This is a genomic window from Cupriavidus sp. FW216-B1 (genome assembly GCF_058789195.1).
On sequence record NZ_JBYTEL010000025.1, the window covers coordinates 1 to 55,893 of the forward strand.

Consider the following 55,893-nt stretch of genomic DNA (forward strand, 5'->3'; position numbering starts at 1 on the left):
CCGGGGCCGGGGGGGGGCGGGGGGGGGGGCCGCCGCGGCGCACGCGGGCGCCGCGCGCGGCACCGCGTGCGCCGGTGCGGGGCTCAGAAACCCAGGCTGGCGAGCAGGTCGTCCACCTGCGACTGGTCGGAAACCACGTCGTGCTTGCCTTCGGGGTTGATCTGCGGGCCGTTCATCAACGTGGCGGGGGTGTCCACCCGGCGGTCGGCCGGCACGTTGTCGATCAGCACCTGCAGCAGCTCCTGCTCCAGCGAGCGGATCATGTCCATCATCTTCTTGATGACCTGGCCGGTCAGGTCCTGGAAGTCCTGGGCCATCATGATCTCCAGCAGGTGGCTGCCGGTGGCGCGCGCCTGCTGGGGCACGTCGGTCAGGAAGGCGCGCGTGTCGAGCACCAGCTCGCGCGCGTCGGCCAGCTCGACCGGCTTGTCGAACCAGGCTTCCCAGCGCTTGTCCAGCGCCTCGGCCTGCTTTTCCATGCCGGACTGGAGCGGCTGCGCCAGTTCCACTGCATTGAGCGTGCGCTCGGCGGCCTGCTCGGTCATCGAGGCGATGTAGCTGAGACGGTCGCGGGCGTCGGGGATGGCCTGCGCGGCACGCTCGATTTCCTTGTCGAGCCCCAATTCGCGCATATTGTCGCGCAGCATCCGTGTCAGGGCGCCAATGCGCTGGAAAAGCTGCTCGGCAGATTCGTTGCTGAGAGTCGGAGTCGTCGACATATCGCTCACCTTATGCCCCTTCCTTGGCCAGCTTTTCGAAGATCTTGGTGATCTTCTCGTCGAGCGTGGCGGCCGTGAAGGGCTTGACCACGTAGCCGTTGGCGCCGGCCTGCGCGGCGGCGATGATGTTTTCCTTCTTGGCCTCGGCCGTCACCATCAGCACCGGCAGCTTGGCCAGCGTGGCTTCGGCGCGGATCGCCTGCAGCATGCTCAGGCCGTCCATGTTCGGCATGTTCCAGTCGGACACGACGAACTGGAAGCTGCCGTCCTTGACCTTCTCCAGGCCGGCGGCGCCGTCCTCGGCTTCCTCGACGTTGGAAAAGCCCAGCTCCTTGAGCAGGTTGCGGATGATGCGGCGCATGGTGGGGAAGTCATCGACCACCAGGATCTTCATGTTCTTGTCCACTCTAACGGCTCCAATACAGTTGTGGAAAGTTGCTTCGGTTGTTTCAATACCTGCGCCAGCCGGGCCGCTTGCGCGCGGCCGGGTGGGCGCCAGTGCCCGGTCAGACCCGCTGCGCACGCGCGCCGAAGGTCGCCAGGCGCGCCATCACGCGCTGGCTCATCGCGTGCAGCGGTACCACCTCATGCACGCCGCCGGCGGCTATCGCCTCCTTCGGCATGCCGAATACGATGCAGGTGCTCTCGTCCTGCGCCAGATTGTAGGCGCCGGCCTCGCGCATGCGCAGCATGCCCTGCGCGCCGTCGCGCCCCATGCCGGTGAGCATCACGCCGATGGCGTTCTTGCCGGCGTGCTGCGCGGCGGAGTCGAACAGCACCTCCACCGACGGGCGGTGGCGGTTGACCGCCGGCTCCTGCGACAGGTGGGCCACGTAGTTGGCCCCGCTGCGCGCCAGGCGCAGGTGCGAGTCGCCCGGCGCGATGTAGGCGTAGCCCGGCAGCACGCGTTCGCCGTGCTCCGCTTCCTTGACCGTGATGCGGCACAGGCCGTCCAGGCGCTGCGCGAACGAGCGCGTGAAGCCGGCCGGCATATGCTGCACGATCATCACCGCCGGGCAGTCCGGCGGCATCGGCATCAGGAATTCCTTGATCGCCTCGGTGCCGCCGGTGGAGGCGCCGACGATGATCAGCTTTTCCGTGGACAGCAGCGGGCTGCGCAGCATCGGCGTGGCCGGCGCGGCGGCATCGCCGGCCGGCGCGGGAGACGCCGTGCGCAGGCGCGCGCGCGCCGCGGCGCGGATCTTGTCGGCGATGGTGTCGGTGTACTCCATCAGGCCGTCGCGGATGCCGAGCTTGGGCTTGGTGACGAAATCCACCGCGCCCAGCTCCAGCGCGCGCATGGTGATCTCGGAGCCGCGCTCGGTCAGCGAGGACACCATCAGCACCGGCATCGGGCGCAGGCGCATCAGGCGCTCGAGGAAGTCCAGCCCGTCCATGCGCGGCATTTCCACGTCGAGCGTGAGCACGTCCGGGTTCAGGCGCTTGATCAGATCGCGCGCCACCAGCGGGTCGGGGGCGGTGCCCACCACCTCCATGTCGGGCTGGCTATTGATGATCTCCGTCATCAGGCTGCGTATCAGCGCGGAATCGTCCACGCACAATACCTTGATCTTGGCCGCACTCATGTCTTGGAAAATCCTTGTCGGTTCAGGAAGCGGCTGCCGACGGCGAACGCCGGGGAAACAGCTCGGCGCCGCCGGTGGCGGGTGCGGTGGCAATGGCGCGGGCCAGCGCGCGTTCGTTGCGCTCGACCACGACCTGGTCGTCCTGCCGCGTGAGGCGGCGCACCAGCGCCAGCCCGGTCAGCGGGAAATAGCTCACGCGGCGCGCGTGCGGGCCGCGCAGGTCCTGCGCGGCCACGCGCACTTCCTCGGTCTTGAGGTACTTGAGCACGAACTCGGCGTTGCGGTCGCCGATGTTGAGCGTGGTCATGTTGGCCAGCACCGCGCCGCCGCCGAAGACCTTGGCCTCGAGCCGCTCGCGGCGCGCGCCCATCTTGAGCAGGTCGTTGATCAGCACTTCGAGCGCGTAGCTGCCGTAGCGCATCGACGCCGACAGCAGGCGGTCCGCGCCGGCGCCGGCACCGTCGTCGTCGGGCAGCATGAAATGGTTCATGCCGCCCACGCCGGCGGTCTCGTCGCGGATGCAGGCCGCCACGCAGGAGCCCAGCACGGTGGTCAGCACCACGTCCTCGCGCGTCACGTAGTACTCGTTGGGCAGCAGCTTGATGGCCTGCTTGCCGAACTCGCGGTCGAAATAGGTGCGGGTGGCGATCGCTTCCGGCAGGTGGGGGGTGCGCATCACGAACCTCCCAGCCGCGCCGACGGCGGCGCCAGCTCGTACACCGTCTGCCCGCGCAGCTGGAACGCGCGCGTGACGTAGGAAAAATTCTCCGAGTGTCCCGCGAACAGCAGGCCGTGCGGCTTGAGCAGCGGCACGAAGCGCTCCAGGATGCGGCCCTGGGTCGGCTTGTCGAAGTAGATCATCACATTGCGGCAGAAGATCGCGTCGAACTTCTCGCGGATGCCCCAGTCCGGCGCCAGCAGGTTCAGCGGCTGGAAGTCGATGGTGCCCGCCAGGTCCGGCTTGACCTTGACCGCGCCGGCGCGCTGGCCGGTGCCCTTGAGGAAGAAGCGCTTGAGCCGCTCCGCCGACAGCTTGCTGACCTGCTCGGCGGTGTAGACGCCGGCGCGGGCCTTGGCCAGCACCTGGGTGTCGATGTCGGTGGCCAGCACGGTGCCGGCGCGGTCGCCCAGCGCCTCGGCCAGCGTGATGGCGATGGAGTAAGGCTCCTCGCCGGTGGACGCGGCCGAGCACCAGACCGAGTAGGGCCGCCCGATCTTCTTGGCGTGCTCGGCCAGCAGCGGGAAGTGATGCGCCTCGCGGAAGAACGAGGTCAGGTTGGTGGTGAGCGAATTGGTGAAGAACTCCCACTCGTCCGTGCGGTCGTCCGCCTCCAGCATGGCCAGGTAGGTGCCGAAATCGGTGAGCTGCAGCGTGCGCAGGCGCCGCGCCAGGCGGCTGTACACCATCTCGCGCTTGTGGCTGCCCAGCGAGATGCCCGCGCGGCGATGGATCATCGCGCGGATCTTCTCGAAGTCGCGTTCCGTCAACAGGAAGTCCCGCGGCTCGTCGCGCCGCAGCGAGGCGGGCTGCGCCGGCGCGTGGCCGGCGGCGAAGGCGGTGGGGCGGGGCTGCGTCATCTGTTGCCTGCTACGGGATGCTTGATGCTATGGCGGCTGCGGACGGGCTCACGCGAGCTCGGCCTCGACCAGTTCCATCTCGGCGCTGGTCATCAGTTTCTCGATGTCGATCAGGATCAGCATGCGGCCGTCCACGGTGCCGAGGCCGGTGAGGTGCTCGTTGGAGACCGACACGCCGAACTCCGGCGCCGGCTTGATGGCGTCGCCGGTCAGCGTCAGCACGTCGGACACGCCGTCCACCACGATGCCGACCACGCGCCCGGCGATGTTCAGGATGATGACCACGGTCTGGTGGTCGTAGCGCACGTTGCCGAGGCGGAACTTCAGGCGCAGGTCGACGATCGGCACGATCACGCCGCGCAGATTGGTCACGCCCTTGATGAAGTCCGGCGCGTTCGCCAGGCGCGTCACCGCGTCGTAGCCGCGGATCTCCTGCACCTTGAGGATGTCGATGCCGTATTCCTCGCTCCCCAGCGTGAAAACCAGGAACTCCTGCCCCGCGGCTTCGCTTCCGGGGGTATCGATGTGTCCGATGCCGGCCATGATGTGTTGTTCTCCTGAGCGTTAAGCAACGTTATGCAAGTACCGGGTCCTGCCGGCGCACGCCGGTGCGCTGCAGCGCGCCGACGTCCACGATCAGCGCCACGCTGCCGTCGCCCAGGATGGTGGCGGCGGAGATGCAGGGCACCTTGCGGTAGTTGGTTTCGAGATTCTTCAGCACCACCTGGTGCTGGCCGATGAGCTGGTCCACCAGCAGCGCGAAGCGCTTGCCTTCGGCCTGCAGGATCACGGCGATGCCCTGGGTCGGCTCCTGCACGGCTTCGTCCACGTTGAACACGCGATGCAGTTCCAGCAGCGGCAGGTATTCGCCGCGCACGTGCATCACGCGGTCGTTGTTGGCCGCGGTGTGCACGTCCTCGGGCTTGGGCTGCAGCGACTCCATCACGCAGTTCAGCGGCAGGATGAAGGTTTCCGCGCCGACCTTGACCGACATGCCGTCGAGAATGGCCAGCGTGAGCGGCAGCACGATGCGCGTGGTGGTGCCCTGGCCGGCGCGCGAGCTGACCTCGACGTGGCCGCCCATTTCCTGGATGTTGCGCTTGACCACGTCCATGCCCACGCCGCGCCCGGAGAGATCGGTCACGGCCTCGGCGGTGGAGAAGCCCGGCGCGAAGATCAGTTGCCAGACTTCGTCGTCGCTGATGTTCTCCGACACCGGCAGGCCGTTCTGCACGGCCTTGGCCAGGATCTTGTCGCGGCGCAGGCCGCCGCCGTCGTCGCTGACCTCGATCACGATGTTGCCGCCGTGGTGCTGCGCGGACAGGATCAGCTGGCCGGTCGGCTCCTTGCCGGCGGCCACGCGCTTGTCCGGCGTCTCGATGCCGTGGTCGAGGCTGTTGCGCACCAGGTGGGTGAGCGGGTCGATGATGCGTTCGATCAGGCTCTTGTCGAGCTCGGTGGCCTTGCCGAACGTGACCAGGTCGATCTGCTTGCCGAGCTTGCCGGCGAGGTCGCGCACCAGGCGCGGGAAGCGCGAGAACACGTAGTCCATCGGCATCATGCGGATCGACATCACCGCTTCCTGCAGGTCGCGCGCGTTGCGCTCGAGCTGGCCCATGCCGGAGAACAGGCGGTCGAACAGCACCGGGTCGAGCGCCGAGGCGGTCTGCGCCAGCATCGACTGCGTGATGACCAGCTCGCCGACCAGGTTGATGATCTGGTCCACCTTCTCGGTGGGCACGCGGATCGAGCCGGACTCCTGCGCGTGGGCGGCGGCGGCCGGCGCGGCCTTGGCCTTTTCCTTGGCCGGGGCGGGCGCGGCGGCCGGCGCGGCAGCGGCGGGAGCGGGGGCCGGCGCCGGCGCGGCGGCGGCCGGCGGGGCCGCTTCGGCGGCGGCCGGGGCGGCCGGCGCATCGGCCGCTTCCACCACGATCTGGTCGCCGTCGACGATAAAGCAGCACACCGCGATGATGTCGTCGGGGCTGCACTGGGTCGACAGCCACACGGTGAGGTTGGCGCCCTCTTCCTTCTGGCCGGTGATCTCGCCGAGGTTGCCGAGCTCGTCGCGCAGCAGCGCCTGGTCGGCCGCCGAGACGTTGACCAGCGTCACCTTGAGGCCGCCGCCGCCGGCTGCCGGCGCGGGCGCGGCTGCCACCGGGGCCGGCGCGGGCGCCGCGGCGGGCGCGGGCGCGCCGCCGCCGGCGGTCTCCAGCGCCAGTTGTTGCAGGACGGCGCAGATACGCGCCAGCGTTTCCGGATCGGGTTCGGTACCGTTACGGTAGGCGTTGAGCTGATCTTGCAACACGTCCTTGGTTTCCAGAAAAGTGTCGATGATGGTGCGGGACAACGTCAGCTCCCGCCGCCGCGTGCGGTCGAGCAGGTTCTCCAGCAGGTGCGTGGTTTCGGTCAGTGCCGCAAAGCCGAAGGTGGCCGCACCGCCCTTGATGGAGTGGGCCGCGCGGAAGATGGCGTTGAGCTCTTCCGCGTCGGGGGATTCGAGATCCAGCCCGAGCAGCAGCTGCTCCATTTCCACGAGGAGCTCCTCGGCTTCCTCGAAGAAGGTCTGATAGAACTGTGTGATATCGATATCGACAGACATAACCGTCCTGGCTCACTGAAATTGGCGGTGAAGGCCGCCGCCGGCATGGCGGGCGGACTTCATTGAACACGGCTCCTGCTGGCTGGAGCCTGGGCCGGGGGCGCGGCGGGATTGCTTGGTGCGGTGGCGGGCGCGGCCGGCGCTGCGGTGGCCGCGGGCGCCGGGGCCGAGGCCGCGGCGGGCGCGGAAGCGGCGGACAGCTCCGCCTGCATTTCCTTGCCCACCTCGCCCGCCTTGGCCGACACCGTGACCTCGGCGGCGCTGGCGTTCTCGGCCTCGATGCGGGCCTGCGCGCGCTGGTTCAGCACCACGATGCTGATGCGGCGGTTGATCGGCGCCAGCTCGTCCTTCTTGTCTAGCGGCATGGTTGCGGCCAGGCCGATCACGCGCAGCACCTTGCCTTCGTTCATGCCGCCGGCGACCAGCTCGCGCCGCGACGCGTTGGCGCGGTCCGACGACAGCTCCCAGTTGCTGTACGTGCGCTCGCCGTTGGAATAGTTGGCCGCGTCGGTATGGCCCGACAGGCTGACCTTGTTGGGCATCTCGTTGAGCACCGGGCCGATCTCGCGCAGGATGGTGCGCATGTACGGCTCGACCGCGGCGCTGCCGGTGCGGAACATCGGGCGGTTCTGCGTGTCCAGGATCTGGATGCGCAGGCCCTCGCTGGTGATGTCCAGCAGCAGTTGCGGGCGGAACTGGCGCAGCACCGGGTTGTTCTCGATGATCTGCTCGAGCCGGTTCTTGAGCGCGCGCAGGCGCTCGCCTTCCTGGCGCTCGCGGGCCTTCTGCGCGGCGTCGTCGGCGCTCTTGCGCACGTCGCCGTCCTGGCGCGTGACGTCCATGCCGCCGCCGGGAATCACGCTCGACGACAGGCTGCTCTTGTTGCCGCCCGCCACCGCCACCTTGAGCGGCGTGCGGAAATACTCCGCGATCTGCACCAGGTCCTTCGGCGTCGACGCGCGCAGCAGCCACAGCACCAGGAACAGCGCCATCATCGCCGTCATGAAGTCGGCGTAGGCAATCTTCCAGCTGTGGTTGCCGTGCGGCTTCGCGTGTTGGCGCGACTTGCGGACGACAATCGGACGCATGTCGTGGGCGTTGCTCATGGCTGTAGCTCCTGCCGCTTAGGTGATGCTCTTGACCTCGCGGACGTGGTCGTCCAGCTCGAGGAAGGAGGGGCGTTCGCTGGAGTACAGCACCTTGCGGCCGAACTCGACGGCCACCAGCGGGGCGTAGCCGTTGAGCGAGGCGAGCAGCGTGACCTTGATGCACTCGTACATCTTGAGGGACTCGGCCACCTGGTGCTCGACGCGCGCGGCCAGCGGCGAGACGAAGCCGTAGGCCAGCAGGATGCCGAGGAAGGTGCCGACCATCGCGTGGGCGATCAGCGCGCCGAGCTCCGCCGGCGGCAGGTCCGCCGAGGCCAGCGCGTGCACCACGCCCATCACCGCGGCGACGATGCCGAAGGCCGGCAGGCCGTCGCCGACGCGCGACAGCGCGTGGGCGGGCACCTCGGCCTCGTGGCGGTAGGTCTCGATCTCGTGGTCCATCAGGGCCTCGATCTCGAAGGCATTCATGTTGCCGTTGACCATCATGCGCAGGTAGTCCGTGAGGAACTCCATCATGGCCGGGTCGGCGAGGATGCGCGGATACTGGCTGAACACGCTGCTGGCCGCGGGGTCCGCGATTTCCTTCTCGAGGAACAGGATGCCTTCGCGGCGGGCCTTGGACAGCAGCACGTACAGCAGCGCCATCACTTCCATGTACAGCGCCTTGCTGTACTTGCTGCTGCGGAACAGCGTCGGCAGCGCGCGCAGGGTGGCCTTGATGGCCTTGCCGTTGTTGGAACTGATGAACGCGCCGATTGCGGCACCGGCGATGATGACCAGCTCTGCCGGTTGATAAAGCGCGCCCATATGGCCACCGGTCATGGCGTATCCACCAAGCACCGCCGCCATCACGACAACATAGCCAATTACAACTAGCACGATCGATTCCCCGTCAGTAAAACACGCCAGGCACGCACAAGGCTCGCCCGGCCGGGATGGGCGCAAGCGCGCCCGCCCCGCCCTGGGGCTCACCGGCCGCGCAACCTGTCGTCAGGCCCGGGACTCCGGGTCAGGCGACGGCTTGCACGGGCGCGACGTCCTTCGAGAGCTTCTTCGCCTTGCCGGCGCGCGACGGTGGTCGGCACAGGCTGCACACGAAGTTCGCATGCGGCTCGTATGCGTGTGTCACGAACTGGCCGCCGCAGCAGGTGCAGCTGGAAAGCTGCAGCATGTTGCTCTCGAAAAACCGTACTAACGTCCAAGCACGGGTGAAACTTAAGACAATTTCGCTGCCGAGCAGCGATACGTGCTCGAGATAGAGGCGATAACTGGCCACCACCGCGCGGATGCCGGCCGTCTCGCCCTGCTGGACCATGAACTGGTAAGCCGAGAAAAACAGCGAGGAATGGATGTTCGGCAACCAGGTGGTGAACCAGTCGGTCGAGAACGGGAGCATGCCCTTGGGCGGCGAGGCGCCGCGCAGCTCCTTGTAGAGGCGGATCAACCGGTCGCGCGAGAGCGTGGTCTCGGCTTCGAGCACCTGCAGGCGCGCCCCCAGGCCGATCAGCTCGATGGCGAGCTGGGTCTGGTTGGCGTCCTGCAGCACGCTCTTGCGGTTGGGTACGGGAGCGGCCGTGAAGCTCCGGGCTGGCTGGGCTTGCAGGAGCGCGGTCAATTGAGCGACTCCACGGGTTGCCGCGCGAGCAGGATGGCAGCGTGGATCTGCTGCATGTCGTGACTCTTGGCCGTGTGGGTGAGCGTCGACAGCAACGCATGGTCATCGAACCGGAAACGGCACAAGACCATGTTGGACGCTGCCAACTTGACGAGCTGGGCCGGCGTCAGCTTGGCGAGAATGTCGGCAATTTCCTTGCTGACGCCAAGCCGGAACATGGCTTCCAGATGGTTTTCGCGCACCAGGCGTTGCGCGAGCAGCAGATAGGCGAGATTGACCTCCCTGATCTCCTGGAGAACTTCACTGCTTTCCAATTTTTCCCCGCTACCAAAAACCCGTCGACCGCTTGTCCGGCGCTTACCCGCAGCACGGGGCTGAAGGCGACCAGATCGTTTGTGTGCGTGTGCGACGGGTACTGCGTACGACAAAGGAACTGCGCTTGGTCAGACTTATCTCGAACGTTACAAGTGTTACAGAGTGTAAGTAAGACTGTGAGAGTTATATCGGCAATTGGACCGGGCTGCCAATCCCCTCTAACGTTGGGTCAATCAAATGTCGCACGAAACATACATGGGATGCGAAGTTTGTAACAAGTCACCGATTTGTCATGTGATTTGCATCAAATCTGTTACCCATATGTAACAGAAGAAAGCCTCTAAAATGCACGATGCGTTACCTCCCGGACAGTGCCGAAGCCGGCGGAAACCACGGCGAAGTGGCGCCCGCGGGGGGTGTAGTCGCATTCCTCTATTGACCGCCCGGCACTCATTGCAGTAGCGCCCGGCGCAGCCATGCCGCCACGCGCGCGAACAGGTCGTCGGGCTCCTCGCGGAACAGGTGCGGGCAGGTCTGCTCGACCTGCTCCATGACGCGCGCGGTCTCCTCCGCGTTCACGGTGCCGTACTCCAGCGCGAGCGCCAGCAGCGCGCGCAGCTCGCCCAGGCGCGCGCGCGCGGCGCCCGCGCCGCGTTCGGTCTGCACCCGGTACATGACGTCGTAGACGCGGCTGCGCAGGCTCTCCGCCACGCGCCACGCCGGCGTCTGCATCTGCTCCTCCAGCACGCGGATGTCCACCGCCGAGCTGGCCAGCTGCGAGGCCAGCGGCTCGACGAAGGCGAGGTCGGCGCCGGCATCCTCCAGGATCTGCCGCGACCACTCGCGCGCGCGCGTCAGGCGCTCCTGGGGCGTCCATTCGTAACGCACCGCGAGGCCGTAGCCGAAGCGCTGGGCGTCGCGCATGAGCGTGGCCATCGCGTTGGGCAGCTGCTTGTTGAAGACGCGCTTGGCCCAGGCGTATTCGCCGCCGGAAAGCAGGCGCGTGACGGCGCGCTCGGTCAGCGGGCCGTCGTGGTGAAGCAGGCGGGCACGCAGGAAATCGTCGAAATCCGGCGGCGTGAATTCGCTGTCGAGCCCGGCGGAGAGCTTGACGAAGTGGTCGAACTCGGCGCGCAGCTTGGCGGCGGCTTCGTCGGGCAACGCGAGTGAGATTTCCGTTGTCATGGGGTCCAGTGCTGACGTGGGCGCCGCGCGGCCCCCCCCCCCGCCGCCGGCCGCGCCGGCATGCGTCGCCGCCCGAGGCCGGTGCCTCGGGTTATGGCCTCAGAAAGCGCTCCAGTCGCCGTTGTCCGACGCGGCCAGGGCGGGACGCGCCGGGCGCGCCGGCGCCGGCGCGGGGGCTTCCTGCGCGTCCTGGTCCGCGTGCGCGGCGTCGCCGTCGTCCAATTCCTCGGCAACCGCGGCGGGCGCCGCCAGGCGGGTCGGCTCGACCCGGCGCAGCACCGCCGGCGCCTTGGCGCGCGGCGCTTCCGCGCGGCTGGCGGCGGCCTGCGCCTCGGCCAGGCGGAAGTTGGCCACCGAAGCCTGCAGGCGCGAGGCCTGGTCTTCCAGCGAACCGGCCGCGGCTGCGGCCTCTTCGACCAGCGCCGCGTTCTGCTGCGTGACCTCGTCCATCTGCGCCACGGCCTTGTTGACCTGCTCGATGCCCGAGCTCTGCTCGGCCGAGGCCGCGCTGATCTCGCCCATGATGTCGGTCACGCGCTTGACCGCCTGCACGATCTCGCCCATCGTCTTGCCGGCCTGGTCCACCAGCGCCGAGCCGTTTTCCACGCGCGCCACCGAGTCGCCGATCAGGCCCTTGATTTCCTTGGCGGCGTTGGCGCTGCGCTGCGCCAGGCTGCGCACCTCGCCGGCCACCACCGCGAAGCCGCGGCCCTGCTCGCCGGCGCGCGCGGCTTCCACCGCCGCGTTGAGCGCCAGGATGTTGGTCTGGAACGCAATGCCTTCGATCACGCCGATGATGTCGACGATCTTCTTCGATGCATCGTTGATCTCGTCCATCGTCTGCACCACGCGGCCGACCACTTCGCCGCCCTTCACCGCGGTCTCCGAAGCGTTGGCGGCCAGCCCGCTGGCCTGGCGCGCGTTGTCCGCGTTCTGGCGCACCGTGCTGGTCAGCTCTTCCATGCTCGACGCGGTTTCCTCCAGCGACGCCGCCTGCTGCTCGGTGCGCTGCGACAGGTCGCTATTGCCCGCGGCGATCTCGCGCGAGGCCGAGGCGATCGATTCGGCCGAATCCTTGAAGTCGCGCAGCGTGGCCGACAGCTGCTGCTGCATCTGCTTCATGGCGTGCAGCAGGCTGGTCTTGTCGCCGCCGCGCAGCTTGACCTCGCCGGAAAAGTCGCCGCCGGCGATGCGCGCGGCGATGGCCGCCGCATAACCGGGCTCGCCGCCGAGCTGGCGCGACAGCGTGCGGGCCAGGAAGGCGCCCAGCGCCACCGAAAGCGCCAGCGCGCCCAGCACCATGCCCAGCATCCACAGGCGCGAGGTCTGGTAGACACCGCGCGCTTCTTCCATGTTGGCCAGCGCGCGCTCGTCGCGGCGCTTGACCATGTTGGCCATCACGTCCTCGAGCGCGCGGCTGTCCTTGATCAGGTCGGCGCTTTCCGTGAACACCTGGCTTTCGAACTGCGAGGTGTCGAGCGGCTGCTTGTTCACCAGCGTCACGTAGGCGCCGATGCGCTGGCGGTAGGCCGGCAGCAGGGTGTCGAACTGCTTGAGCATGGCCTGGCCTTCGGGCTGCGTGAAGGCGACGCGCGCGCCCTTCATGCGCTCGTCGAGCGCGGCCAGCGCTTTCTCGATCTGTTCCTTCTCGGCGGCGCGCTCGCCCATCGTCGAGGCGGACAGCAGCGCGATCTGCGCGCGGCTGGAATAGAGCAGGTCGATGTTGGCGCCCTGCACGCCCTTGAGCGACTGCAGGTCATCGTGGTAGATCTTGCCGGTCCAGTCGGCCATGCGCCCCATGTTGACGACGCCAAGCAACCCTATCACCGCGCCGATGAGCGACACGACCAGAAAGCCAGCGACCAGCTTGGTCGTGACGCGTAGCTGATTGAACCATTGCATGCAGACTACCTCTTTTCTCTGAATGACTTGACCAGATGCCTGCCTGTCCTGGCCGGCGGATGCCGGCCACCGCGGAACGGCGGCGCTATTTCTTGTTTTCCAGAACCAATGTTTTCAGACCGACCACTTCAGCCGGAGGCTGGCCGGCGCCGGGCTGCCGCCCCGCGCCGGCCTCGACCTGCCGGGTACATCCCTTGCATCCCTCAAATCCCTCAAATCCCTCGAATCCCTTGAATCCCGTACATCCCCGCACTGCTTGCCGGCGGGCTCGCCATGACCCGCCCGCCCCGCGCCGCGCGAGCGGCCGTCAGCCAGCCATCAGCCGCGGCTCGCCCTGCCCCGTGCCGCGCGCCGCCCGCACGGGGCGCGGCTCGGGACGCAGGCTCACGCGGAACGTGGCCACCGCATCGCGCAGGCGCTTGGCCTGATCTTCCAGCGAGCCGGCCGCGGCTGCGGCCTGCTCCACCAGTGCCGCGTTCTGCTGCGTCACCTCGTCCATCTGGGCCACCGCCTCGTTGACCTGCTCGATGCCCGAGCTCTGCTCGGCCGAGGCCGCGCTGATCTCGCTCATGATGCCGGTCACGCGCTCGACCGCCTGCACGATCTCGTTCATGGTCTTGCCGGCCTGGTCGACCAGCGCCGAACCATGTTCCACGCGCGCCACCGAGTCGCCGATCAAACCCTTGATTTCCTTGGCGGCGTTGGCGCTGCGCTGGGCCAGCCCGCGCACCTCCCCGGCCACCACCGCGAAGCCGCGGCCCTGCTCGCCGGCACGCGCCGCTTCCACCGCGGCGTTGAGCGCCAGGATGTTGGTCTGGAACGCAATGCCTTCGATCACGCCGATGATGTCGACGATCTTCTTCGACGCCTCGGTGATCTCGTCCATCGTCTGCACCACGCGGCCGACCGCTTCGCCGCCCTTCACCGCGGTTTCCGAGGCGTTGGCGGCCAGCCCGGTGGCCTGGCGCGCGTTGTCCGCGTTCTGGCGCACCGTGCTGGTCAGTTCTTCCATGCTCGACGCGGTTTCCTCCAGCGACGCCGCCTGCTGCTCGGTGCGCTGCGACAGGTCGCTGTTGCCCGCGGCCACCTGGCGCGTGGCGGAGGAAATGCTCGACATGCCTTCCTGGATCTCGCCGACCACCGACAACAGGCTGCGCTGCATGGTGCGCATGGCGCGGGACAGCGCGCCCATTTCGTCGGACGCGCGATAGTCCAGGTGGGTGGTGAGATCGCCCGCGCCCAGGCGCAGGGCGAAGTCCAGCATGTCGCGCACCGGCTTGTTCACCCGCGCCAGCAACAGCGAGCCGGCCACGAACGACGACACCACCGCCAGCGCGAAGCCGCCCCACAGCCACGGCCGCAGCGCGCCCGCGCCGTCGCCGGCCAGCAGCTCGAACGCCGCCAGCGCGGCCAGGAACCACACCAGCCCCGCCGCCTGCGACAGCACGATGCGGCGCCGGATCGTGACCTTGCGCAGCCGCCCGAACAGCCCCAACAGCCCGCGGCGCACCACCGCGCCGTTGCGCACGGCCAGGCGGCGGCCCTGGTCCTCGCGCAGGCGCGCATAGGCGGCCTCGGCCGCCTCGACCTGCTCGCGCGGCGGCATCGCGCGCACCGAGGTGTAGCCCACCAGCTGGCCGTCGGCCACGGTCGGCGTGACGGTGGCGCTGACCCAGTAGAAATCGCCGTTCTTGCGGCGGTTCTTGACGATGCCCACCCACGAATGGCCGGCCTGGATGGTCTGCCACAGGTCGGCGAAGGCCGCGGCCGGCATGTCCGGGTGGCGCACCAGGTTGTGCGCGGCGCCGAGCAGTTCCTCGGCCGCGAACCCGCTGGTCTCGATGAAGGCGCGGTTGGCGAACGTGATGCGTCCCTTCAGGTCCGTGCGGGAGATGAGGTAGTCGTCCGGGGAGAGCTTGAACTCCCGGTTGGTAACAGGCTGGTTATTTCGCATGACTGGAGAAACTGCGTGGATCGGGCTGGCGGCGGAACAAGGTGCCGCTCAGGCGGCGACGGCGGCTTCGAGTGCCGCGAGCTCCTCGGTGTCCAGCAGTTTCTCGATGTCGACCAGGATCAGCATGCGGTCCTCGACCGAGCCGATGCCGCGTATGTATTCGGTTTCGCCGGAAAGCTGCGGAGCCTGGCGGACCTGGCCCGCGCCCAGCGTCAGCACGTCGGACACGCCGTCGACCACGATGCCGGTGGTCTGCTGGTGCAGCTCGACGATGATCACCACCGTGTACTGGTCGTAGGCGATCTTGGCCTGGCGGAACTTGATGCGCAGGTCGATGATGGGCACGATCAGGCCGCGCAGGTTGATCACCCCCTTGAGGTAATCGGGCGCGTTGGCGATCTGCGTGACGTTCTCGTAGCCACGGATCTCCTGCACCTTGAGGATGTCGATGCCGTACTCCTCGCCGCCCAGCCTGAAGGCGAGGAATTCCTCGCCCGTCCCTTCTGTCGTCTTGTTCGCGCTTTTCATTGTCTGGCTCCGCATGCCGGCTCCGGCCCCGGGGCGTCGCCAAAGCCCGGGCCGGCCAGCCCGCGGGCGGGCAGCCAGCCGAGACCCGGTGCGCCGGGGCACGAATGTCGTTTAGTGCTTAACGGCAGCCGCGGGCGTGGCTGAAGGGTAACAATGACAAAGCATTTACCCCACCTTCGTAGGGTCCAGCAGCGCGCCCACGGCCTCCATGAGCTGGTCGGGGTCGAACGGCTTGGCCAGGAAGCCCGATGCGCCGGCCACGCGCGCCTGCTCGCGCACCTGGCCGTCGGCCTCGGTGGTCAGCATCAGCATGGGGATGGCGGCATAGGCGCCGGTGGCCCGCAGCGTGCGGATCAGGGTCAGGCCGTCGGTGCCGGGCATGACCTGGTCGGTCACGAGCATGCCGAAGGACGCCGCCTGCGCCATTGCCAGCGCCTCGCCGCCGTCGGCGGCCTCGGACACGGCGTAGCCGCCGGTGCGCAGGCAGGCGCCGATCATGCGGCGCAAGGAGGGGGAATCGTCGACGACGAGGATGTGAGGCAAAGACATGGCGGCTCCGTTGACAGCACGATGGTGAGTCCACGGACGCGGCGATCTGGCGTGGTGGACCGGGGTTCGTTCCTGCCCTGGGCGGCATGCGCCCGGCGGACGCCCTGCGCGTTGTGGCATGCGCCGGCGACGAGGCAGAGACTGGCGCCGCGCCGCCGGCAAGGCCGGTGCGAAAGGCGCCCCTGCGGGGCATATCGGCAGCCGCGGCGAAATCCGTAGGCCGAATGCGGGCCGGCGCGCGCGATTGTGCGCGGCGGCGGCGGATTGCCCCGGCGTGCGGCCCTGCATGCCCCCGCATGCCCCCTGCATGCCGCCCGCGCGCCGTCCGCCTGCCGCCGTCAGCGAGTGCCCGATAACCGATCGCCGGAAATCCGCTTACCCTACCTGCATGGGGTGCAGCAGGCCGCCGCGGGTGGGCATACTACGACGCCTGCTGCAGGATGCACCCCGCGCTTGCCGTGCCAGGCAAAGGCCCGCGGCGCCTACAAAATGGGCGCCGCGGCTTGATCGGAACCTCACCATGTCGAATTTGCCAGGCCCCCCGTGGCACCAGCGCGAGGTACCGGAAACGCGCCGCCCCGACAAGCTCACGGTGTTCGTGCAGGGCGCGCCGGATGCCCTGCTGGCGCCGCTGCCCGATTTCGGCGGGCGGCTGCAATGGCTGTCGCGGCGCCCGCGCCAGCCGGCCGACGCGCAGATCGTCATCGCCGAGCGCCAGATCGGCGCCACGCTGGCGCAGCGCCTGCGCTCGCTGCGCCATCCCGAGCGGCTGGTGCTGACCGTGCTGGTGGACGGCACCGCCGCCGCCGCGGCCGGCTGCGGCCCGGTCGTGCCCACCACCGCCGAGGCGCTGCCGCGCACCCTGCAACTGCTGGCCTCGGTGCTGTTCGCGCCGGTGCTGGAAGACGGCCCCATGCCGCTGTCGTGGCAGGACGTGCACGCGGTGGCGAGCCGCGACGCGGTCGGCCTGGCGCTGCACCTGGACACCGGCGCCGAGTCCTGCATGGCGGACGAGCTGCTGCTGCAGCTGGCGCGCTTCCACGGGCGCACGCGCATCGAGCCCGAGGCGCTGCTGGCCAGCATCTACCTGCCGCGCGGGCTGCCCTCGCTGGTGGCGTGCAGCCAGCAGCTGCGGCGCCTGGGTGCGGTCACGGGCCACCATTGCGAGACCCGCTTCGCCCTGCTGGTGCCCGAGAGCGGGCGCTTCACCCGCCTGCTGGCCCTGTTCCCGCCCGGCGGCGCGCTGCCGGAGCCGTTCACGCCGCGGCGCTGAGCGCGCGGCCGGCAGGCCGGCGCGGCGCTCAGGCCGCCGACATCAGCTCCGCGAAGGCGCCGGCATCGAGCGGCAGCGACAGCAGGTAGCCCTGCACCTCGTCGCAGCCCATCGCGGCGAGGATGTCCATCTGCGAGTTCGATTCCACCCCTTCTGCCACCACGCGCATGCGCAGCTCGTGCGCCAGCGCCACCATCGAGCCGACGATGGCGCGGCCCTGCGCGTCCACGTCGAGCCCGCCGATCAGCGTGCGGTCGATCTTCAGGGTGCCCACGCGCAGCCGCTTGAGGTAGCCCAGGCTGGAGTAGCCGCTGCCGAAATCGTCGAGCGCCACGTGGATGCCGAGCGCCTGCAGCTCGACCAGCGTCTCGAGCGACTGCGCGATGTCCTTCATCGCCGCGGTCTCGGTGATCTCCAGCGTCACGGCCGACGGCGGGATGTCGTGCTGGTGGATCTGCTCGAGCAGGTATTGCGGGAAGTCGCGGCTGGCGAAGCGCAGGCCGGAGACGTTGATGGCCACCGGCACGGTCGGGATGCCGGCGTCCTGCCATTGCCGGATCTGCCGGCAGACCGTGGCGATGACCCAGTCGTCGAGCTTGTCGATCTGCCCGGACTGCTCCGCCACGCTGATGAACTCGGCCGGGTTGACCACGCCGAGCGTGGGATGACGCCAGCGGCACAGCGCCTCGGCGCCCACCACGGCGCGCTGGCGCACCTCGAACTTGGGCTGGTACTGCAGCGAGAGGCTGTCGTCCTGGATCGCCAGCCAGAGGTCGCGCCGGATCACGCGCATGCGCCGGGCGCGCTCGCCGGCCGCGGAGTTGAACACGCGGACCTGGTTGGAGCCGCTTTCGCGCGCCTCGGTCAGGCTCACGCGCGCGGCCTGCATCAGCGCCTCGGAGGTCTGGGCGTCGCGCGGGTAGATGGCGATGCCGATGTTCACGCCGATCTGCATCTGCAGGCCGCGCGCGGCCACGAACTCCGCCAGCGAGCCCAGCAGGCGCGAGCCGAGCTCGTTGGCGCGGCTCTGGTGCACCAGCTCGGGCACGCCCACGGCGAACTCGTCGCGCGCCAGGCGGGCGAGGAAATCGTGCGGCTCCAGCGCGGCCTGCGCCAGCGCGCCGGCATCCTGCGCCAGGATGTCGTCGGCCCGCACCTCGAAGACTTCGTCGACCTCGCGGAAGTCGGCGATATGCACCAGCAGCACGGCGCAGCCGGTCTCGGCCAGCCGCGCCTGCGCGATCGACTGGTCGAGCCAGCGCGCGAAAGCGCTGCGGTCGGGCAGGTCGGTGCTCACGCTGTACTCGCCGACCGTGCCCTGGCCGCGCGCGGCGGTGCGCACGGTCAGGCGGCCCGGGATGCGGCCGCGCCGGCGTACCGGCAGGGTGCTGGCGACGGGCACCGGGCCGGCCGGCAATTCCTCCGGCGGCTCGTCCTGCATGCCGGCGCTGGCGCCGCCGCTGTAGCCGGAGGCGGTGGCGAGATGCCAGCCGCTCGGGTTGGCGCGGCGCAACCAGAAGAAGCCCAGCGACAGCGCCGCCAGCGCGCCCACGGCCAGCCACGCCGGCTGCACCGCGCCGCGCGGATCGGCGCACAGCGCCGACAGGCGCGAGCCGCCGCCGCACAGCGTGCTCAGGCGGGCGCCCGCGGCCACCACCACGCCGGCGCCCGCCAGCGCGGCCAGCAGCACGCCGCCGCGCAGCGGCGGCAGGTGGCGGCGCAGCCAGGGAATGGCCAGCGCCACCGCCACCGTCGCGGCCAGCGCGGTGGTGGTCTGCACCACGCCGTGCGAGAAGCGCAGGCTGCCCGAGGCCACCACGACCCACAGCGGCAGGCCGACCGAGGCCGGCGACAACAGCAGGAACGCCCAATGCAGCGACCTGGCGGGACCGCGTGCCAGCTCCCGGTCCGGCTTGGCTGCACGTATGCCCAGCCCGACCGCGAGGCCAAAGAGAGCAGCGAGCAGCAGAAGGCTAGCACTCATGTCGATAAGGAAGCTGGGCAAGAATTGAGAGCGATGATGACGCGACGATGCGGTCGATGCGGCGCGAGACCCGCATCATCGCATCACGCAGGCGTCCCCGAAAAGGAAAACGGCTGCGGTCGCGCCGGCATGGGTCAGAACGCGCTCCAGTCGTCGCCGCCAGCGCCACCCGCGCCGGCCGCGAGCACCGGCACCCGCGCGGGCGGCGCCACGCGCCGGACCGGCTCGCGCCGCGCGGGCGCGGCGGGCTGGAGCCGGGGCGCGCGCGAGGCCGGCGCGGCGGCGCGCGGGGCCGCCGCCGGGGCGACCACCGCATGGCTGACCGTATGGCTGACGGCGGGGCCGGCGCCCTGGCCGGCGGCGAGCCGGAACACGGACACCACGCCGTTGAGCTTCTGCGCCTGTTCTTCCAGCGCGCCCGCGGCGGCGGCGGCTTCTTCCACCAGCGCGGCGTTCTGCTGCGTGGCCTCGTCCATCTGCGAGACCGCCTGGTTGACCTGCTCGATGCCGCTGGTCTGCTCCTGCGTGGCCGCGCCGATCTCGTTCATGATGTCGGTCACGCGCTTGACCGCGCTGACGATCTCGCCCATCGTCTGGCCGGCCTCGGCCACCAAGCGCGTGCCGCTTTCCACGCGCTGGCCGGATTCGCTGATGAGCGCCTCGATCTCCTTGGCGGCGCCGGCCGAGCGCTGGGCCAGGCTGCGCACCTCGCCGGCCACCACCGCGAAGCCGCGGCCCTGCTCGCCGGCGCGCGCCGCTTCCACCGCGGCGTTGAGCGCCAGGATGTTGGTCTGGAAGGCGATGCCCTCGATCACGCCGATGATCTCCACCACCTTGCGCGACGAGCCGTTGATCTCGTTCATGGTATCGACCACGCGGCCCACCACCTCGCCGCCCTTGAGGGCGATCTGCGAGGCGTCGCCGGCGAGCTGGCCAGCCTGGCGCGCGTTGTCGGCGTTCTGGCGCACCACCGTGGTCAGTTCTTCCATGCTGGCGGCGGTCTGCTCGAGCGAGGAGGCCTGCTCCTCGGTGCGCTGGGACAGGTTGAGGTTGCCGGAGGCGATCTGGCCGGTGGCCGCGGCGATCGAGTCGGTGCCGCCGCGCACCTGCGCGACGATGTTGGAAAGGCTGTCCTGCATCGACGCGAGCGCCTGCATCATGCGGCCGATCTCGTTGCGCGACACATTGACGATGCGCGAGGTCAGGTCGCCGCCGGCCATGCGCTCGAACACCGACAGCGCTTCCTCGACCGGCCGCACGATGGCCCGGTGCAGCGCCAGCGTGGACAGCGCGGCCACCACCAGGCCGAGCGCGATCAGCGCGAACGACAGCATGCGCACGCTCTGGAAGCCGGACTGGGCGAGATTGAAGTTCTCCTCGCCGGTGCGGAACTGGTAGCCCTGCAAGGCCTCGTAGGCCGTCGCCAGGCTGCGCTGCATGTCGGGCAGCTCGTTCTTGGCGAGGGCCAGCGCCTGCTCGGCGTTGTTCTCCAGCAGCGCCTTCTGCAGGGGCTTGATGCCCTTTTCCATGAAATCGCGGCGCTTGCGGTCCACCTCGTCCGCCAGGGCCTTTTCCTCGGCGCTCTGCGGCAACGCGGCGTAGCGCTTCCATGCCGCGTCGGCGCTGTCGACGAAGGTCATCGAGCGGTCCACCACCGCCTTGCCTTCGCCGCCGGCGCCCGGCATCACGCCGCGGTCCAGCGCCAGCCGCATGCGGGTGGTGCCGAGCATGGTCTCGCTCAGCGCCTGGGCCGAGGCGAGCTGGTTGCCATAGGTTTCCTGGAGTGCTGCGTTGCTGCTGGATATGCCATGCAGGCCGGCCGCGCCGACCAGCACGAGCAGGACCGACAACAATGCCATCGCCCCGCGCAGCAAGGTCTTGATCTGAATATTGTTATGGAACGACATAAAACACCCGATACGGTAAGGAACGCGCGGGACCTCCTCCGGCCCCGGCCCGGCGGATCGACACCCCTGCGATCCGCTCACGGCAAATAACGGCGAGCCGCCGAGAATCCTTGAGAAGGTGCGGTGCGCGCCACGCCGCTTATGCGCCGCCCTCCGATTCCACCTGAAATGCCTCCCCGGTGGCGAAAAACGCCCCGCCGGCAAGATAGTGGATCGAGCGGTGTTCGTTATCCGGAAAATGCCAGCGGCCCGCCGAAAACGCTGCCGCGTCGGCCCAGGCGGCCACGACCTCGGCGATGAACAGGTCATGGCGCGTCGCATTATGCGGCTCGGGGATCACCCGGCATTCGAGCCAGCCGAGGCAGCCCGCCAGCAGCGGCGCGGCGATTTCCCGCGCGGGGAACGTGGACAAACCCGCGGCGGCGAACTTGTCGGCCTCGCGGCCGGAGCGCGAGCCGACCGCCAGCGTGGCGCCCGCCTGCGCGCGCGCCGGGATGTTCAGCGCGAATTCGCCGGACGCTTCCACCAGTTCGCGCGTGAGCGTGCGCGCATCGATCACCACCGCCACCTTGGCCGGCTGGAAGTCCAGCGGCATGGCCCAGGAGGCGGCCATGACGTTGCGCCGCCCGCCGTGCGCGCTGGTGACCAGCGTCACCGGCCCGTGATTGAGCAGCCGGTAGGCCTTGGGCAGTTCCACGGGAACGAAGCCGGCCGGCGCGGCGGCCGCGGCGTTGATCGGATCGGATGACATGGCAGCGTGGTGGCGAAGGATGGATGGGCGCGCGAAACGGACCGCTATTGTTACAGCAAACGCACCCGGAGGCGATGGCCAATACCCGGCAGGGGTATTTCCCCCTGCCGGCGGGACAAAAACATGCAAATGAGCCGGGTCTCATTTTTCCGCCGCGTGGCGCGGCGCCGAAAATGCCCGGCGGCGCCGCGACCAGAGATTGGCGCGGAAGTTCATTAATTTGACATGGGCGCCAATTTATCGGAATTCTCTTTCTGCCGACATGGGCATATGCAGGATCGCCACACCCCGTTATAATCGTCCCACTCTCACCCGCTCACCAGTAAATCGAGGCTCGTAATGGCGACTTATCAGGAAATTGTTCAGAAAATCAGCGAACTCCAGAAGCAGGCCGAGGAAATCAAGGCGCGCGAGCAGGCGACCGTCATTGCCGATATTCGCGAGAAAATCGAGCAATATGGCCTGACCGCCGACGATCTCGGCTTCGGCACCAAGCCCGCCGCCAGCAAGAAGGCCACCCGCAAGGTGCCGGTGCGCTACCGCGACAGCGCGGGCAACACCTGGACCGGCCGCGGCAAGCGCCCGGGCTGGCTGACCCAGGCGCTGGCCTCCGGCAAGAACATCGACGACTTCCTGATCTGAACCAGGGTTTCGCCGCAGGCATGAAAACGGCCGGGCCAGCGCCCGGCCGTTTTTTATTTCACGATGACTCCAGCACCGAAATTCGCTGGACTACGCCACAGCTCGATACAGCAGGTTTATCAAGGGCTTAGGCGAGTTCAACATATGCCGGTGCTTTCCGAAACTTGACCCGACTTCCTTGCTGGTGGCTCCCATCAGGCTCCTGGGAACCGGGTCTTTCCGAGGAGTCATCATGGCTAAGATCAAGCTCACCAAGTCCGCCGTCGATGCGGCGCAGCCTCAGCCGCAGGCTGTCGAACTCCGGGATACGCTGGTGCCCGGCTTCTTGTGCAAGATTACCCCGTCCGGGCGCAAGGTGTTCATGCTCCAGTATCGGACGAACGCCGGCGAGCGCCGCAAGCCCGCCTTGGGCCAGTACGGGGAGTTGACTGTCGAACAGGCCCGTTCGCTGGCGCAGGAATGGCTGGCCCAGGTTCGCAGGGGTGGCGATCCTGCCGCCGCCAAGGCCGAAGCACGCAAGGCACCCACTGTTGCGGAGTTGTGCAAGAAGTTCATGGGGGATTATTCCAGTAAACGCCACAAGCCCAGCACTCAACTCGGCTACCAAGGCGTTATCGACCGCAATGTCATCCCGCTGTTGGGTAGCAAGAAAGTCCACGACGTGAAGCGACCTGACATTGCCGGGCTGATGGAAAAACTCTCGTATAAGCAGACCGAGGCGAACAAGGTATTCAGCGTCCTGCGCAAGATGTTCAACTTGGCCGAGGTGTGGGGCTACCGGTCTGACGGCACCAATCCTTGCCGCCACGTCCCGATGTACCCCGCCGGCAAGTCCACCCACCTCATCAGCGACGAGGATATGGGCAAGCTGTTCCAGCAGCTCGACAAGATCGAAGCCGAGGGGCTGGAGAACTATGTCATCCCTCTGGCGATCCGGCTGCAATTCGAGTTCGCCGGTCGCCGTTCCGAAATCGTCGCGTTGCAATGGGATTGGGTCGATCTGGAGAACCGGCGTGTCGTGTGGCCCGATAGCAAGACGGGCGGCATGTCCAAGCCTCTCAGCGAAGAAGCCTACCGGCTGCTTTCGGCCGCACCGAGGCAGAAGGACAATCCCTATGTCTTGCCGTCACCGCGCCATCCGGGGCAGCACCTGACCGTGGGGGAACATTACGGCGGTTGGTGCCGTGCGCTCAAGGCAGCAGGCGCGACGCACGTAGGTACGCACGGCATCCGTCACCGCTCGGCCACCGACATTGCCAATTCGGGCATCCCGGTCAAGGTCGGCATGGCGTTGACTGCACACAAGACCGTGGTGATGTTCATGCGTTACGTCCATACCGAGGACAAGCCGGTACGTGAAGCGGTCGAACTGGTGGCGAACCGGCGCAAGACGATCACCGGCACCACGATTCGCCCGACCGCGGAGGCCACGACATGACCCGTCGCAAAGCATCCAGCGCGTCCCCCGCCGCGCCGCCGACGCTGCTGGGCAATATTCGGGCGCTAATCGAGGCGTCGCGTCAACGTGCTGTCCTGGCCGTCAACGCCGAGCTGACGCAGTTGTTTTGGCGCGTCGGCCAGCGCATCCATATGGATGCGCTGGCCGGGCAACGGGCCGGATACGGCGAAGAAATCCTGCCAAGCCTGGCCATGCAGCTTGTCCGCGACTATGGGCGCAGCTTCGCGGACAAGAACCTGCGCCGGATGGTGCAGTTCGCGGCCACGTTCCCGGACGAGCCAATTGTCGTTTCACTGTCACGACAATTGAGCTGGTCGCATATCGTGGCACTGATCCCGCTGAAAGATCCACGCCAGCGCGACTACTACGTGCAGATGGCCAGCGCCGAACGCTGGAGCGTTCGCACGCTGCGCGAGCGCATCGACTCGATGCTGTACGAGCGCACGGCGCTGTCCAGGAAGCCCGATGCGATGATCGCGCAGGAACTGGCGACCTTGCGCGACGCGCAGCGTATGTCACCGGCCCTGGTCATGCGCGATCCGTACATCCTCGATTTCCTGGGCCTGCGTGATACCTGGCAGGAAGGCGATCTGGACGCGGCCATCATCCGCGAAATGGAATCCTTCTTGCTGGAGCTGGGCGCGGGTTTCAGTTTCGTGGCCCGGCAGAAGCGCATCCAGATCGACGACGAGGATTTCCACCTCGACCTGCTGTTCTATAACCGCAAGCTGCGGCGGCTGGTGGCCGTGGAGCTGAAAGTCGGCGAGTTCAAGGCAGCCTACAAAGGCCAGATGGAACTTTACCTGCGCTGGCTCGACAAGCCCGAGCGGGAACCGGAGGAAGCCTCGCCGCTGGGGATCATCCTTTGTACCGGCAAGAAGCACGAGCAAATCGAACTGCTCGAACTGGACAAGTCGGGCATCCATGTCGCCGAGTACCTGACCACCTTGCCGCCGCGTGCGGTGCTGGTGGAGAGATTGCACGAAGCGACCCAACGGGCACAGTTGCAGATTGATCAACGAAATATGACTGACAGCTAGTCATAATCTTTGCCGGGCTGTGCTCGCCAAACAATCAACGATATGTCCCTCTTGACTGTTTTACGGTGACCCCGGCTAAGCCAATTTCCTTCAGCCTCTCTTGCATGTTCTCTTTAGTGATCTTGCTTTTGGGCCCAAGAACGACTTCTTTTATAGCTGGGATGCCGCTGAATGTCGTACCAAATTTGTGATATGCCGACTGCCCAAAATCAGATTTTCTTGTCGAAACCTCATATGGGTCGACTGATTCAGTTATTTCGATAAATCCACGAATCTCTCTCTCGTCAACAAAGAAGTCATTTTTATATAGTGTGCATAGCCGCATAAGAGCTACGCCAAGGGCTCCATTCTGCACATTGAAAAATTTTCCTGACTTATTTTCAGCGTTGTTCGAGGGAATCATCCTAGATCGATCTAGGTATTTTCGTACCTCACCTTCGTAGATCTTGGCGTCGTAGATTATTGGGAAAAAATTTACGTTGCCAGTAATGGGAGCCATTTTTGATAGATAACGATTAAATAGGCCGTAGTTTTTTATATCGTTATGCGAGTATCCAATTGAAGCTCCTTCGCCGTTATCGCCGTATCCGCGCCACATACTCAGGCAATCGCCATCACTTGAAAATGAACAGATTAATATTCTGAATCTTGGGTCCATTTTTTCCGGCGAAATTTTTTTCGCCAAGTCAATTCTCTCCGGGTATTCATCGGAAATAATTTGGCTCACAATTCCGTGGCCGGCTGAGTATTCATCCGAGTCATTCATCCTCCTGATGTCGGAAAACCAAAGCTCTTGGCTTTCTAGCATTTTCAGGAATGTTTCCTGTGTTGCGTAGCGATATACAATCTCGTTCATTTGACTACGAGTCCAAAGTGGCCGTCGATCGAGGGTTGTCGTCTGACTGACAAGGCGATCTATGTGTTGATGGCACGTCATCGCGAGAGCGGTTCGATTGCTGTTTGGCAAGCAACGTCCTATGACTGCACGGCACCTGATGCAATCGGCTGTACTGACTCTTGATCGAGAATGTCCGGACTCTGAATAAGTAATGCCACAATTTCTCTGGTCAATGGAATGAGATTTCCCCAGACTAAATTCTCATCTACGCGATGGCCTTTGTGGAACAATCTATTTCGTGCCTTAATCAAGTCTTTAACCATGCGTACATCGATTGAGATTGTTGATCCATCCAGTGCCGGGATGTGCGTGATGCCTATTTTTTGTAGTGTCGTGTGAAGCTTGTCGTGCCTCGAATCTGAAGTGCGAGACAATACCGATTGAACGACTCCTTTTTTATTGTCATTTTCCATATTGCTTGCGGTTTCGCGGATTGATGCTTTTTCTTCTTCCGAAAAAAGGGTGCCCTCTGGAAAAAGGGAGGTAGAAAAAGGCGATCCCTCAACGGCTTCAAGTATAAGAAACAGATTGAAGAATTTCGTCTTGGCGTTATTCGATTGCATGCCCAAGAAGTAGAAATGGACCAGTTCATGCAATCGTGAGGCTGTGATCGGAAAATTGCTGAGGCGAGCTTTTCGCGTCACCTTTATATCTAGGTGATCTCTGAGTCCTTCTCCATTGTCGCGATAGAAGGACCCATAATCGATGTCAACAAATGGCGATCCATAAAAATGGTTCTGCCCGTAGGACAGCCGGTAGGTCACGTAGCTCGCAAAGGCTTCGACAAATTCAGCGGCCTCATTTACGTTGACAGGAGTCTTAAACTCAACAACTACTTCATATTTCGAGTTAGCGAACTTGACACTCGCGGAGACAACGTCGTATCCGAGAAAGGCTAGATTGGAGAGGAAGGTTTCATCCTCCAATGCGGTACGGTCTGAACCCGTATACTCCTGATTCGCGGCAATATGCGAGCTTTGGAGCGTGAAGAAGAATTTCATCTGCTGCATATGCGGTTTTTTCTCGGAAAAAATTATTGATGTATTTATGCGCCCAGGGTGTCCGAATATTCTGTCCTAGCTTCTTGCAAGTACGCTCGATACGCATACTCAATCAAGTCGCGCACCAGTTCGAGCAACCCGCTCCAAGGTAGGCCATCAAAAGGATCGCCATGCGCCAGCGAGTTGCGAATTTGCGCCAGGGTTGGCCCAGGTGCCACGGCTGGGTGGGTATCTTTACTGCGGTGGTAGTTCGCGTTGTGAAGCAGCGACGTTATTGATCCACCGTAGCGTTTCACGAACGGTAGAAGTTCGTCACTGAGTCCATCTTTTTCAACCATGTGTTTGAGTAGCTTTTGCAGCGACGGAGCTTTTTTATTCTGCTCATGTTGGGTGCTTTGATCGGACTCCTGCAACCGAAAAAACATGCCGTATTGATCCTTAAGCGCAAGTTCCAATGCCGTCAAGGCGACAAGTTCGCCGACTTTGACCAATCCGTAGTCAAACCATGAAAGAACATAGAGCCGTTGTGATCGGCGGAATTTATCGCCAACAATTTTAGGTATCAACGGATGCAGGCTGCATCCGTTGATAAACACCTTCCACTCGGCAAGGTGCTGAAAACTCACCAGAGCACCCGGGTTGTTTGGTGCTGGCCAGGGTACGACAAATGGGGCGTCACGATCAGTATCAAATAGCAGAGGCAAGAAATCGTCCATTTCGTCGCCCAACATTGGTGATAAAGCTACCCCTCACCGAATCCGCGCAGTTCGGTGGCATTTGAGAAGCAATGCACGGTGCTGCGCCTACTTCACGTCGAGCGCCTCGGAAAACAATACGCGGTCGATACCCCAGTAATCGAGCAGGCAGAAGAGCATGCTACGAAGCTCGACGCTCGCTGCACCGTGGAAGACAAATTGTCTCGACATGGCCATTTGCTCGAACTCTTTGGCAACGATGAATAGCGTTCTGGCTATCTCGTTCTTCGAGAAAAACTCGCCCAAGATGGCCGTATTCAACTGAGCCAACTGTTTTTCAACACTTGCCCTGACTTGTCGCGAGATCGTGGGGCCGTCACTTGCATGTTCTTCGACCAACCCCATCGCAACATTCAAGACTTTCTTTATTGCCCGCCGGCGCGGCTCAGCCGGCGAAGCCGAGCGGGTTCATCGACTGCCAGCGCCACGAGTCCTCGCACATGCGGTCGATGTCGTGCCTGGCCTGCCAGCCGATCAGCGCGTGCGCCAGCGCCGGGTCGGCATAGCACGAGGCGATGTCGCCCGGGCGGCGCGCCACGATCTCGTACGGCACCGGCCGGCCGCTGGCGCGCTCGTAGGCCGCCACCACTTCCAGCACGCTGTAGCCGCGGCCGGTGCCGAGATTCACGGTCAGGCACTGCTGCTTGTCGCGCAGGTAGACCAGCGCGTCGAGGTGGCCGGCGGCGAGGTCGCACACGTGGATGTAGTCGCGCACGCCGGTGCCGTCCGGGGTCGGGTAGTCGCCGCCATACACCATCAGCTTCTCGCGCCGGCCGCCGGCGACCTGCGCCACGTAGGGCATCAGGTTATTGGGCACGCCGCCCGGGTCTTCGCCGATCAGGCCGCTCTCGTGCGCGCCCACCGGATTGAAATAACGCAGGTAGGCAATGCGCCACGACGGGTCCGAATGCTCCAGGTCGCGCAGGATCTGCTCGCCCATCAGCTTGGTCTGGCCGTAGGGATTGGTGGCCGACAGCGGAAAGTCCTCGAGGATCGGCACGGCATGCGGATTGCCATAAACCGTGGCCGACGAGCTGAACACCAGCTGCTTCACGCCGGCCGCGTTCATTGCCGAGCACAGCGTGAGCAGGCCGCCGAGATTATTGCCGTAATAATCGAGCGGCTTGGCGACCGATTCGCCCACCGCCTTGAGCGCGGCGAAATGAATCGCCCCGGTGATGCGGTGCTCGGCGAACAGGCGGTCCAGCAAGGCCCGGTCGCGCACGTCGCCTTCGACAAAATCCGGGCGCTGCCCGGTTATCCGCGCCAGCCGCTCCACCACCTCGCGGTTGCTATTGCAGAGATTATCCAGGCCGATCACGCGATAGCCGGCTTCGAGCAGGGCCACCCAGGTGTGCGAGGCGATATAACCGGTAGCTCCCGTGAGCAGCAAGGTTTCAGACATGGCGATTCATCGGTAAGTTGAGAAAGAGGCGAAACGGGCGCGGCAACGGCGCCGGCCCTGGCTGCCGCGCCCGCTCCTGCCCGGCATGCGGCAATGAGCACCAGCAAGCGGGGCCGGCGGCGCGGCGATGGCGGGTAAGCATATCAGGCCGCATCGGGCACGCGCGTGACGGCGCCCGCATGCCGCGCCGGCGGCTGGCCCGAGCGGGCCTGCCACGCTTCGAACGCGGCCCGCAGGCGCCAGCCGGATTCCAGGTCGCGCATGCCGAGGCGCTGCGCCACCTCGGCCGGGCTCGCGCCGGCTTCGAAGTGCAGCGCGCAGCAGGTGTTGCGCAGCGTCTGCGGCGAGGCGCGCTCGCTGCGCCCCGCCAGCACGCCGGCTTCATCGAGCAGGATCTCGACGCGGCGGTACAGCGAGGCGGCGTGCAGCGGCCGGCCCGCCGGCGTGGCGGGGAAGACCAGTTCGCCGAGCGTGTCCGCGGCCGCGCGGACCGCCAGCCACGCCAGCAGCGCGGCGCGCGCGAAGGCGAAGACCGGCGCCTCGTAGGCGCGGCCGTTGTCGGCGCGCACCAGGCGCAGCGCGCGGGCGTCCGACGCGATGCTCTGCGCGCGCAGGTCGCGGGCTTCGCCCACCTTGAGGCCGGCGCCCAGCAGCACCGCCACCAGCGCGGTGTCGCGCGCGCGCTTCCACTGCGTCGGCGACGGCATGCCGGCGTCCTTGCCGTCCTGGCCGTCGTTCGCGCGCGGCGGCGCCGGCGCCAGCACGCGGGCGATCACGATGTCCCGCTCGGCGGGCAGCAGGAATGCCGTGGGATCGTTCTCGCCTTCGGCCAGATGCGCGCGCACGGCCTGGCTGGCGGGGTTGTGCAGGCCGTCCTGCAACCGCGACAGATGATGGAACACGCGCTCGATCAGGCGCGCGTAGCGGTAGCGGTGATGCTTGTGCAGGTCCTGCTCGTCGAGGAACGCGCCGATCTGCTCAGCCGACCACGCCAGCGGCGCCACGCCGCGCTCGCCCGACCAGCGCAGCAGCTTGCCCCACATGGCGCGGTAGACCACGGCGGTGCCGTGGCGGAAGCCGTGGCTGGCCAGCCAGCCGTCGAAGGCGCGCTCGGGCTGGGCACGCCAGGCGGCCAGGTCCGCATCGAACAGCGCCGGGGGCGGCCCGTCTGCGCGCATGTTGGTCTTCACTTGCGCTCCTGCGTTGGTTTGCGGCAATGGCGGTATTGTAGACAAGACGCCACAAAACACCGAGCCCCGCGACATGCGAACGCGGCGGCCGGGCGCAGCGGGCGGCATCCGCCGCGAATTTGGCGGGCCGGCGGCATGCAGCCAGTTGCATTCGCGCGCGCGGGCTGCTACCTTTCACCTGATCTCTCATGCAACTGGTTGCATAGAGACGACGGCGAACCGATATTCCGATGCCTGGGATATCCGATACCCGATACCCCGACACCCCGATACCGAAGAACGATGCCGGGGCGGCCCGTCCGCCCCCGGCCAACCCGGAGAAGACACTTGACCCAAGCAACGCTGTCGGCGGCGGCGCAGGCCTCGCTGGCCATCTGGCACCGCATGATCGCCACCCATTCGATGGACGAGCTGGACGGCATCGTCGCCGACGAGGTCGTCTTCCATTCGCCGGTGGCGCACACGCCCTACCCGGGACGCGCCGCGCTGCGCATGGTGCTCGAGACCGTCAACCAGGTCTTCCAGGATTTCCGCTACCACCGCGGCTTCGTCGGCGACGACGGCCGCAGCGTGGTGCTGGAATTCAGCGCGCGCGTGGACGGCAAGGCGGTCAAGGCCATCGACATGATCCGCTTCGACGCCAACGGCAGGATCGACGACTTCGAAGTCATGGTCCGCCCCAAGAGCGGCCTCGACGCGCTGGCCGCGGCGATGGGCGCGCGGCTCGCCGGCCAGACCTCCGTCCTGCACGGCGCCTGAGCGGCGCCGCCATCCCGGCCACCAACCCTTTCCGATCCGGTCCCCGGACCTAACCTTGCGCAAAAGACCATGTCACTTCCCGCCATCCTCCAGAACCGCCTGTCCCTGCCGGTGGTGTGCTCGCCGCTGTTCATCATCTCCAACCCCGACCTGGTCATTGCCCAGTGCAAGGCCGGCGTGGTGGGCTCCTTCCCCGCGCTGAACGCGCGCCCGGGCCCGGTGCTCAACGACTGGCTGGACCGCATCACCACCGAGCTGGCCGAGCACGACGCCCGCCACCCGGACCGCCCGGCCGCGCCGTTCGCGGTCAACCAGATCGTGCACAAGTCCAACGACCGGCTGGACCACGACCTGGAGCTGTGCGTGCGCTACAAGGTGCCCATCGTCATCACCTCGCTGGGCGCGCGCAAGGAAGTCAACGACGCGGTGCATTCCTACGGCGGCATCGTGCTGCACGACATCATCAACAACACCTTCGCGCGCAAGGCCATCGAGAAGGGCGCGGACGGCCTGATCGCGGTGGCCGCCGGCGCCGGCGGCCATGCCGGCACCTTGTCGCCGTTCGCGCTGCTGCACGAGATCCGCGAGTGGTTCGACGGCCCGCTGCTGCTGTCGGGCGCCATCGCCAGCGGCGACGGCATCCTCGCCGCGCAGGCCGCGGGCGCGGACCTGGCCTACGTGGGCTCGGCCTTCATCGCCACCGAGGAGGCCAACGCGCAGGCCGGCTACAAGCAGATGATCGTGGACAGCAGCGCGTCCGACATCGTCTACTCCAACCTGTTTACCGGCGTGCACGGCAACTACCTGCGCCAGAGCATCGTCAATGCCGGGCTCGACCCGGAAGCGCTGCCGCAGTCGGATCCGTCCAAGATGAACTTCGGTTCGGGCAGCGCCAAGGCGTGGAAGGACATCTGGGGCGCCGGCCAGGGCGTGGGCGCGGTCAAGCGCGTGGTGCCGGCGGCCGAGCTGGTGCGCCGCTTCGCCGAGGAATACGCGCTGGCGCGCCGCCGCCTCGGACTGGCCCCGCACACCGCCAGCGCCACCGCCGCGGCCGACCTGGCCTGATCTAGCGCCCTCGCGGCCCGGCGCGGCCGCGGGCGCCTCGCGCGCCGGGCTGCGCCTTTCCTTTCAGACCGCGCCGCCCGGCTGCGCCAGCAGCGGCAGCAGGTCCTCGGCCCACGCCACCCAGTCTTCCTCGTAGCGGATGCCCCGGCGCAGCAGCGCATGCTGCAGGCGCTGTGCGCGCGTCGGCTCGGCCGCGGCAAAATCGCGCACCTCGATCCTGCGGTAGGTCTCCAGCCGCTCGCGGTGCATCTCGATCAGGCGCGCCATTTCCGGGCCCAGGCCGAGCGGCCCGATGACCGCGTCGGCGCGCAGCCTGACCAGGATCTCGTCGCGCGCGTCCAGCCCGTTGGCGGGCTCCAGCACCCAGCGCGCCAGTTCGTCGCGCCCCGGCGGCAGCACGAAATACACCTTCTTGCGGTTGCGCGCGTCGCCCTCGCTCTCCTGCGCGGCGATCCAGCCGTTCTGCGCCATGCGGCCCAGCTCGCGGTAGATCTGCTGGTGCGTGGCATGCCAGAAATAGCCGATCGAGCGGTCGAAGCGGCGTGCCAGTTCATAGCCGGACGACGGTTTTTCCAACAGGGAAGTCAGGAGGGCGTGCTGGACGGACATGCAAGAAGGGGTGACGTGGAGGCCGCCCGGCGGGCGATTCGCGCGGGCCGCATGGCCTGGATGGCCGGCATGGCAACCGTCTATGTTAGCGCAAAGCCGCGCGCGCACGGCACGCGGCGCGCTGTCCGCCACCGGCCGCGCGGCGGGGCCGGCACCCCGCGCGCGGGCCGATCATTGCGCGATATATGACAAATTGAAGCGTCAACCACACCCAGAATTAAAAAATACGAAATAGCATTTTGCGACCCGCTGCCATACATTTGCAGACATAGCCATTTTTGCATGGCCCGTGCCGCTATTCGGCCACGGCGCGGGGCATGCGAATCCATCGATCGGGAGTCGTCCATGCCAGGACAAAAAGATTACGCCGAAGACCGGGATGTCCCTTGGGAAGCCGACGGCGACGGACCTGCGGCACCGCCCGCGCAGGCCGCCTCGATGCCGGTGTACTACCGCCTGCCGGACACGCCGGAAGGCCACCATATCAAGGAATACGCCAGCGGCCTGCGGCAGCTGGTGCGCTTCGTGGGCGTCGAAGAACAGGTCGTCAAGTACAGCCTCGGCTGAAACAGCCCCGGCGCAAGAGCGCGAAGACATGCGTCCGTGACGCTTTCTTGTCTCCTCCTGCCCTGTGAGTGGGCCGGAATTGAGCCCGCGGGATCCGCGGGCTTTTTTTCGTCCTCGCGGCATGGCGCCGGGAATGGCACCGGGAATGGCACCCAAAAGACAAGGCCGCGGCCGGGACAGCTGTCCCGGACCGCGGCCGGTCCGACGGTCTGAAGCGAGCTGGGCCTAGCGCATCAGTCCACGGTCGCGCCGGAGGCCTTCACCACCTTGGCCCACTTGGCGGCTTCGCTCTTCATGAAGGCAGCCAGTTGCGCCGGCTTTTCCGGATGGGCTTCCGCGCCCTGGTCGGCCATCTGCTTCTGCACGTCCGGCATGGCCAGGATCTTCACCACTTCGGCGTTGATGCGGTCGACGATGGGCTGCGGCGTGCCGCCGGTGGCGTACAGCGCGAACCACGAGGTGGCTTCGTAGCCGGGCACGCCGGCTTCGGCCACGGTCGGCACGTTCGGCAGCGCCGGCGAGCGCTTGGCCGAGGTCACGGCGATGGCGCGCAGCTTGCCGGCCTTCACGTGCGGGTACGACGACGGCAGGTTGTCGAACATCAGGCCGATCTGGTTGCCCAGCAGGTCATTCACGGCCGGGGCGCTGCCCTTGTACGGAATGTGCTGGATGTGCAGGCCGGTCATCGAATTGAACAGCTCGCCCGACAGGTGCATCGACGAGCCGCTGCCCGACGAGCCATACGACAGCTTGTCCGGGTTGGCCTTCACGTAGGCGATCAGTTCCTTGATGGTGCTGACCGGCACCTTGGGATTGACCACCACCAGGTTCGGCACCATCGCCACGCGCGTGATCGGGGCGAAGTCCTTGACCGGATCGTACGGCAGCCTGGAGTACAGCGACTGGTTGATGGAGTGGGTGCCGATGGTGCCCATGAACAGCGTGTAGCCGTCGCCCGGGGCCTTGGCCGCCAGCGCGGCGCCGATGTTGCCGCCCGCGCCCGGACGGTTGTCGATCACGACCGGCTGGCCGAGCGCCTTGCCCAGTTGCAGGCCGACGATGCGCGCCAGGATGTCGGTGGTACCGCCGGCCGAGAACGGCACGATCATGGTGATCGGCTTGGTCGGGTAGGTGCCTTGGGCTTGGGCGGTGCCGGCCACGCCGGCGAACGCCGCGGCCAGCGCGACGCCGGCGGCCAGCAGGCGCCGGCGCGTATTGACGTGCAGAGGGCTTGCTTGGAAATCGGTTTTCATGTTTGCTCCAGGTAAATCGCTATCGGCCCGCACCGGCGGCGCGGGTCGTCTTTTTTAGTTATGGACTGCGGATTGCTTCGGCGTGATGACACCGCGGCATGTGCCGCGTCCACGCCACGGGCTTACACGGGGGCGACGCCGAGCGTGGTGCCGCCGCACACGTACAGTACCTGGCCGGTGACGAAACCGTTTTCCGGCGACAGGAAGAACATCGAGGCACGCGCCACATCCTCCGGCGTGCCCATGCGCTTGACCGCGATGCTGGCCAGGATGCGCTTGGTCTGCTCGCTGCCCTCGGGATTGCTCTTGCGGAACAGCTCGGTGGCGATCGGGCCCGGCGCCACGGCATTGACGGTGACGCCGTCGCCGCCAAGCTCCATCGCCAGCGTGCGGGTCATGCCGATCAGGCCGGCCTTGGTGGCGGAATACACCACGCGCTCGGGCTTGCCCAGCGCGGCGCGCGAGGCCATGTTGACGATGCGGCCGAAATGCGCGGCGCGCATCGCCGGCAGGCAGGCCTGGGTCAGCAGCATGGTGGCCTGCAGGTGCAGGCCGACCACGTAGTCGAGGTCTTCGACGCGCGCGGTGTCGACGGTGCCGGGGCGGGTGGCGCCGGCATTGTTGACCAGCCGCGTGACGGCGAAGCGCGAGACCACCTGCTCGGCCACGGCGCGGGTCGCCGCGGCGTCGGTCAGGTCGGCCTGGAAGAACGTCATGTTGGGGTGGGACCAGGCGGGGGCGACATAGTCGACATTGACCACCTGGGTCACGCCATCGGCCAGCAGCATCTCGCTGATGGCGCGCCCGATACCGGAACTGGCGCCGGTGACGAGCGTGGCAACGGGAAGGGACATCGTTGACTCCAACCGGCGCAAGCCTGCGCCGGGTCATGCGTGAAGAGATGCGGCCGGAACCGGCGAGCCAGTCGGCCCGGTCGCGCTGCTTCTTGCGTTGGGGGAAACTTCATCAACCTGCACATCCATAGCAGGCTAACGGCGGTGAAACGCCATTCTTTAGCGGCTGTTTTCCAACCGCGCGCCAGCGGCGCGCCCCGCGGACCGGAGCCCGCGGCGCGCGCGCCGGACCGCAGCGCGTCAGACGCGCTCGATCACCATCGCGATGCCCTGGCCCACGCCGATGCACATCGTGCACAGCGCGAAGCGGCCACCGGTGCGGTGCAGCTGGTACATGGCGGTAGTCACGAGGCGGGCGCCGCTCATGCCGAGCGGGTGGCCCAGCGCGATCGCGCCGCCGTTGGGGTTGACGCGCTCGTCGTTGTCGGCCACGCCCAGCTGGCGCAGCACGGCCAGGCCTTGCGCGGCAAACGCTTCGTTGAGCTCGATCACGTCCATCTGGTCGATGGTCATGCCGAGCTGCCTGAGCAGCTTCTGCGTGGCCGGCGCCGGGCCGATGCCCATCACGCGCGGCGCCACGCCGGCGGTGGCCATGCCGACGATGCGGGCTTTCGGGGTCAGGCCGTGCTGCTTCGCGGCCGCTTCGCTGGCCAGCAGGATGGCGCAGGCGCCGTCGTTGACGCCCGAGGCATTGCCGGCGGTCACGGTGCCGTCGGCGCGCACCACGCCGCGCAGCTTGGCCAGCGCTTCCATGCTGGTGGCGCGCGGGTGTTCGTCGCGCTCCACCACGATGGCGTCGCCCTTCTTCTGCGGAATCGTCACCGCGGTGATTTCCTGCGCCAGCGTGCCGTCGGCCTGCGCGCGCGAGGCCTTTTCCTGGCTGCGCAGCGCCATCAGGTCCTGGTCTTCGCGGCTGATCTTGTAGTCGGTGGCGACGTTCTCGGCGGTCTCGGGCATCGAGTCCACGCCGTAGGCCGCGCGCATGGCCGGGTTGACGAAGCGCCAGCCGATGGTGGTGTCGAAGATCTGCGCGTCGCGCGAGAAGGCGCTGGTGGCCTTGCCCATCACGAACGGGGCGCGGCTCATGCTTTCCACGCCGCCGGCCAGCATCAGGCCCGCTTCGCCGGACTTGATGGCGCGCGCGGCGGTGCCGGTGGCGTCCATGCCGGAGCCGCACAGGCGGTTGATGGTGGCGCCCGGCACGCTTTCCGGCAGGCCGGCCAGCAGCAGCGACATGCGCGCCACGTTGCGGTTGTCCTCGCCGGCCTGGTTGGCGTTGCCGTAGATCACGTCATCGATGGCGGACCAGTCCAGGTTCGGGTTGCGCGCCATCAGCGCCTTGAGCGGCACCGCGCCCAGGTCGTCCGCGCGCACCGCGGACAGGCTGCCGCCGTAGCGGCCGATGGGGGTGCGGATGGCGTCGCAGATAAAGGCTTCGGTCATGTTGTCTCTCTCTTGCTTGTACGTGGCTTGTACGTGAATCGTGATCGTGAAGCGGAGGCCCCGGCAGCGCTCAGGCCGTGGCAGCCTGCAGGAGCGGCACGCCGGTCACGCGCTGCAGTTCCTCGAAGGACAGGCCTTCGACCAGGTCGCGCGCGACCAGCCCTTCGGGCGTCACGTCGATAGTGGCCAGGTCGGTATAGATGCGCGTGACGCAGTTCATGCCGGTGAGCGGATACGTGCATTGCGGCACGATCTTGCTCTCGCCCTGCTTGGTCTGGTGCTCCATCATCACGAACACTTCCTTGGCGCCGATGGCCAGGTCCATCGCGCCGCCCACGGCCGGGATCGCGCCCGGCGCGCCGGTGTGCCAGTTGGCCAGGTCGCCCTTCTCGGAGACCTGGAACGCGCCCAGCACGCAGAAGTCGAGGTGGCCGCCGCGCATCATCGCGAACGAATCGGCGTGGTGGAAATACGAGCCGCCCGGCTTGATCGTGACCGGCTGCTTGCCGGCGTTGATCAGGTCGCCGTCTTCCTCGCCGGCGGGCGGCGCCTTGCCCATGCCGAGCAGGCCGTTCTCGCTGTGCAGCAGGATTTCACGGTCGGCCGGCAGGTGGTTGCCGACCAGGGTGGGCAGGCCGATGCCGAGGTTGACCACGGCACCGTCGGGAATGTCTTTGGCCACGCGGGCGGCCATCTGATCGCGGGTCAGGCGTTGCATGTCGGGATTCTCCTTGTCGCTCAGACGGGGGTCTTGCCGGCGTCGATCTTGACGACGCGCTTGACGAACAGGCCCGGCGTGATGATGTGCTCGGGGTCCAGCTCGCCCAGTTCGACGATCTCGCTGACCTGCACGATCGGGCACTTGGCGGCCATCGCCATGATCGGGCCGAAGTTGCGCGCGGTCTTGCGGTAGGTCAGGTTGCCCCAGCGGTCGGCGCGCTGCGCCTTGATGAGGGCGAAGTCGGCGTGGATGGGCTTCTCGAACACATAGCCCTGGCCGTCGATGATGCGGGTTTCCTTGCCCTCGGCTAGCGGCGTGCCGTAGGCGGTGCGGGTGAAGAAGCCGCCGATGCCGGCGCCGGCGGCGCGGATGCGCTCGGCCAGGTTGCCCTGCGGCACCAGTTCCAGCTCGATCTCGCCGGCGTGATAGAGCGAGTCGAACACGTAGGAGTCGGCCTGGCGCGGGAACGAGCAGATGATCTTGCGCACGCGCCTGGCCTTGAGCAGCGCGGCCAGGCCCGTATCGCCGTTGCCGGCGTTGTTGTTGACGATGGTGAGGTCGCGCGCGCCCTGGGCGATGAGGGCGTCGATGAGCTGCGCCGGCATGCCGGCCATGCCAAAGCCGCCGATCAGGATGGTGGCGCCGTCGTGGATGTCGGCCATCGCCGCTTCCACCGAGTCGAATAGCTTGTTGATCACTTGCGTTCCAGTTCCGAAAGCCCGGACGAACCATCCGGAACCGGCCGCCAAGCCGCGAGGAGGAACATCAGGCGGCGCGCGAACGCTGTCTCCGGACAGTCCTGCCGGAAGAGCCATCCGGCCTGCCCGCCCCGCCGCAGGTGCGGGAGCGTGCCGCCGGACACGAATCCAACAGACTTTGTTTTTCTTGTTCTTGTGATTTGTTCTAACTGCGAACCTCAATTCGCACTCTGAACAGATTACACCTGTGCTCCCGGCACGGTCAAGGCGCCGCCGCATCGCTTGTGCGTTAGCCGGACACCCCCGGCGCGGCGCGGCGAGCGCTTACGCAGCTTACGCTTTTCCGCGCCGCGCCGGGCAGGCTCAGGGCAATTGCAGTTCGGCGCGGCTGCCGGCGGCGCCGGGCCGGATCTCCAGCCGCACGTCGATGCGCTCGCGCAGCTCCGCCACGTGCGAGATGATGCCCACCAGCCGGCCCGCCTGCTGCAGGTCGATCAGCGTGTGGATGGCGAAGTCCAGGCTTTCCGGGTCGAGCGTGCCGAAACCTTCGTCGACGAACAGCGTGTCGAGCTGGATGCCGCCCGCGCGCGACTGCACCACGTCGGCCAGCCCCAGCGCCAGCGACAGCGAGGCCAGGAAGCCCTCGCCGCCCGACAGCGTGTTGGCCGGGCGCGCCACGCCCGAGTTGTGGTCGAACACCTCCAGATCGAGCCCGCCGGCCGCGCGCAGGTCGCCCTGCTCGCGCACGCGCTGCAGTTCGTAGCGGCTGCGGCTCATGCGCATCAGCCGTAGCGACGCGGCCTCCAGCACCTCGTCGAGCAGCGTGGCCAGCACGAAGCGCTGGAAGGTGATGCGGCGCGGGTTGTTGCCGTTGGCCACCTCGGACAGGCGCCCGAGCACGGCATAGCGGCGCTCGATGTCGGCGCCGTCGGCGGCGAGCCGGTCCAGGCGCTGCTGGCATTGCAGCAGGTTCTCGCGGCTGCGGTGCAGGTCGGCCTGCTGGCGGACCAGCGCCTCCAGCGCGCTTGCCGCGGCCGCCTGGGCCTGGCGCAGCGCGTCGAGATCGGGCGCCGCCAGGTCGCGCGCGGCGGCCGTGGCGCGCGCGCGGCGGTCGGCGGCGGCGGCCACGTCGCGGTCGAAGCGCTGGATGCGGGTTTCAAGCTGCGCTGACTCCGCCTCGGGCAGGCGTGCCTCGGCATAGGCCTGCGGCGTGGCAAACCCGGCCTGCGCGAGCGCGCCGTCGAAGGCCGCGCGCGCCTGCGCCTCGCGCTGCGCGCCGCCGGCAACGCTGGCCTGCGCCGCGGCTTGCGCGGCCTGGGCCGCGGCCAGGTCCGCGCCGGCCTGCTTGTCGGCGGCCTGGGCCTCGGCCAGCGCGGCCTCGGCGGCGGCCAGTTCCTGCCGCGCGCGCGCCAGCGCATGTTCCAGCTGGGCGGGATCGCGGCGCTCCGGCGGCACCTGCGCGCTGGCGGCCTCCCATTCGCCTTGCAGCCGGGCGTGGCGCTGCGCGGCCCCCTGCGCGGTGGCATCGGCGCCGCGGATGGCGGCCTCGGCCGCGGTGAGCGCGGCGCGCTGGCGCTCGAGCTCGGCGGCCAGCGGCAGGCGCCGCGCCTCGGCCGCTTCGGCCGCCTGCTGCTGGGCGCGCAGCGCGCTGCCGCTTTCGGCCAGCGCCTGCCGCGCGCCGCCGATGTCCGCGGCGGCATCGGCGTTGGCATCGGCGGGCATGTCCGCCGATGCCAACGCCGCGCGCAGCTCCGCCAGCTGATCCTGGCGCAACGTCAGCGCGGCCAGCGCCGACTGCGCGCCGGCCGCGGCTTCGTGCGCGGCCTGGTCGGCGGCGCGGGCGTCGTCGCGCGCGTGATCGAGGACCTCGTCGGGCACCGGCGCGTCGAACTGCAGCGCAAGCTGCGGATGGGCGGCGCTGCCGCACACCGGGCAGGCCTCGCCGGCGCGCAGCCCAGCCGCCAGCCGCGCGGCCTGCCCCGCGCGCCATGCGCGCTCGGTCTCGCGCAGATGCGCGGCGGCGGCCGCCTGCCGCGTGGCGGCGCGCTGCGCGGCGCCGTGCGCGGCTTCGGCCTGCGCGCGGCCCTGCTCCGCCTGCGCCAGCGCGGCGGCGTATTTGTCCAGCATCGTGGCCTGGCGGGCCAGTTCGGCCTGCCGGAGCCGGATCGCCTCCAGCCCGCGCGCGCCGGCCTCGGCCTGCGCCAGCCCGGCTTCGGCCTGGCGCATCGCCGCGGCGGCCTGTTCCTGCGCGCGCGCGGCAGCCGCGTGCGCCGCCGCCGCGCTGGCCTGCTCCGCGGCGGCGCGCTGCAATTCGGCTTGCAGCGCGCCAAGGCGCTGCGCACGCGGCAGCATGGCCTCCAGCTCGGCCGCCTGCTTCTGCATCTGCTGGCGCTCGCCCGCGCGCCCGGCCTGCGTGGCAAGCGCGGCGGCGGCGCGCGCCGAGACGGCGGCGCAGGCATCCGCGCGCGCGCCCGCCGCCGCCAGCGCCTGCTGCGCCTGGCGGTGATCGTGCCCGGCTTGCTGCCAGTGCTGCTCGAACGGCTGCGCCTGCGCCGCGCGGCGCGCGGCCTGCAGGCGCAGCCGCACGGCTTCCACCTCGGCCTGCTGCGCCATCAGCGCCGCATGGGCCGCCTCGGCTTCGCGTGCTTCGCGCAGGCGGGCGTCGGCCTGCTCGCCCTGCTGCGTCGCCAGCCGGGCGTGCTCGAGCGTGGCGCGCGCGGCGGTTTCCTGCCGCGCCAGGTCTTCCAGCCCGGATTGCAGCGCCGCCACCTGCACGCGCAGCGCCTCGGCGGATTCGAGCTCGTATTGCTGCAGCAAGGCCGACTGCTCGATGCGCAGCCGCTCGGCCTGCTGGCGGATGGCCGCCGCCTGCCCCTTGAGCAGTTCCTCCACGCGCCGGTACAGCTCGGTGCGGAACAGGCGCTCGAGAATCGCCTGGCGGCTTTTTGAATCCGCCGTGAGCAGTTCGCGGAAACGCCCCTGCGGCAGCACGATCACCTGGCGGAACTGGCTGCTGTCGAAGCCCAGCAGGTTGCGCACGAATTCGTCGACGCGGCTGGGCTGGCTGGCCTTGCTGGTCCAGCCGGCCGCCTCCAGCGCATCGAGCTGAGCCTTGGGCGTTTCCTTGACCGTGCCGCCGCCGCGCAGCTTGGGACGCTCCTGCGCGGGCGAGCGCGTGACGCGGTAGCGCTGCGCGCCGAGGCTGAACTCGAACGTCACCTCGGTGCGCAGGCCCGGATCGGCGTTGGCGCTGCGCATGTCCTGCGCGCTGCGCTCGCCGCCCGAAGTGTCGCCATAGAGCGCGAAGCAGATCGCGTCGAGCAAGGTGGTCTTGCCGGCGCCGGTGGGGCCGTGGATCAGGAAGAACGCCTGCTCGCCGAGCCGGCTGAAATCGATTTCCTCGCGGGCCGCGAACGGGCCGAACGCCTGCAGCGCCAGATGCAGCGGCCTCATGCGGACTCCCTGTCGGCCGCGGCGATGCCGTCGAGCACCTGCGTCAGCGCGCGGCGCTGGTCTTCATCCAGGTCCTCGTCGGCGACTTCCTTGAAAAAGCTGGCGAACAGCTCGCCGGTGTCGAGCTGGCGCAGGCGCTGGCCGGCGGCGCTGGCCTCGCCGGCGCGCGACAGCACCGCGCGCTCGATCGCCAGCGCGTTGGGATAGGCCTGGCGCAGGCGCGCCATCGGGTCCAGCAAGGCGCCGGTATCGGTCAGCACGGCGTGGATATAGTCGTCGCGCCGCGGATCGGCGGCGCCCTGCGCCACCAGCGCGGCCAGTTCACCCTCGAGGATGCGCAGGTCGCGCCGCGGGGCCAGCGCGATCTCCTCGATGGCAACCTCGCCATTGGCGCCCAGTTCGATCAGCGAGACCGACTTGGCGTGCGCGGCTTCCGACAGCGAGTATTTCAGCAGCGAGCCCGAATAGCGGATGCGCCCGCCCAGCGTCTGCGGCCGGTGCAGGTGGCCGAGCGCGACCAGGTCGAAGCCGTCGAACACGCCCGCCGCCACCGCCCCGCTGCCGCCCACCGAAAGCGGCCGCTCGGATTCGCTGGCCTCGCCGCCGATGACGAAGGCGTGCGCCACCACCACCGAGCGTGCCTGCGCGGGATGGCTGGCGCGGATCGCGTCGAGGCGGGCCGCGAGCGCGGCCTCGTGGCCGGGCACGTCCACGCCGAAGGCATCGCGCACCGTGGCGGGCTCGGCATAGGGCAAGGCATAGATGCGCACTTCACCGTGCGCGTCGGACAAGGTCACGCAGGCCGCCTCGCGCTCGGTGCGGCCCGCCACGTGCAGGCCCTGCGCGGTCAGCAGCCGCGCGCCGAAACCGAGCCGCTGCGCGCTATCGTGGTTGCCGGCGATCATCACCACCGGCACGCCCGCGTCCACCACGATGCGCGCCAGCACGTCGTCGAGCAGCGCCACCGCCTCGGGCGGCGGCACCGCGCGGTCATAGACGTCGCCGGCGATCAGCACCGCGTCCGGCTTGTGCTCGCGGACCAGCGCCACGAACTGGTCGAGCACCCAGGCCTGGTCTTCGAGCAGGCTGCGCGCGTGAAAGACGCGCCCGAGATGCCAGTCGGCAGTGTGGAGAAAACGCAATGTGGAATTCCTTGATGACCTGTGCGGGGCACGGCCGCCCATGAAGCATGAGGATAAGGGCCGGCCGCGGCAGGCGACATGATAAACGCCGCCGGCGCGGCGTTCAGCTTCGGTTCAGCGCGCGCTGCGCACAATGCACGCATGCTGGTGCAAAGGCGCCAGCCCCGGCACGCCGGGCCATTCCGGGCACGCGCGCGCATAACCAGGCACAACCAGGCACAACCAGGAGAACAACATGAAACGCATTCTGATCGCCACCGCACTCGCCGCCGCAACCGTCGCCGCGCAGGCACAGTACACCGGCCCGTCCGCGGTGCCCGCCGCCACCGTCAAGAGCCTGCAGGCGCAGGGCAAGGACGACCAGCCGGCGGTGCTGCGCGGGCAGATCGTCAGCCACGTGGGCGATGAACTCTACAGCTTCGACGACGGCACCGGGCAGATGCGCGTCAAGATCAAGCACAAGCTGTGGCCGGCCGGGCAGCCTGTCGGCGCCGCCACCAAGGTGGAGCTGACCGGCGAGTACGACAAGGACTGGGTGGGCGAACCCAAGTTCAAGGTCAAGCAGGTTCGCGTGCTCTGAGCGGGCTTGCGCCTGCGAGCCGGGCCGCACTCCCGAAAAATGGGGAAACCCGCGGCCCGCGCACGGTTTGCCGGTCAATCGATATTTGCCGCCGCGGCTTCGGGGTAGAGGTTGGGAAACAGAATATTCAAGGCATCCAGCGGGAAGCCAATCCGCAACTCTGCCCTGTGGGACTGGCTCACCAGCAGCCCGTCCCTCAGCAACTGCGAGATGATCTTGCGCGCGGCGCGCTCGCCCAGGCCGGTCATCTGCGAGAAGTCGCCACGAGACACGCTGCCGCTCAGGAGAACGTGAAGCAGCGGGAGCACGGCCTCGGTACGATAGTCCCGAAATTCCGCCGACTGGCTGCGCACCAGGACCAGGGCTTTGACCCGGTCTCGCAGACCGCCGACGTCGAACATGCGGGCCATGAAGCTCACCTGGTCCTCGCACAGGTCGATGAAGTAGTCACACCATTCCCACAACATCTTCTCGCTGAGATTGCCGCGTCCATCCAGATCGCCATGCCTCGGCATGTCCGCGTTGGAAAGCCGCTCGTAATACCTGTCCCGGTTCCGCGCGAGGCCCCGGTTGACCGACCAGAGGCCGTCGCTAAGCCGGCTGAGCGCGGTATGGGTCTGCAACCGCGCCGCGCGGCCATTGCCGTCGAGGAACGGGTGGGTCCACACGGTGCGGTGATGGGCCGCGGCGATCATCGTGAGCACGTTGTCGACACCCTGTGCCTGCCCATACACCTGATCCATGCGGGCCAGGAACTTTGGCAGCGAGGCGAACGCTGGCGCGTGGTGCCGTCCAACCGACACGTCCGCCTCCCGGATCTGGCCGGGCTCGACGATGCGCCCTTCGGATGTCGTCCGGTCCTCGGCGGACAGGCGCCCATAGAGGCTGCGGTGGGCGCGCAGCAGGAAATCGCTGCGCAAGGCCTGGGCCTCGGTCAGATGGAGCGCTTCAAGCTCCGCTTCAAGCTCCCTTTCGGCCTCGATGTGCGCCACGGCGATGCGCTGGCGCTGGGCGATCTCCGGATCGTCGGAAAAGTCCCTTTTCAGGGCCTTGCTCACGTTCGCGGGATGCGTGCTCTGCCCCTCGATCCGATTCGAGTAGTACGAGTTCATTTCCCGCACCAGCTCGCGCAGTGCCTCGCGCGCCGGCGGGCACAACGCGCCGCGTAGCTCATGCGCCTTTTCGAAGACAGCGCGCGTTTTCGCGACAAGCTCATCGAGCCGCTTCTGGGGCAGCGGCGGCTCGAACTGATGAGGACTGTCGTAGATGGCAATGGTCGTGCCTGGAACGGATGTCATGCCGGTTTCCATGCCGGATCATTCCGGATAATTTCCGTAGTATATACAATAACTTATATTGGAAACCGGAGCGCATCATCGTACCTTTTGTGCCGGTTATCCTGCCGGATTGCCCGTCCCTCGGATCGGGATGCCCAGTCCGAAAGGAAGATCTCCCGCAAGCCACCGCCTGCGGGGGATTTCCAGCCGGCCACGCAACGTCTTCCGATACGCTGCCGGGCAGTCAGCGCCTGCCAGCGCGACAGGAAAACCTTCCGGGGCGCGCCCGGCCTCACGCCGGCTCGGCCTCGTTGTCCGCGATCTGGAACTTGCGCATCTTCTCCCACAGCACCTTGCGGCTGATGCCGAGGCTGGCCGCCGTATCCTGGCGCCGCCAGCTGTTGGCGTCGAGCGCCGCCACGATGCGGCGGCGCTCCTCGGTCTCGCCGCGCCAGTCAGCGGTGCGCTCGTTGCCGTCGAACGCTCCCGGGCGCAGGCGGCGGAACAGCGGCCGGATGCGCGCCTCGTCCCAGTGGCCGGTCTGCTGCACCGTGATGCCGACGCGCTCGGCGAGGTTGCGCAGCTCGCGCACGTTGCCGGTGAAGAACGCCGTGCCCACCGCGCCCTTGAGCCAGTCCGGCACCGGCGGCAAGGCCTCGAAGCCGGACGGCCCGAGCATCTGCTTGAGGAACGAGATCAGCAGCGCCACCTTGTCGACCGCGCCGCGCTCCTCCAGGCTGGGCAGGCGCAGCTCGATCACCGCCAGGCGGAAATAGAGATCCGCGCGGAAGCGCCCTTGCGACACCGCCTCGCGCAGGTCCTTGTTGGTGGCCGCCACCAGGCGGAAGTCCAGCTTCACCGGCATGGTCGAACCCAGCCGCGTGAGCGCGTTCTCTTCCAGCACGCGCAGCAGCTTGACCTGCTGGAACAGCGGCAGGTCGCCGATTTCGTCGAGGAACAGCGTGCCGCCGTTGGCCTGCTCGAAAAAGCCGCGGTGCGCGAACATCGCGCCCGTGAACGCGCCCTTGGCATGGCCGAAGAACTGCGACTCGAACAGCCCGTCGGGAATCGCGCCGCAGTTCACCGCGACGAACGGCCCCTTGCCGTAGATGTTGTTGCGCTCGTGGAAAAGCTGCGCGATGCGCTCCTTGCCCGCGCCGGTCTCGCCGTACAGCATCACGTTGCTGCTGAAGTCGGCGAACGTGTCCACCTGCGCCAGGAACTGCTGCATGGCCGCCGACTCCGCCACCAGTTCCGCGCCGGTGTTGCCGGTCTCGGCCGCGGCCAGCAACTGCGGCAGCAGCTTGCCGATCTGGTTGCGCAGGTCGGGGCCGGTGAAATCGTCGGACAGGATATGCGCGTATTCCGCCGGGAAACGCCCCGGATCGGTCTCCCGCCCCGGCGCCGCGACCCAGATCACCGGCATGCCGTGCGCGGCCTCCCAGTCCAGCGCGGTGAACTTCGCCGCGCCGATCACCGACACGCTGATCACCGCCACGCACGGCTTGGTGCGCGGCTCCGCCGGCAAGGCTTCCAGCGCGCCGGCGCGGATCACGTCTACCCCGAGCGGCGACAGAAAGCGCGCCACGCGGTCGGCAATGTCGTACTTGCCTTCCCACACATAGACTTCAAGGCTCTCGTAGGCCCAGCGATCTGTTTTCATCTTTCTTCCGCCGTATCGCGATTCGCCTGTTGCATGGCTTGTTCTTCAGAACACCAGTTCGGCGTTGTTGCAGTCGATGTCGTTCAGCCAGACGGTCCCGGTGCCTATCTGCATTCCGAGCCCACCGAGCAACGCACTGACAATAGGGTCGAGCAGAGAAAACAGTGGACTCAGCAAAGAACCCAGAGGAAGTGGCAGCGTCACTGGAATACCCAGCACCTTTACGGTGATTACCATATTCAAGTTGTCCAGAACATCTGCCACTACGCCACCCAGCAACTGAGTCGTACCCACAGTCGCTGTCTGGCCGGGCGCCAGCGTGACGGTTGACGTATTGACCGGGACTTTGTTCGTCCGCGGACTGCCCGAGGCAACAACCGACAGGCTAAGGACCCCGATGACGTTCACATCTGCCATCGTCACCGGCCCCGATGCGCATCCGCTTCCGTTTTGAACTGCCAGGCAGGCCTTGACGACGCCCGTATTGACACCCAGCGTTGCCCGGCAATCCGCTTTCTTGGCAGCACACTGCACACTCTGCAACGAGGCGGTGGCCTCTGCGACCTCCACATATAGCGGCACATTCAGGGTGACAAGCTGGGGCAGGACGCCTCCGCCAACATTGAGCCCGACAACAAGCCCCAGGCCGACCGCCGCCGTGTGAGCCGTGGTTTGCCATGTCGGCGGTGCGCTGCTCAATTGCCTTGCGGGTCCCACCGCGGAAACCGGCGGCTGAACGATATACAGGTTCGCGGCTACCGATGCGATGTTGTCAGGAAGCTTGAGATTGAGTCCAACTGGGATGGCGGAGTTGCCATTGGCCACCTGCGCCCCCAGCATCAACAGATTGGCCACGCTCAGGCCGACATCCGCGGCCGACGACGCCGCCGGCGCCAGCACGCCCAGATTGAGCAGCTTGCCCAGCCCCACATCCACCGCCGCGCCGCCCACGCCCAGCTTCGTGGGCGGGCTGCCAAGCGCGGTGGACAGCAGCGCGTCCTTGCCCGCCGCACCCAGCACCAGCGCATAGAACTGCTGGATCGACAGCGAGGTCTTCAGCAACTCGTCGACGGAACCAAGGCCGAGCTTGAGCCGCAGCTGGTCCAGCGTGACCGTGGTGTTGAGCAGCCCATTCCAGTCCAGCACCGAGAAATTGACGGCGGTGCCCAGCAACGTGCCCAGCAGACTGTTGGCGGACTGAAAATCCAGCAGCCCGCTGCCCAGCGAAAACGACGCCACCGGCGGACTCGCATTGGCGATGGCCTCCGCGCGCAGCTGGCGCGAGGTACCGCCCGGAATCACGAACAGGATCGGCACGGTCTGCGTGACCACCACCTGCACCGCGTTGGCCGAGACCGACTGCGCATTGGCGTCGTAGCCAGCCTTGAAATGCCGCGCCGTATCGCTGCCGGACGTATAGGCCGGGTCCCACACGCCCATGCACACGTTCATGCCGTCGGCAGCACCCGCGGCCGGGCTGGCGCAGCCGGCCGCGGCCGCGCCCCCGTAGCCGTTCTGCGTGCCGGCCGCCTGCGTGGCGGCGAGCACGTTGGCGGAAACCGTGGCGGACGGCCCCGCCTGCTTGAGCTGCTGGGCGCCGGCCAGCGCGGCCATGTCGGCAACCTTCTGCAGCTCCCGCTGGCGGTAGAACACATGGCCCACGTCGATCGACACCAGCGCGCCCACCACCACCGTCACCAGCAGCAGGGCGCCCAGCACGCCGATGGCCCCGCGCTGCGCGCGTCCGCGCATGCCGATGCAGGACGAGCCCATGCGCGTCATCGCCCGGCCGCTCCGGTCGCGCCGGCAGCTCCGGTTGCGCCGGCCGTCATGCCGCTGCCCCGTTGCGACGATGTCTGGCCCGTATAGAACTCCGGAATCGGATAGCTGAACGTGGCCATGTAGCGCGGGTAGGACAGCGCGGCCTGCTCGCCCCGCAGCGGCAGCAGTTGTCCGCCCTGCGTGCCGTTGCGCTGGATCTCGAGGATATTGCGCGTGGTGGCGCCGACTTCCTGCCGCGCGGGGCGCGCCTGGCGCGTGACCTCGGTCTGGGCGCAGAGCGGGCCCGCGGCCAAGAGGGCCACGGCGAGCGCCAGCCCGCGGCGGCAGGCGGCATGCAGGTTCTTCGATGCGGTGGTCCGTGTCATGAATGGCTCCTGGATGCGCGCCCGGACAGCGGGCAGCGCCTGGTGACTCGCGAACGCCGGCCGCGCGGCGGCATGCCGGGCGTTCATGGCGTGGCCTGGCCGATGTCGGTCAGGCGCAGATGGCTGGGGCCGGCCACGGCCGCGGTGGCGGCGCCCGGCGCGGCGGCGGCCAGCGTCGCGCCGGGTGCTGCCGCGCGGGCATGCTGCGCGCTGGCGCGCCTGACGCGCTCCGCTTCCTGCATCACGGCCTTGCGCGTGGCCTCCGGCAGGGCCGCGCGCTGCATCAGCGATGCGGCCTGGTCGGGCTTGCCGTCGGCGGCAAGCCACACCGCCGCGTTGCTGACCACGCGCGGGTTCTTGCCGTCGAGCTGCAGCGCCTGCATGACCGGCACGCGCGCCTCGGCCAGCGCGCCGGTGCGCATCAGCGCGTAGCCGAGGTCGTTGGCCACCTGCGGGTTGGTGGGATCGGCCTGCGCCGCGCGGCGGAACTCGGCGGCGGCGCCGGCAAAGTTGTTCTGGCGCCCGGCGATCAGCCCCAGGCCGTGGTAGGCACGCGCCTGCGCCGTGGTCCCGGCGAGGCTGCGGTAGGCCTGCACCGCCTGCGCGTCCTGGCTGGTCTCGCGCAGTGCGTCGGCGCGCATCAGCGTCAGTTCGGGGTTGGCGCCGAAGCGCTTCTCGTACACGTCGATATGCGCGAGCGAGGCAAAGTACAGGCCCTCCTCCTGCATCTTGCCGATCAGCCCCAGATAAACCGTCTTGTCGTCATAGCCGGCGCGGTCCTGCTTGTCGCGCAGCCTGGACAGTTCCACCTGGGCATCGGCCTGCTCGCTCATGCGGCTGGCCAGGCTGGCACCGCAGCCCGACAGCGCCGCGGCGGCCAGCGCCGGCAGCAGCGCCCACGCCCAGCGGCGGCGCGCGCCGGTCCTGTCGTCTCGTCCCGTCATCTCGTTCCCCCCGACAAATGCGTCAGCATCCGCGCCACGCCCAGGAAGCCGGGGCCGGCGGTGATGATCAGCAATACCGGCAGCATGGTCACCACCATCACCGCCGTCATCTTTACCGTGAGCTTGCCGACCTGCTCCTTCATGCGCGCCTTGCGCGTCTCCTGCAGGCGCAGCCCGAACTGGCGCAGCGGCTCCTGCACCGCGCCGCCGAAGCGGTCCACCTGGGTCAGCATGGTGATCAGGCTCTTCAGGTCCTCGCTGTCGAACAGCCGGCCGATGCGCTGCAAGGTCTGCTCGCGCGAGCGCCCGGTGGCGAACTGCTGGTTGGCGCGCATCAGCTCCGGCCCGATCACGCGCAGCATGCTGCCGAACTCCGCCACGATCACCTGCAGGCTCTGGTCGATCGACAGGCCCACGCCCTGCAGCAGGCGCAGCATGTCGACCAGCACCGGCAGTTCGTCCTCCAGGCGGCGCAGCCGGTTCGACGCGCGGCGCTGCAGGATCCATTTGGGCACGAGAAACGCCAGCGCGAACACGGCGAAGGCCCAGAACACGGCGCCGCTCAGCGAAGGCAGGCGCCAGGCGAAGGCCGCCGCGGCCAGCGCCGCCGGCACCGACACGCGCAGGCCGCCGAACACGGCCCGGGCCTTGTCGCCATAAAAGCCGCATTGCTCGAGCAGGCGCTCTTCCTCGGCCGTGACCACGGCCTTGCCCAGCGGGGAGTTCAGCCAGCGCTGGTCGAAGCGCCCGCTCAACTGGCCGCCCAGCCTGGCGCCGATGCCGGCCCCGGCGCGCTGGGCGGGGGCAGCCGTGGCCGCTGCCGCAGCCGCGGGCGCGGCGTCGCCCGGCGCGGGCGGCGCTGCCGCGGCGCCGGCCGCCGCCACCGCGGCCTGGCGCGAGAGCGCCGCGTCGATGGTGCGCGTGGCGCGCAGGCGCTGGCGCCACTGGCTCACCAGCGGCAGCGCGAGCGCGGCGAGGCCCAGCGCGGCAAGGCCCAGGCTCAGCGAGATCAGGGTGATGCTGTCCATGCGCGCCGCCCCTATACCGACCTGGCCAGGCGATAGAGCATGGCCGCCCCGACCACCTCGAGCGCCAGCGCGACCAGCAGCAGCGTCTTGCCGCCGGGATCGCGCCACATCATCATGATGTAGGCCGCGTTCATCACGAACATCATCCCGCCCACCACCAGCGGCAACAGCCCCAGCACCCACGCCGACAGGCGCGTCTCCGCGGACAGCGCATACAGTTCCTGCTGGGCCTGCTCGCGGTCGCGCATGAAGGCCGCGGTGCGCTCCATCACGATGTCGGCGCGGCCGCCGTAGCGCGTGGCCAGGCGCAGCACGGACGACAGCAGCATCAGTTCGTCCACGCGATAGACGCGCGCCACCTGCAGAACCGCCTGGTCCAGTTCCTTGCCGGCGCGCTGCAGGTGGATGGCCTGCACCAGGCACTGCCGCAGCGGCGGCTCGGTGTTGCCGATGGCGGTCTGGAAGGCGGCCGGCACGCTGCTGCCGATGCTCATCATGCGCACCACCGCGTCGAGGAACGACGGCAGTTGCCGGCGCAGCTTCTGGCCGGCGCGGCGCGCCCGGTTCCACAGCAGGAAATACATCAGCAGCAGCGTCAGGAACAGCGCCGTCAGCGCCGCCAGCACGCCGCCGGCGGCGGCGGCCAGCAGCGCCACGCAGACGACCACCGCGGCGGCCAGCGAATAGGCGCGCCGCGTGGGCGCCAGGTCGGCCCGGCGCAGCAATTCTTCCCAGCGCCGGCCGAGATCGTTGCGCTTCTTGCCGGCCTGCGGCTCGGGCGCGGCCGCGTAGCGTGCCTTGACCTGCTCGGTCTGCGCGCGCAGGAAGGCGCGCGCGCTCTCGTCCTGCGCGCGGGCGCGGGCGCTGGCCAGCAGCAGCAGGCCCAGGCCCAGCACCACGAGCGCGGCCGCGGCGACGGCCAGGGCAGCGCTAGACATCGAAGCGGTCGTCGAGGCCGAAGCCGGCCGCCGGGCGCATGCGCGCGAGCTTCGGCGAATGCGGCAGGATGCCCAGCGACAGCCAGCGGTCCACCTCGATGCCGTCGGGCCCGGTATAGGGCTCGTGGCGATAGAGCTCCTGCGTGGAGATGATGTTGTCGCCCAGGCCCGTCACCTCGGTGACGGAGAGGATGCGCCGCTTGCCGTTGGAGAGCCGGCCAATCTGCACGATGAAGTCGATGGCGTTGGCGATCTGCCGGCGCAGGCTGGACTCGCTGCCCTGGAAGCCGGCAAAGCCGGCCAGCATCTCGAGCCGGTACAGGCATTCGCGCGGGCTGCTGGAGTGGATCGTGCCCATCGAGCCGTCGTGGCCGGTGCTCATGGCCTGCAGCATCTCCAGCACTTCGCCGCCGCGCACTTCGCCCACGATGATGCGGTCCGGCCGCATGCGCAGGCTGTTGCGCAGCAGGTCGCGGATCGATACCACGCCGGTGCCCTCGAAGCCGCCGGGGCGGCTCTCCAGGCGCACCACGTGCGGGTGGTTCAGCGCCAGCTCGGCGGTGTCCTCGATGGTGATCACGCGCTCGCCGTCGGGCACGAAGGTGGCCAGCGCGTTGAGCAGCGAGGTCTTGCCCGAGCTGGTGCCGCCGCTGACGAGGATATTGCAGCGCGCCTTGACCGCGGCTTCGAGCAGTTCGCTGACCTCCGGGCTCATGGTGCCGAGCGCCTGCAGGTCCGCCGGCGTGAGCGGGTCCTTGCGGAACTTGCGGATCGACACCACCGGCCCGGCCAGCGCCAGCGGCGGGATCACCACGTTGATGCGGCCGCCGTCCGGCAGGCGCGCGTCGACCATCGGGTTCGATTCGTCCAGGCGGCGCCCGATCGGCGCGAGGATGCGGCGCACGATGCGCAGCAGGTGGCCGTTGTCGGCGAAGCGCACCGGGATGCGCTCCAGCACGCCGTGGCGCGACACGTACACGTCGAGGTGGCCGTTGACGAGAATGTCCTCCACCGCCGGATCGTTGAGCAGGTCCTCGATCGGGCCGAAGCCGGCCAGCTCCTTGGTCAGCGCCTCGGCGATCTGGTGCAGCTCGACCTCGTTGATCGGGATCCGGCGCAGCCGCGTGAAGCTCTCCAGCTCCAGATCGACGAAGCGGTTGATCGCGGTGCGCGACCAGCGCCCGAACTCCGCGCCGAGCTCCTCGATCCGGGTGAGCAGGTGCTCGTGGGCCGCCTCCTTGATGTTCTGGAATTCCTGCGATGCAGGAAACGGCGCGGCGGCGTTGTCGGAGAATTCAATGGCTTGCGACATGTCAGTTCCCAGCCCGCTCAGCGCGCAACGCGCGCATGGCGCGCAGCGCTTCGGGCAGCTTTTCTTTTACCCGGCCCAGCAAGCCGGCTTCGCTTGCGGTGCCGGCACGGTATCCCAGCTTGTCCACCAGCTGGCCAACGGCACGGACATACGGATCGGCGGGGCTGTCGTCGGCCAGCACCACGCCACGGTTGAGCGCCAGCACCAGCGGCTCGCGCCGGTCGGGCAAGGTGCCGACCGACGTGGCCTCCAGCCGTTGCGCGATCTGCTGCGCATCCACGCCCAGGCGCGCGTCGAAACGCGAGACCAGCAGGTGCAGGTCTTCCCGTTCCACCTCGCGCTTCTTCAGCTCCTGCAACAGCTCGGCCGCCGAGACGATGGCGCCCACGCCCTGATCCACCATCAGCAGCACCGTGTCGGCGGCCTTGACCAGGTGCGCCATGAACTCGATGTTGCTGAACCCGCCCAGGTCCACCACCTGCAGGTCGAAGAACGCGCGCAGGCGGTTGAGCAGGCCCAGCGCCTCCATGAAGGAGATGTCGCGCAGCTCCGCCAGCGTGGCCGGCAGCGGCAGCACCACCACGCCGTTGCCGTGGCGCGCCAGCGCGGTCTGCACGAAGACCTGGTCGAAGCGGCGCAGGTTGCGCACGCCCTCGACGAAATGAAAGCCGGGGTTGATGTTCATGTAGAGCGAGCCGTCGCGCGCCGGCAGGCCCAGGTCCATCAGCAGCACCTCGCCGTGGCAGCGCTTGCGCACCGCCGCGGCCAGGTTGGTCGCCAGCGTGGTCGCGCCCACGCCCACGCGCGCGCCCAGCACCGCCACCACCTTGCCGCGCCGCGCGGGCTCGGCCTGGCCGCGCACGGTCAGCAGCCGGCGCACGATCTCCACCGCGCCGCCCGGCGGCGCGGTCATGTCGATGAAATCCTTGGCGCCGCCGCGCAGCGCCGCGAGCATGATCTCGGGCTCGCCGGCATTGCCCACGGCCACCAGCGGCAGCCCCGGATAGAGCCGCGTCACCTGCTCGGCGAGCCGGCCCGAGGCCAGCGCCTGCTCGCGCGAAAAATGCAGGAACACCATGCCCGGGTTGATGGTGGCGATCTGTTCCAGGAACACGTCCTGCGGGCCGGGCTCGACCGCCAGCTGGCCCAGGCTGGAGAGCGCGGCCGACAGCCATTGCCGTGGTTCGGGCTGCGCCGCGTTGAAGAGGAAATAGCCCATCTGCGCCTGCCGCTCCGTGCCTTCGTCCGCCGCGCCGGGATTCATTTCGAGAAGCCCGGCAGGGTGGGATCGACGTATTCGCCCAGCACGTACCAGCCCCACACATTGGGGTTGCCGCTGGTGCGGCCGTCCTCGGTGACCGCGGCCACCGCCGCCGCGCCCTTGGCCAGCGGGCGCACCAGGCGCGGCGTGACCACGATCATCAGCTCGCGGTCCTCCTGGTTGAAATTCAGGTTGCGAAAGAAGGTGCCGATGATCGGCAGGTCGCCGAGGAACGGTACCTTGCTGACGTTGCTGACCGTGTTGCGGCTGACCAGGCCGCCGATCACGAAACTCTCGCCGTCGCCCAGCTCCACCGTGGTGTCGGCGCGGCGCGTGACGATGCCGGGCACCAGCGTGCCGTTGATCGAGACGCCGCGCGAGGGATCGAGATCGCTCGCTTCGGGCGCCACCTTGAGCGCGATGCGGTCCTTGGACAGGATCGTGGGCGTCACGCTCAGGCCGATGCCGAACGGCTTGAACTGGATCGTGGTGGTGCCCAGCGCCTGCGGCACCGGGATCGGAATCTCGCCGCCGGCGAGAAAGCTCGCGCTCTGGCCCGACAGCGCCACCAGGCTGGGCTCGGCCAGCACGCGCGCCATGCCGTTGCTTTCCAGCAGGCTCAGGTTGGCGAAGATGCCGCGCGAGAACGACGCCGCGACGAGGTTGAAGGCGCTGCTGATCGGCAGGCTGACGTCCGTGCTCAGCGAGCCGGTGCCGTTCGCGCCCGGCGTGAAGGTGAACTTGTTCAGCGACGACGGCGCGAACGTGCCGAAGGCGAAGCCGCCGTTGTTGCGATAGAAATTGAAGCCGACCTCCTTGAGCACCGTCTTGCTGATCTCCACCACCTTCACGTCCACCTGCACGGTGCCGCTGACGGGAATGGTCGAGCGGTCTGCCACCATGCCGCCCTTGCCTTCCGCGCCGGCGGTGGCCGCGCGCGCCAGCTGCTGCGCGCGCCAGGCCGACTGCGCATCGCGCGACTGGCCGCTGATGTCGGCGCCCGCGCCCGACACGGCCACGCCGGCGCCGTCGGCCTCGGCCTCGGTGGCGTCCACCTGGACATGGATGGTCCGCGCCGACTCGCCGCGCGTCCACACCATCAGGTCGGTCGCGCCGGGCTTCTTGGCTACCACCAGCACGCCGTTGGCGCCGGCGCGGTTCTTCAGCAGCAGGGCGTCGGCCACCGCCGGATTGCCGATGGCGACGCGCTCCAGCGGCTGGGCCAGCTGCAGCTGCCGCTGGCTGCCGACCACGAGCCGCAGCTCCCGCGGACTCTCCGCCTGCTGCGCCCAGGCGGTGGAAACGGCGCAGCAGACGGCAAGGGTGGCTGCGCCGGCAAGAAGGGATTTCATCAATCGGCTATCCAGAAAGTATGACTGTCCGAAAAGCGCCGCGGCTCGCCAGCGTGACACGCATGGACGGCCGCGGGGCCTTGCTTCATTCGATCTCGCGCTTGCCGCCGCGGATCACCTCGACACTGTTCTGCGCCACGCTGCTCGCCATGCGGCTCCGCGGCGCCGGCACGGCGGACGCGGCCGCCGGCGCCGGCCGGGGCGCGGCCTGCTCGCGCCGGGCGGCGCCGGCCACGCCGGCCAGGCTTGCCAGCGCCACCCCGGCCACGGCCCGGTCGGACGCGGTGAGCACGGCCGGCGCGCCGGCCGGCAGCCGGGCCTGCAGCGCGGGCGCCGGCTCGGCAAGCAGGTTCTCGGCCGGCACGCTGCCGTCTTCCGGATTGCGCAGCGCCAGCAGCAGGCGTCCGCTCTGCTGCCCCAGCGCCAGCTTGCCGACGTCGGCCACGGGCACCGCCAGCACGGCGGTCTTGGCGCCCTCGCGGCGCACCATCATCTGGTCCGGGGCGGGCTTGGCGGTCTCGATCACGGTGCCCGCGCCGTAGGCCAGCACGCGCAGGCGCGCCAGCAGCAGGCGCGCCTGGCTGCCTTCGATCTCCTGGCCGTCGCGGCGGAACACGGCGAACACGTCGACGAAATCGCCGGGCTGCACCTGGTTGCCCACGCCGATCACCTCATCGACGGCGACGGCCACCGCGCGCTCGCCTTCCTTCACCTGCGAAGCCAGCCCGGCAAGCAACTGGCTTTCGAGCACGGGCACGTTGGCGCCGATGCCGACCAGCGGGATCTGCCCGGCGACGCGCGCCACGTCGGTGTACGCGCCGGTCGGGTTGATCGGCAGTTGCTCGACTTTGAGCGCGTCGGCGGGAACCGGCTTGCCCGCTTC

At 68.1% G+C, this 55,893-nt stretch carries 52 protein-coding genes (1 of these 52 only partly in view); 8 read left to right on the plus strand and 44 right to left on the minus strand.

Going from position 1 to position 55,893, the window contains the following annotated elements; genetic code table 11:
* Positions 1-83: 83 nt before the first annotated feature.
* The 16 genes from cheZ to AC3WXD_RS30680 form a co-directional block, all read right to left on the minus strand.
* The gene (gene cheZ / locus AC3WXD_RS30605; protein WP_029044156.1) at positions 84-719 is read right to left on the minus strand and encodes a protein phosphatase CheZ; all 636 of its coding nucleotides are present in this window, start codon (positions 717-719) and stop codon (positions 84-86) included.
* Between the two features lie 10 nt (positions 720-729).
* Positions 730-1,125, minus strand: coding sequence for a chemotaxis response regulator CheY (gene cheY, locus AC3WXD_RS30610; protein WP_020205575.1), 396 nt, complete (start codon positions 1,123-1,125; stop codon positions 730-732).
* A 100-nt stretch (positions 1,126-1,225) separates the two neighbouring features.
* Complete coding sequence (locus AC3WXD_RS30615; RefSeq protein ID WP_020205574.1) at positions 1,226-2,305, minus strand: protein-glutamate methylesterase/protein-glutamine glutaminase; 1,080 nt, start codon at positions 2,303-2,305, stop codon at positions 1,226-1,228.
* A gap of 22 nt (positions 2,306-2,327) precedes the next feature.
* Positions 2,328-2,981 carry a chemoreceptor glutamine deamidase CheD gene (gene cheD, locus AC3WXD_RS30620; RefSeq protein WP_020205573.1) on the minus strand — a complete coding sequence of 218 codons (654 nt, stop codon included), beginning with the start codon at positions 2,979-2,981 and terminating at the stop codon, positions 2,328-2,330.
* Positions 2,981-3,883, minus strand: coding sequence for a CheR family methyltransferase (locus tag AC3WXD_RS30625; protein WP_059415742.1), 903 nt, complete (start codon positions 3,881-3,883; stop codon positions 2,981-2,983). Before AC3WXD_RS30625 ends, cheD begins: the two co-directional genes overlap by 1 nt.
* 48 nt (positions 3,884-3,931) lie before the next feature.
* Entirely contained in the window at positions 3,932-4,426 is a 495-nt protein-coding gene (cheW, locus tag AC3WXD_RS30630; protein WP_020205571.1) for a chemotaxis protein CheW, read from the minus strand.
* 31 nt (positions 4,427-4,457) lie between these two features.
* Positions 4,458-6,482, minus strand: a complete 2,025-nt coding sequence (cheA, locus tag AC3WXD_RS30635) for a chemotaxis protein CheA (protein ID WP_059415744.1) — start codon at positions 6,480-6,482, stop codon at positions 4,458-4,460.
* Between the two features lie 59 nt (positions 6,483-6,541).
* Complete coding sequence (gene motB / locus AC3WXD_RS30640) at positions 6,542-7,588, minus strand: flagellar motor protein MotB (RefSeq protein WP_059415746.1); 1,047 nt, start codon at positions 7,586-7,588, stop codon at positions 6,542-6,544.
* Between the two features lie 18 nt (positions 7,589-7,606).
* Complete coding sequence (gene motA, locus AC3WXD_RS30645) at positions 7,607-8,470, minus strand: flagellar motor stator protein MotA (RefSeq protein ID WP_029044407.1); 864 nt, start codon at positions 8,468-8,470, stop codon at positions 7,607-7,609.
* A 130-nt stretch (positions 8,471-8,600) separates the two neighbouring features.
* The gene (gene flhC / locus AC3WXD_RS30650; RefSeq protein WP_029044406.1) at positions 8,601-9,206 is read right to left on the minus strand and encodes a flagellar transcriptional regulator FlhC; all 606 of its coding nucleotides are present in this window, start codon (positions 9,204-9,206) and stop codon (positions 8,601-8,603) included.
* Positions 9,203-9,520 (minus strand): flagellar transcriptional regulator FlhD, encoded by a 318-nt coding sequence (gene flhD / locus AC3WXD_RS30655; protein WP_006162633.1) that lies wholly within the window; start codon positions 9,518-9,520, stop codon positions 9,203-9,205. Before flhD ends, flhC begins: the two co-directional genes overlap by 4 nt.
* A gap of 451 nt (positions 9,521-9,971) precedes the next feature.
* Positions 9,972-10,706, minus strand: coding sequence for a DUF4088 family protein (locus tag AC3WXD_RS30660; RefSeq protein ID WP_029044405.1), 735 nt, complete (start codon positions 10,704-10,706; stop codon positions 9,972-9,974).
* A 99-nt stretch (positions 10,707-10,805) separates the two neighbouring features.
* Positions 10,806-12,608, minus strand: a complete 1,803-nt coding sequence (locus AC3WXD_RS30665; RefSeq protein ID WP_059415748.1) for a methyl-accepting chemotaxis protein — start codon at positions 12,606-12,608, stop codon at positions 10,806-10,808.
* A gap of 307 nt (positions 12,609-12,915) precedes the next feature.
* Complete coding sequence (locus tag AC3WXD_RS30670; RefSeq protein ID WP_020206751.1) at positions 12,916-14,562, minus strand: methyl-accepting chemotaxis protein; 1,647 nt, start codon at positions 14,560-14,562, stop codon at positions 12,916-12,918.
* A gap of 48 nt (positions 14,563-14,610) precedes the next feature.
* Positions 14,611-15,090, minus strand: coding sequence for a chemotaxis protein CheW (locus tag AC3WXD_RS30675; protein WP_020206750.1), 480 nt, complete (start codon positions 15,088-15,090; stop codon positions 14,611-14,613).
* 165 nt (positions 15,091-15,255) lie between these two features.
* Positions 15,256-15,639 (minus strand): response regulator, encoded by a 384-nt coding sequence (locus tag AC3WXD_RS30680; RefSeq protein ID WP_029044404.1) that lies wholly within the window; start codon positions 15,637-15,639, stop codon positions 15,256-15,258.
* Between the two features lie 520 nt (positions 15,640-16,159).
* Here AC3WXD_RS30680 and AC3WXD_RS30685 point away from each other — a divergent pair.
* Positions 16,160-16,912, plus strand: coding sequence for a hypothetical protein (locus AC3WXD_RS30685; RefSeq protein WP_020424023.1), 753 nt, complete (start codon positions 16,160-16,162; stop codon positions 16,910-16,912).
* A gap of 28 nt (positions 16,913-16,940) precedes the next feature.
* Here the strand turns inward: AC3WXD_RS30685 and AC3WXD_RS30690 are convergent, their stop codons facing one another.
* From AC3WXD_RS30690 to AC3WXD_RS30700, 3 genes are all read right to left on the minus strand, one after another.
* Complete coding sequence (locus AC3WXD_RS30690) at positions 16,941-18,896, minus strand: putative bifunctional diguanylate cyclase/phosphodiesterase (RefSeq protein ID WP_454733815.1); 1,956 nt, start codon at positions 18,894-18,896, stop codon at positions 16,941-16,943.
* A 134-nt stretch (positions 18,897-19,030) separates the two neighbouring features.
* A complete protein-coding gene (locus AC3WXD_RS30695) occupies positions 19,031-20,803 on the minus strand; it encodes a methyl-accepting chemotaxis protein (RefSeq protein ID WP_492325342.1) in 1,773 nt (590 codons plus the stop codon).
* A gap of 139 nt (positions 20,804-20,942) precedes the next feature.
* Positions 20,943-21,554 carry a flavin reductase family protein gene (locus tag AC3WXD_RS30700; RefSeq protein ID WP_020206693.1) on the minus strand — a complete coding sequence of 204 codons (612 nt, stop codon included), beginning with the start codon at positions 21,552-21,554 and terminating at the stop codon, positions 20,943-20,945.
* A gap of 339 nt (positions 21,555-21,893) precedes the next feature.
* Here AC3WXD_RS30700 and AC3WXD_RS30705 point away from each other — a divergent pair, with 339 nt between their 5' ends.
* The 3 genes from AC3WXD_RS30705 to AC3WXD_RS30715 all read left to right on the plus strand — a co-directional run bounded on the left by AC3WXD_RS30705 (position 21,894) and on the right by AC3WXD_RS30715 (position 24,695).
* Complete coding sequence (locus AC3WXD_RS30705; protein ID WP_020206694.1) at positions 21,894-22,196, plus strand: H-NS histone family protein; 303 nt, start codon at positions 21,894-21,896, stop codon at positions 22,194-22,196.
* Between the two features lie 232 nt (positions 22,197-22,428).
* A complete protein-coding gene (locus tag AC3WXD_RS30710; protein ID WP_492325343.1) occupies positions 22,429-23,634 on the plus strand; it encodes a tyrosine-type recombinase/integrase in 1,206 nt (401 codons plus the stop codon).
* A complete protein-coding gene (locus AC3WXD_RS30715; RefSeq protein WP_492325344.1) occupies positions 23,631-24,695 on the plus strand; it encodes a PDDEXK nuclease domain-containing protein in 1,065 nt (354 codons plus the stop codon). The genes AC3WXD_RS30710 and AC3WXD_RS30715 overlap by 4 nt, the downstream gene beginning before the upstream one ends.
* 34 nt (positions 24,696-24,729) lie before the next feature.
* Here the strand turns inward: AC3WXD_RS30715 and AC3WXD_RS30720 are convergent, their stop codons facing one another.
* The 6 genes from AC3WXD_RS30720 to AC3WXD_RS30745 form a co-directional block, all read right to left on the minus strand.
* Entirely contained in the window at positions 24,730-25,551 is an 822-nt protein-coding gene (locus AC3WXD_RS30720) for a DUF2971 domain-containing protein (protein ID WP_492325345.1), read from the minus strand.
* Positions 25,552-25,670: 119 nt separating this feature from the next.
* Positions 25,671-26,594 carry a hypothetical protein gene (locus AC3WXD_RS30725; RefSeq protein ID WP_492325346.1) on the minus strand — a complete coding sequence of 308 codons (924 nt, stop codon included), beginning with the start codon at positions 26,592-26,594 and terminating at the stop codon, positions 25,671-25,673.
* Between the two features lie 44 nt (positions 26,595-26,638).
* The gene (locus tag AC3WXD_RS30730; RefSeq protein WP_492325347.1) at positions 26,639-27,310 is read right to left on the minus strand and encodes a hypothetical protein; all 672 of its coding nucleotides are present in this window, start codon (positions 27,308-27,310) and stop codon (positions 26,639-26,641) included.
* Positions 27,311-27,397: 87 nt separating this feature from the next.
* Positions 27,398-27,706 carry a hypothetical protein gene (locus tag AC3WXD_RS30735; protein ID WP_492325348.1) on the minus strand — a complete coding sequence of 103 codons (309 nt, stop codon included), beginning with the start codon at positions 27,704-27,706 and terminating at the stop codon, positions 27,398-27,400.
* Positions 27,707-27,734: 28 nt separating this feature from the next.
* On the minus strand, positions 27,735-28,754 hold the full coding sequence (gene galE, locus AC3WXD_RS30740) for a UDP-glucose 4-epimerase GalE (protein WP_020206695.1): 1,020 nt from the start codon (positions 28,752-28,754) through the stop codon (positions 27,735-27,737).
* 143 nt (positions 28,755-28,897) lie between these two features.
* A complete protein-coding gene (locus AC3WXD_RS30745) occupies positions 28,898-29,932 on the minus strand; it encodes a tyrosine-type recombinase/integrase (protein ID WP_492325378.1) in 1,035 nt (344 codons plus the stop codon).
* Positions 29,933-30,226: 294 nt separating this feature from the next.
* Between AC3WXD_RS30745 and AC3WXD_RS30750 the strand changes: the two genes are divergently transcribed.
* A complete protein-coding gene (locus AC3WXD_RS30750) occupies positions 30,227-30,703 on the plus strand; it encodes a nuclear transport factor 2 family protein (RefSeq protein ID WP_492325349.1) in 477 nt (158 codons plus the stop codon).
* A 69-nt stretch (positions 30,704-30,772) separates the two neighbouring features.
* Complete coding sequence (locus AC3WXD_RS30755) at positions 30,773-31,768, plus strand: NAD(P)H-dependent flavin oxidoreductase (protein WP_492325350.1); 996 nt, start codon at positions 30,773-30,775, stop codon at positions 31,766-31,768.
* A 63-nt stretch (positions 31,769-31,831) separates the two neighbouring features.
* Here AC3WXD_RS30755 and AC3WXD_RS30760 read toward each other — a convergent pair whose 3' ends face one another.
* A complete protein-coding gene (locus AC3WXD_RS30760) occupies positions 31,832-32,377 on the minus strand; it encodes a PadR family transcriptional regulator (RefSeq protein ID WP_492325351.1) in 546 nt (181 codons plus the stop codon).
* Between the two features lie 345 nt (positions 32,378-32,722).
* On the opposite strand from AC3WXD_RS30760, the gene AC3WXD_RS30765 reads away from it, so the two are divergent.
* Positions 32,723-32,944, plus strand: a complete 222-nt coding sequence (locus AC3WXD_RS30765; protein ID WP_029044391.1) for a hypothetical protein — start codon at positions 32,723-32,725, stop codon at positions 32,942-32,944.
* Between the two features lie 233 nt (positions 32,945-33,177).
* Here AC3WXD_RS30765 and AC3WXD_RS30770 read toward each other — a convergent pair whose 3' ends face one another.
* The 7 genes from AC3WXD_RS30770 to AC3WXD_RS30800 all read right to left on the minus strand — a co-directional run bounded on the left by AC3WXD_RS30770 (position 33,178) and on the right by AC3WXD_RS30800 (position 42,508).
* The gene (locus AC3WXD_RS30770) at positions 33,178-34,197 is read right to left on the minus strand and encodes a Bug family tripartite tricarboxylate transporter substrate binding protein (protein WP_492325352.1); all 1,020 of its coding nucleotides are present in this window, start codon (positions 34,195-34,197) and stop codon (positions 33,178-33,180) included.
* Positions 34,198-34,319: 122 nt separating this feature from the next.
* Positions 34,320-35,051 (minus strand): SDR family NAD(P)-dependent oxidoreductase, encoded by a 732-nt coding sequence (locus AC3WXD_RS30775; RefSeq protein WP_020206702.1) that lies wholly within the window; start codon positions 35,049-35,051, stop codon positions 34,320-34,322.
* 240 nt (positions 35,052-35,291) lie between these two features.
* Entirely contained in the window at positions 35,292-36,494 is a 1,203-nt protein-coding gene (gene pcaF / locus AC3WXD_RS30780; protein WP_492325353.1) for a 3-oxoadipyl-CoA thiolase, read from the minus strand.
* Between the two features lie 70 nt (positions 36,495-36,564).
* Positions 36,565-37,212 carry a 3-oxoacid CoA-transferase subunit B gene (locus tag AC3WXD_RS30785; RefSeq protein WP_020206704.1) on the minus strand — a complete coding sequence of 216 codons (648 nt, stop codon included), beginning with the start codon at positions 37,210-37,212 and terminating at the stop codon, positions 36,565-36,567.
* A gap of 20 nt (positions 37,213-37,232) precedes the next feature.
* Entirely contained in the window at positions 37,233-37,913 is a 681-nt protein-coding gene (locus AC3WXD_RS30790; RefSeq protein ID WP_020206705.1) for a 3-oxoacid CoA-transferase subunit A, read from the minus strand.
* Positions 37,914-38,276: 363 nt separating this feature from the next.
* Complete coding sequence (locus AC3WXD_RS30795; RefSeq protein WP_492325354.1) at positions 38,277-41,366, minus strand: AAA family ATPase; 3,090 nt, start codon at positions 41,364-41,366, stop codon at positions 38,277-38,279.
* Complete coding sequence (locus AC3WXD_RS30800) at positions 41,363-42,508, minus strand: exonuclease SbcCD subunit D (protein WP_492325355.1); 1,146 nt, start codon at positions 42,506-42,508, stop codon at positions 41,363-41,365. The genes AC3WXD_RS30795 and AC3WXD_RS30800 overlap by 4 nt, the downstream gene beginning before the upstream one ends.
* Positions 42,509-42,743: 235 nt before the next feature.
* Between AC3WXD_RS30800 and AC3WXD_RS30805 the strand changes: the two genes are divergently transcribed.
* Positions 42,744-43,088: a YgiW/YdeI family stress tolerance OB fold protein gene (locus AC3WXD_RS30805; protein WP_020206834.1), complete on the plus strand. Its 345-nt coding sequence runs from the start codon at positions 42,744-42,746 to the stop codon at positions 43,086-43,088.
* Positions 43,089-43,162: 74 nt separating this feature from the next.
* Here the strand turns inward: AC3WXD_RS30805 and AC3WXD_RS30810 are convergent, their stop codons facing one another.
* The 11 genes from AC3WXD_RS30810 to cpaB all read right to left on the minus strand — a co-directional run.
* Positions 43,163-44,398 (minus strand): Fic family protein, encoded by a 1,236-nt coding sequence (locus AC3WXD_RS30810; RefSeq protein WP_492325356.1) that lies wholly within the window; start codon positions 44,396-44,398, stop codon positions 43,163-43,165.
* A 259-nt stretch (positions 44,399-44,657) separates the two neighbouring features.
* Positions 44,658-46,028 carry a sigma 54-interacting transcriptional regulator gene (locus AC3WXD_RS30815; RefSeq protein ID WP_492325357.1) on the minus strand — a complete coding sequence of 457 codons (1,371 nt, stop codon included), beginning with the start codon at positions 46,026-46,028 and terminating at the stop codon, positions 44,658-44,660.
* Between the two features lie 45 nt (positions 46,029-46,073).
* Complete coding sequence (locus tag AC3WXD_RS30820; protein ID WP_492325358.1) at positions 46,074-47,810, minus strand: TadG family pilus assembly protein; 1,737 nt, start codon at positions 47,808-47,810, stop codon at positions 46,074-46,076.
* The gene (locus AC3WXD_RS30825) at positions 47,807-48,175 is read right to left on the minus strand and encodes a DUF3613 domain-containing protein (RefSeq protein ID WP_492325359.1); all 369 of its coding nucleotides are present in this window, start codon (positions 48,173-48,175) and stop codon (positions 47,807-47,809) included. The genes AC3WXD_RS30820 and AC3WXD_RS30825 overlap by 4 nt, the downstream gene beginning before the upstream one ends.
* An 83-nt stretch (positions 48,176-48,258) precedes the next feature.
* Positions 48,259-49,119 carry a tetratricopeptide repeat protein gene (locus AC3WXD_RS30830; RefSeq protein ID WP_492325360.1) on the minus strand — a complete coding sequence of 287 codons (861 nt, stop codon included), beginning with the start codon at positions 49,117-49,119 and terminating at the stop codon, positions 48,259-48,261.
* Complete coding sequence (locus tag AC3WXD_RS30835; RefSeq protein ID WP_492325361.1) at positions 49,116-50,147, minus strand: type II secretion system F family protein; 1,032 nt, start codon at positions 50,145-50,147, stop codon at positions 49,116-49,118. The genes AC3WXD_RS30830 and AC3WXD_RS30835 overlap by 4 nt, the downstream gene beginning before the upstream one ends.
* A gap of 11 nt (positions 50,148-50,158) precedes the next feature.
* A complete protein-coding gene (locus AC3WXD_RS30840; RefSeq protein ID WP_454733827.1) occupies positions 50,159-51,085 on the minus strand; it encodes a type II secretion system F family protein in 927 nt (308 codons plus the stop codon).
* Positions 51,078-52,397 carry a TadA family conjugal transfer-associated ATPase gene (locus AC3WXD_RS30845; RefSeq protein ID WP_020204972.1) on the minus strand — a complete coding sequence of 440 codons (1,320 nt, stop codon included), beginning with the start codon at positions 52,395-52,397 and terminating at the stop codon, positions 51,078-51,080. Before AC3WXD_RS30845 ends, AC3WXD_RS30840 begins: the two co-directional genes overlap by 8 nt.
* A 1-nt stretch (position 52,398) precedes the next feature.
* Complete coding sequence (locus AC3WXD_RS30850; RefSeq protein ID WP_043367051.1) at positions 52,399-53,616, minus strand: CpaE/TadZ family protein; 1,218 nt, start codon at positions 53,614-53,616, stop codon at positions 52,399-52,401.
* A gap of 41 nt (positions 53,617-53,657) precedes the next feature.
* Positions 53,658-55,010 (minus strand): type II and III secretion system protein family protein, encoded by a 1,353-nt coding sequence (locus AC3WXD_RS30855; RefSeq protein WP_492325362.1) that lies wholly within the window; start codon positions 55,008-55,010, stop codon positions 53,658-53,660.
* An 85-nt stretch (positions 55,011-55,095) separates the two neighbouring features.
* Positions 55,096-55,893 carry the 3' portion of a Flp pilus assembly protein CpaB gene (gene cpaB / locus AC3WXD_RS30860; protein WP_492325363.1) on the minus strand. The gene runs 162 nt beyond the window's last position, so the window shows 798 of its 960 coding nt (coding positions 163-960); the start codon falls outside the window, past its right edge — the gene reads right to left on this strand; the stop codon is at positions 55,096-55,098.

What these genes read in the sequence shown, in the direction of transcription:
- AC3WXD_RS30700 (WP_020206693.1), bottom strand. Translation starts at nt 21,554, where the DNA reads ATGTCATCCGATCCGATCAACGCCGCGGCCGCCGCGCCGGCCGGCTTC.
- galE (WP_020206695.1), bottom strand. Translation starts at nt 28,754, where the DNA reads ATGTCTGAAACCTTGCTGCTCACGGGAGCTACCGGTTATATCGCCTCG.
- AC3WXD_RS30680 (WP_029044404.1), bottom strand. Translation starts at nt 15,639, where the DNA reads ATGTCTTTGCCTCACATCCTCGTCGTCGACGATTCCCCCTCCTTGCGC.
- AC3WXD_RS30625 (WP_059415742.1), bottom strand. Translation starts at nt 3,883, where the DNA reads ATGACGCAGCCCCGCCCCACCGCCTTCGCCGCCGGCCACGCGCCGGCG.
- AC3WXD_RS30705 (WP_020206694.1), top strand. Translation starts at nt 21,894, where the DNA reads ATGGCGACTTATCAGGAAATTGTTCAGAAAATCAGCGAACTCCAGAAG.
- cheA (WP_059415744.1), bottom strand. Translation starts at nt 6,482, where the DNA reads ATGTCTGTCGATATCGATATCACACAGTTCTATCAGACCTTCTTCGAG.
- AC3WXD_RS30695 (WP_492325342.1), bottom strand. Translation starts at nt 20,803, where the DNA reads ATGTCGTTCCATAACAATATTCAGATCAAGACCTTGCTGCGCGGGGCG.
- AC3WXD_RS30670 (WP_020206751.1), bottom strand. Translation starts at nt 14,562, where the DNA reads ATGCGAAATAACCAGCCTGTTACCAACCGGGAGTTCAAGCTCTCCCCG.
- AC3WXD_RS30825 (WP_492325359.1), bottom strand. Translation starts at nt 48,175, where the DNA reads ATGACACGGACCACCGCATCGAAGAACCTGCATGCCGCCTGCCGCCGC.
- AC3WXD_RS30830 (WP_492325360.1), bottom strand. Translation starts at nt 49,119, where the DNA reads ATGACGGGACGAGACGACAGGACCGGCGCGCGCCGCCGCTGGGCGTGG.
- AC3WXD_RS30835 (WP_492325361.1), bottom strand. Translation starts at nt 50,147, where the DNA reads ATGGACAGCATCACCCTGATCTCGCTGAGCCTGGGCCTTGCCGCGCTG.
- AC3WXD_RS30845 (WP_020204972.1), bottom strand. Translation starts at nt 52,397, where the DNA reads ATGTCGCAAGCCATTGAATTCTCCGACAACGCCGCCGCGCCGTTTCCT.
- AC3WXD_RS30770 (WP_492325352.1), bottom strand. Translation starts at nt 34,197, where the DNA reads ATGAAAACCGATTTCCAAGCAAGCCCTCTGCACGTCAATACGCGCCGG.
- AC3WXD_RS30805 (WP_020206834.1), top strand. Translation starts at nt 42,744, where the DNA reads ATGAAACGCATTCTGATCGCCACCGCACTCGCCGCCGCAACCGTCGCC.
- AC3WXD_RS30665 (WP_059415748.1), bottom strand. Translation starts at nt 12,608, where the DNA reads ATGCAATGGTTCAATCAGCTACGCGTCACGACCAAGCTGGTCGCTGGC.
- AC3WXD_RS30820 (WP_492325358.1), bottom strand. Translation starts at nt 47,810, where the DNA reads ATGACGCGCATGGGCTCGTCCTGCATCGGCATGCGCGGACGCGCGCAG.
- AC3WXD_RS30815 (WP_492325357.1), bottom strand. Translation starts at nt 46,028, where the DNA reads ATGAAAACAGATCGCTGGGCCTACGAGAGCCTTGAAGTCTATGTGTGG.
- AC3WXD_RS30850 (WP_043367051.1), bottom strand. Translation starts at nt 53,616, where the DNA reads ATGGGCTATTTCCTCTTCAACGCGGCGCAGCCCGAACCACGGCAATGG.
- AC3WXD_RS30785 (WP_020206704.1), bottom strand. Translation starts at nt 37,212, where the DNA reads ATGCAACGCCTGACCCGCGATCAGATGGCCGCCCGCGTGGCCAAAGAC.
- AC3WXD_RS30660 (WP_029044405.1), bottom strand. Translation starts at nt 10,706, where the DNA reads ATGACAACGGAAATCTCACTCGCGTTGCCCGACGAAGCCGCCGCCAAG.
- AC3WXD_RS30690 (WP_454733815.1), bottom strand. Translation starts at nt 18,896, where the DNA reads ATGAGTGCTAGCCTTCTGCTGCTCGCTGCTCTCTTTGGCCTCGCGGTC.
- AC3WXD_RS30685 (WP_020424023.1), top strand. Translation starts at nt 16,160, where the DNA reads ATGTCGAATTTGCCAGGCCCCCCGTGGCACCAGCGCGAGGTACCGGAA.
- AC3WXD_RS30810 (WP_492325356.1), bottom strand. Translation starts at nt 44,398, where the DNA reads ATGGAAACCGGCATGACATCCGTTCCAGGCACGACCATTGCCATCTAC.
- AC3WXD_RS30675 (WP_020206750.1), bottom strand. Translation starts at nt 15,090, where the DNA reads ATGAAAAGCGCGAACAAGACGACAGAAGGGACGGGCGAGGAATTCCTC.
- cheW (WP_020205571.1), bottom strand. Translation starts at nt 4,426, where the DNA reads ATGGCCGGCATCGGACACATCGATACCCCCGGAAGCGAAGCCGCGGGG.
- AC3WXD_RS30750 (WP_492325349.1), top strand. Translation starts at nt 30,227, where the DNA reads ATGCCGGGGCGGCCCGTCCGCCCCCGGCCAACCCGGAGAAGACACTTG.
- AC3WXD_RS30615 (WP_020205574.1), bottom strand. Translation starts at nt 2,305, where the DNA reads ATGAGTGCGGCCAAGATCAAGGTATTGTGCGTGGACGATTCCGCGCTG.
- AC3WXD_RS30745 (WP_492325378.1), bottom strand. Translation starts at nt 29,932, where the DNA reads ATGCGCGCAGACGGGCCGCCCCCGGCGCTGTTCGATGCGGACCTGGCC.
- AC3WXD_RS30720 (WP_492325345.1), bottom strand. Translation starts at nt 25,551, where the DNA reads ATGAACGAGATTGTATATCGCTACGCAACACAGGAAACATTCCTGAAA.
- pcaF (WP_492325353.1), bottom strand. Translation starts at nt 36,494, where the DNA reads ATGACCGAAGCCTTTATCTGCGACGCCATCCGCACCCCCATCGGCCGC.
- AC3WXD_RS30725 (WP_492325346.1), bottom strand. Translation starts at nt 26,594, where the DNA reads ATGAAATTCTTCTTCACGCTCCAAAGCTCGCATATTGCCGCGAATCAG.
- AC3WXD_RS30775 (WP_020206702.1), bottom strand. Translation starts at nt 35,051, where the DNA reads ATGTCCCTTCCCGTTGCCACGCTCGTCACCGGCGCCAGTTCCGGTATC.
- AC3WXD_RS30765 (WP_029044391.1), top strand. Translation starts at nt 32,723, where the DNA reads ATGCCAGGACAAAAAGATTACGCCGAAGACCGGGATGTCCCTTGGGAA.
- AC3WXD_RS30840 (WP_454733827.1), bottom strand. Translation starts at nt 51,085, where the DNA reads ATGTCTAGCGCTGCCCTGGCCGTCGCCGCGGCCGCGCTCGTGGTGCTG.
- AC3WXD_RS30855 (WP_492325362.1), bottom strand. Translation starts at nt 55,010, where the DNA reads ATGAAATCCCTTCTTGCCGGCGCAGCCACCCTTGCCGTCTGCTGCGCC.
- AC3WXD_RS30730 (WP_492325347.1), bottom strand. Translation starts at nt 27,310, where the DNA reads ATGGACGATTTCTTGCCTCTGCTATTTGATACTGATCGTGACGCCCCA.
- AC3WXD_RS30710 (WP_492325343.1), top strand. Translation starts at nt 22,429, where the DNA reads ATGGCTAAGATCAAGCTCACCAAGTCCGCCGTCGATGCGGCGCAGCCT.
- AC3WXD_RS30760 (WP_492325351.1), bottom strand. Translation starts at nt 32,377, where the DNA reads ATGTCCGTCCAGCACGCCCTCCTGACTTCCCTGTTGGAAAAACCGTCG.
- AC3WXD_RS30755 (WP_492325350.1), top strand. Translation starts at nt 30,773, where the DNA reads ATGTCACTTCCCGCCATCCTCCAGAACCGCCTGTCCCTGCCGGTGGTG.
- cheZ (WP_029044156.1), bottom strand. Translation starts at nt 719, where the DNA reads ATGTCGACGACTCCGACTCTCAGCAACGAATCTGCCGAGCAGCTTTTC.
- cheD (WP_020205573.1), bottom strand. Translation starts at nt 2,981, where the DNA reads ATGCGCACCCCCCACCTGCCGGAAGCGATCGCCACCCGCACCTATTTC.
- AC3WXD_RS30795 (WP_492325354.1), bottom strand. Translation starts at nt 41,366, where the DNA reads ATGAGGCCGCTGCATCTGGCGCTGCAGGCGTTCGGCCCGTTCGCGGCC.
- motB (WP_059415746.1), bottom strand. Translation starts at nt 7,588, where the DNA reads ATGAGCAACGCCCACGACATGCGTCCGATTGTCGTCCGCAAGTCGCGC.
- AC3WXD_RS30715 (WP_492325344.1), top strand. Translation starts at nt 23,631, where the DNA reads ATGACCCGTCGCAAAGCATCCAGCGCGTCCCCCGCCGCGCCGCCGACG.